Annotated in this window: 52 protein-coding genes (2 of these 52 cut by a window edge); 27 read left to right on the forward strand and 25 right to left on the reverse strand. The window is 63.5% G+C overall.

Going from position 1 to position 54,797, the window contains the following annotated elements:
* The 3 genes in view from PQ627_RS04715 to PQ627_RS04725 are tightly spaced (at most 8 nt apart) and all read left to right on the forward strand, a layout consistent with a single transcriptional unit that may run on beyond the window.
* A protein-coding gene (locus PQ627_RS04715) for an MFS transporter (RefSeq protein ID WP_274258846.1) crosses the window boundary here: on the forward strand, nt 1–334 show its 3' end. Its footprint begins 1,016 nt before the window's first position; 334 of the gene's 1,350 nt are visible here — the last part of the coding sequence; its start codon lies beyond the left edge, outside the window; it ends in the stop codon at nt 332–334.
* Nucleotides 335–340: 6 nt separating this feature from the next.
* Nucleotides 341–1,987 carry a 5-oxoprolinase/urea amidolyase family protein gene (locus tag PQ627_RS04720; protein WP_274258848.1) on the forward strand — a complete coding sequence of 549 codons (1,647 nt, stop codon included), beginning with the start codon at nt 341–343 and terminating at the stop codon, nt 1,985–1,987.
* Between the two features lie 8 nt (nt 1,988–1,995).
* Nucleotides 1,996–3,753 (forward strand): acetyl/propionyl/methylcrotonyl-CoA carboxylase subunit alpha, encoded by a 1,758-nt coding sequence (locus tag PQ627_RS04725; protein WP_274259002.1) that lies wholly within the window; start codon nt 1,996–1,998, stop codon nt 3,751–3,753.
* Nucleotides 3,754–3,813: 60 nt separating this feature from the next.
* Here the strand turns inward: PQ627_RS04725 and PQ627_RS04730 are convergent, their stop codons facing one another.
* Nucleotides 3,814–5,061 (reverse strand): D-arabinono-1,4-lactone oxidase, encoded by a 1,248-nt coding sequence (locus PQ627_RS04730; RefSeq protein WP_274258850.1) that lies wholly within the window; start codon nt 5,059–5,061, stop codon nt 3,814–3,816.
* Between the two features lie 126 nt (nt 5,062–5,187).
* Between PQ627_RS04730 and PQ627_RS04735 the strand changes: the two genes are divergently transcribed.
* Nucleotides 5,188–6,198, forward strand: coding sequence for a LacI family DNA-binding transcriptional regulator (locus PQ627_RS04735; protein WP_274258852.1), 1,011 nt, complete (start codon nt 5,188–5,190; stop codon nt 6,196–6,198).
* Nucleotides 6,199–6,811: 613 nt separating this feature from the next.
* Here PQ627_RS04735 and PQ627_RS04740 read toward each other — a convergent pair.
* The 3 genes from PQ627_RS04740 to PQ627_RS04750 all read right to left on the reverse strand — a co-directional run bounded on the left by PQ627_RS04740 (nt 6,812) and on the right by PQ627_RS04750 (nt 10,510).
* Nucleotides 6,812–7,798 (reverse strand): bile acid:sodium symporter family protein, encoded by a 987-nt coding sequence (locus PQ627_RS04740; protein ID WP_274258853.1) that lies wholly within the window; start codon nt 7,796–7,798, stop codon nt 6,812–6,814.
* An 84-nt stretch (nt 7,799–7,882) separates the two neighbouring features.
* Nucleotides 7,883–9,379: a SulP family inorganic anion transporter gene (locus tag PQ627_RS04745; protein WP_274259004.1), complete on the reverse strand. Its 1,497-nt coding sequence runs from the start codon at nt 9,377–9,379 to the stop codon at nt 7,883–7,885.
* A gap of 24 nt (nt 9,380–9,403) precedes the next feature.
* Entirely contained in the window at nt 9,404–10,510 is a 1,107-nt protein-coding gene (locus PQ627_RS04750) for a GTP pyrophosphokinase (RefSeq protein WP_144660097.1), read from the reverse strand.
* A gap of 110 nt (nt 10,511–10,620) precedes the next feature.
* On the opposite strand from PQ627_RS04750, the gene PQ627_RS04755 reads away from it, so the two are divergent.
* Together PQ627_RS04755 and PQ627_RS04760 are read left to right on the forward strand one after the other, a co-directional pair.
* Complete coding sequence (locus tag PQ627_RS04755) at nt 10,621–11,442, forward strand: alpha/beta hydrolase fold domain-containing protein (RefSeq protein ID WP_274258856.1); 822 nt, start codon at nt 10,621–10,623, stop codon at nt 11,440–11,442.
* A gap of 40 nt (nt 11,443–11,482) precedes the next feature.
* The gene (locus PQ627_RS04760) at nt 11,483–12,418 is read left to right on the forward strand and encodes a carbohydrate kinase family protein (protein ID WP_274258858.1); all 936 of its coding nucleotides are present in this window, start codon (nt 11,483–11,485) and stop codon (nt 12,416–12,418) included.
* Here PQ627_RS04760 and PQ627_RS04765 read toward each other — a convergent pair.
* Complete coding sequence (locus tag PQ627_RS04765) at nt 12,415–13,476, reverse strand: glutathione S-transferase family protein (protein ID WP_274258860.1); 1,062 nt, start codon at nt 13,474–13,476, stop codon at nt 12,415–12,417. The two genes, PQ627_RS04760 and PQ627_RS04765, sit on opposite strands and share 4 nt — an antisense overlap.
* A 164-nt stretch (nt 13,477–13,640) precedes the next feature.
* Nucleotides 13,641–14,234: a hypothetical protein gene (locus PQ627_RS04770; protein WP_274258862.1), complete on the reverse strand. Its 594-nt coding sequence runs from the start codon at nt 14,232–14,234 to the stop codon at nt 13,641–13,643.
* Nucleotides 14,235–14,320: 86 nt separating this feature from the next.
* Here PQ627_RS04770 and PQ627_RS04775 point away from each other — a divergent pair, with 86 nt between their 5' ends.
* Entirely contained in the window at nt 14,321–15,130 is an 810-nt protein-coding gene (locus PQ627_RS04775) for an HAD family hydrolase (RefSeq protein WP_274258863.1), read from the forward strand.
* On the opposite strand, the gene PQ627_RS04780 is transcribed toward PQ627_RS04775, so the two are convergent.
* Entirely contained in the window at nt 15,127–16,029 is a 903-nt protein-coding gene (locus PQ627_RS04780; protein ID WP_274258865.1) for a methyltransferase family protein, read from the reverse strand. The two genes, PQ627_RS04775 and PQ627_RS04780, sit on opposite strands and share 4 nt — an antisense overlap.
* Nucleotides 16,026–16,877 (reverse strand): SDR family oxidoreductase, encoded by an 852-nt coding sequence (locus PQ627_RS04785; RefSeq protein WP_274258867.1) that lies wholly within the window; start codon nt 16,875–16,877, stop codon nt 16,026–16,028. The genes PQ627_RS04780 and PQ627_RS04785 overlap by 4 nt, the downstream gene beginning before the upstream one ends.
* 134 nt (nt 16,878–17,011) lie before the next feature.
* Here PQ627_RS04785 and PQ627_RS04790 point away from each other — a divergent pair, with 134 nt between their 5' ends.
* Nucleotides 17,012–17,281, forward strand: a complete 270-nt coding sequence (locus tag PQ627_RS04790; protein ID WP_274259005.1) for a hypothetical protein — start codon at nt 17,012–17,014, stop codon at nt 17,279–17,281.
* A 13-nt stretch (nt 17,282–17,294) separates the two neighbouring features.
* Entirely contained in the window at nt 17,295–18,092 is a 798-nt protein-coding gene (locus tag PQ627_RS04795) for a glycerophosphodiester phosphodiesterase (RefSeq protein WP_274258869.1), read from the forward strand.
* Nucleotides 18,093–18,164: 72 nt separating this feature from the next.
* On the opposite strand, the gene PQ627_RS04800 is transcribed toward PQ627_RS04795, so the two are convergent.
* Nucleotides 18,165–19,988 carry a glycoside hydrolase family 2 protein gene (locus PQ627_RS04800; protein WP_274258871.1) on the reverse strand — a complete coding sequence of 608 codons (1,824 nt, stop codon included), beginning with the start codon at nt 19,986–19,988 and terminating at the stop codon, nt 18,165–18,167.
* A 152-nt stretch (nt 19,989–20,140) separates the two neighbouring features.
* Here PQ627_RS04800 and PQ627_RS04805 point away from each other — a divergent pair, with 152 nt between their 5' ends.
* Together PQ627_RS04805 and PQ627_RS04810 are read left to right on the forward strand one after the other, a co-directional pair.
* Nucleotides 20,141–21,103 carry a D-2-hydroxyacid dehydrogenase family protein gene (locus tag PQ627_RS04805; protein ID WP_274258873.1) on the forward strand — a complete coding sequence of 321 codons (963 nt, stop codon included), beginning with the start codon at nt 20,141–20,143 and terminating at the stop codon, nt 21,101–21,103.
* 60 nt (nt 21,104–21,163) lie between these two features.
* Complete coding sequence (locus PQ627_RS04810; RefSeq protein ID WP_274258876.1) at nt 21,164–22,306, forward strand: glycerate kinase; 1,143 nt, start codon at nt 21,164–21,166, stop codon at nt 22,304–22,306.
* Between the two features lie 15 nt (nt 22,307–22,321).
* On the opposite strand, the gene PQ627_RS04815 is transcribed toward PQ627_RS04810, so the two are convergent.
* Nucleotides 22,322–22,573, reverse strand: coding sequence for a DUF2630 family protein (locus PQ627_RS04815; protein WP_144660075.1), 252 nt, complete (start codon nt 22,571–22,573; stop codon nt 22,322–22,324).
* 94 nt (nt 22,574–22,667) lie between these two features.
* Between PQ627_RS04815 and PQ627_RS04820 the strand changes: the two genes are divergently transcribed.
* Nucleotides 22,668–23,111: a YdeI/OmpD-associated family protein gene (locus tag PQ627_RS04820; protein WP_144660074.1), complete on the forward strand. Its 444-nt coding sequence runs from the start codon at nt 22,668–22,670 to the stop codon at nt 23,109–23,111.
* Nucleotides 23,112–23,115: 4 nt separating this feature from the next.
* Here the strand turns inward: PQ627_RS04820 and PQ627_RS04825 are convergent, their stop codons facing one another.
* The 4 genes from PQ627_RS04825 to PQ627_RS04840 form a co-directional block, all read right to left on the reverse strand.
* Nucleotides 23,116–23,859: an MBL fold metallo-hydrolase gene (locus PQ627_RS04825; RefSeq protein ID WP_274258879.1), complete on the reverse strand. Its 744-nt coding sequence runs from the start codon at nt 23,857–23,859 to the stop codon at nt 23,116–23,118.
* Between the two features lie 416 nt (nt 23,860–24,275).
* Nucleotides 24,276–25,397: a VanZ family protein gene (locus tag PQ627_RS04830; RefSeq protein WP_274258882.1), complete on the reverse strand. Its 1,122-nt coding sequence runs from the start codon at nt 25,395–25,397 to the stop codon at nt 24,276–24,278.
* Nucleotides 25,398–25,510: 113 nt separating this feature from the next.
* Nucleotides 25,511–26,062, reverse strand: a complete 552-nt coding sequence (locus tag PQ627_RS04835; protein WP_274258884.1) for a dihydrofolate reductase family protein — start codon at nt 26,060–26,062, stop codon at nt 25,511–25,513.
* A 26-nt stretch (nt 26,063–26,088) separates the two neighbouring features.
* On the reverse strand, nt 26,089–26,412 hold the full coding sequence (locus tag PQ627_RS04840; RefSeq protein WP_144660070.1) for a hypothetical protein: 324 nt from the start codon (nt 26,410–26,412) through the stop codon (nt 26,089–26,091).
* Between the two features lie 41 nt (nt 26,413–26,453).
* Here PQ627_RS04840 and PQ627_RS04845 point away from each other — a divergent pair, with 41 nt between their 5' ends.
* A complete protein-coding gene (locus PQ627_RS04845; RefSeq protein ID WP_274258886.1) occupies nt 26,454–28,466 on the forward strand; it encodes an FG-GAP repeat domain-containing protein in 2,013 nt (670 codons plus the stop codon).
* 95 nt (nt 28,467–28,561) lie between these two features.
* On the opposite strand, the gene PQ627_RS04850 is transcribed toward PQ627_RS04845, so the two are convergent.
* Nucleotides 28,562–29,128: a type 1 glutamine amidotransferase domain-containing protein gene (locus PQ627_RS04850; protein ID WP_274258889.1), complete on the reverse strand. Its 567-nt coding sequence runs from the start codon at nt 29,126–29,128 to the stop codon at nt 28,562–28,564.
* A gap of 194 nt (nt 29,129–29,322) precedes the next feature.
* On the opposite strand from PQ627_RS04850, the gene PQ627_RS04855 reads away from it, so the two are divergent.
* Nucleotides 29,323–29,952, forward strand: coding sequence for a nucleotidyltransferase domain-containing protein (locus tag PQ627_RS04855; protein ID WP_274258892.1), 630 nt, complete (start codon nt 29,323–29,325; stop codon nt 29,950–29,952).
* Nucleotides 29,953–29,996: 44 nt separating this feature from the next.
* On the opposite strand, the gene PQ627_RS04860 is transcribed toward PQ627_RS04855, so the two are convergent.
* From PQ627_RS04860 to opgC, 3 genes are all read right to left on the reverse strand, one after another.
* Nucleotides 29,997–30,536 carry a hypothetical protein gene (locus PQ627_RS04860; RefSeq protein WP_274258894.1) on the reverse strand — a complete coding sequence of 180 codons (540 nt, stop codon included), beginning with the start codon at nt 30,534–30,536 and terminating at the stop codon, nt 29,997–29,999.
* A 2-nt stretch (nt 30,537–30,538) separates the two neighbouring features.
* Nucleotides 30,539–31,891: a uracil-xanthine permease family protein gene (locus tag PQ627_RS04865; RefSeq protein WP_274258895.1), complete on the reverse strand. Its 1,353-nt coding sequence runs from the start codon at nt 31,889–31,891 to the stop codon at nt 30,539–30,541.
* A gap of 82 nt (nt 31,892–31,973) precedes the next feature.
* Nucleotides 31,974–34,451 carry an OpgC domain-containing protein gene (gene opgC / locus PQ627_RS04870; RefSeq protein ID WP_274258897.1) on the reverse strand — a complete coding sequence of 826 codons (2,478 nt, stop codon included), beginning with the start codon at nt 34,449–34,451 and terminating at the stop codon, nt 31,974–31,976.
* Nucleotides 34,452–34,656: 205 nt separating this feature from the next.
* Here opgC and PQ627_RS04875 point away from each other — a divergent pair, with 205 nt between their 5' ends.
* A complete protein-coding gene (locus PQ627_RS04875; protein WP_274258900.1) occupies nt 34,657–35,262 on the forward strand; it encodes a malonic semialdehyde reductase in 606 nt (201 codons plus the stop codon).
* Nucleotides 35,263–35,408: 146 nt separating this feature from the next.
* On the opposite strand, the gene pgm is transcribed toward PQ627_RS04875, so the two are convergent.
* On the reverse strand, nt 35,409–37,070 hold the full coding sequence (gene pgm / locus PQ627_RS04880; RefSeq protein ID WP_260842377.1) for a phosphoglucomutase (alpha-D-glucose-1,6-bisphosphate-dependent): 1,662 nt from the start codon (nt 37,068–37,070) through the stop codon (nt 35,409–35,411).
* A 244-nt stretch (nt 37,071–37,314) separates the two neighbouring features.
* On the opposite strand from pgm, the gene PQ627_RS04885 reads away from it, so the two are divergent.
* Complete coding sequence (locus PQ627_RS04885; protein ID WP_274258903.1) at nt 37,315–37,968, forward strand: DUF4190 domain-containing protein; 654 nt, start codon at nt 37,315–37,317, stop codon at nt 37,966–37,968.
* A gap of 78 nt (nt 37,969–38,046) precedes the next feature.
* Here the strand turns inward: PQ627_RS04885 and PQ627_RS04890 are convergent, their stop codons facing one another.
* Genes PQ627_RS04890 through PQ627_RS04900 form a run of 3 tightly spaced genes read right to left on the reverse strand, consistent with a single transcriptional unit; the run spans nt 38,047 to nt 41,772 of the window.
* Nucleotides 38,047–39,546 carry a peptide MFS transporter gene (locus PQ627_RS04890; protein ID WP_274258905.1) on the reverse strand — a complete coding sequence of 500 codons (1,500 nt, stop codon included), beginning with the start codon at nt 39,544–39,546 and terminating at the stop codon, nt 38,047–38,049.
* A 41-nt stretch (nt 39,547–39,587) separates the two neighbouring features.
* Nucleotides 39,588–41,036, reverse strand: a complete 1,449-nt coding sequence (locus tag PQ627_RS04895; RefSeq protein ID WP_274258906.1) for an amidase — start codon at nt 41,034–41,036, stop codon at nt 39,588–39,590.
* Complete coding sequence (locus PQ627_RS04900) at nt 41,029–41,772, reverse strand: peptidase E (RefSeq protein WP_274258909.1); 744 nt, start codon at nt 41,770–41,772, stop codon at nt 41,029–41,031. The genes PQ627_RS04895 and PQ627_RS04900 overlap by 8 nt, the downstream gene beginning before the upstream one ends.
* A 152-nt stretch (nt 41,773–41,924) precedes the next feature.
* Between PQ627_RS04900 and PQ627_RS04905 the strand changes: the two genes are divergently transcribed.
* The 3 genes from PQ627_RS04905 (at nt 41,925) to PQ627_RS04915 (ending at nt 43,553) form a co-directional block, all read left to right on the forward strand.
* Nucleotides 41,925–42,251 (forward strand): rhodanese-like domain-containing protein, encoded by a 327-nt coding sequence (locus PQ627_RS04905; RefSeq protein WP_144660051.1) that lies wholly within the window; start codon nt 41,925–41,927, stop codon nt 42,249–42,251.
* A 32-nt stretch (nt 42,252–42,283) separates the two neighbouring features.
* Nucleotides 42,284–43,216: a prephenate dehydratase gene (pheA, locus tag PQ627_RS04910; RefSeq protein ID WP_274258912.1), complete on the forward strand. Its 933-nt coding sequence runs from the start codon at nt 42,284–42,286 to the stop codon at nt 43,214–43,216.
* Nucleotides 43,217–43,322: 106 nt separating this feature from the next.
* Nucleotides 43,323–43,553 carry a hypothetical protein gene (locus PQ627_RS04915; protein WP_144660049.1) on the forward strand — a complete coding sequence of 77 codons (231 nt, stop codon included), beginning with the start codon at nt 43,323–43,325 and terminating at the stop codon, nt 43,551–43,553.
* Here PQ627_RS04915 and PQ627_RS04920 read toward each other — a convergent pair.
* Nucleotides 43,550–44,611, reverse strand: coding sequence for a diacylglycerol/lipid kinase family protein (locus PQ627_RS04920; protein WP_274258915.1), 1,062 nt, complete (start codon nt 44,609–44,611; stop codon nt 43,550–43,552). The genes PQ627_RS04915 and PQ627_RS04920 overlap by 4 nt on opposite strands.
* Nucleotides 44,612–44,643: 32 nt before the next feature.
* Between PQ627_RS04920 and serS the strand changes: the two genes are divergently transcribed.
* The 4 genes from serS to PQ627_RS04940 all read left to right on the forward strand — a co-directional run bounded on the left by serS (nt 44,644) and on the right by PQ627_RS04940 (nt 49,574).
* Nucleotides 44,644–45,924 (forward strand): serine--tRNA ligase, encoded by a 1,281-nt coding sequence (serS, locus tag PQ627_RS04925; protein ID WP_274258917.1) that lies wholly within the window; start codon nt 44,644–44,646, stop codon nt 45,922–45,924.
* Nucleotides 45,925–46,174: 250 nt separating this feature from the next.
* A complete protein-coding gene (gene helR, locus PQ627_RS04930; RefSeq protein WP_274258919.1) occupies nt 46,175–48,358 on the forward strand; it encodes an RNA polymerase recycling motor ATPase HelR in 2,184 nt (727 codons plus the stop codon).
* Nucleotides 48,359–48,439: 81 nt separating this feature from the next.
* On the forward strand, nt 48,440–49,285 hold the full coding sequence (locus tag PQ627_RS04935) for an HAD family hydrolase (protein WP_274258921.1): 846 nt from the start codon (nt 48,440–48,442) through the stop codon (nt 49,283–49,285).
* A 52-nt stretch (nt 49,286–49,337) separates the two neighbouring features.
* Nucleotides 49,338–49,574, forward strand: a complete 237-nt coding sequence (locus tag PQ627_RS04940) for a hypothetical protein (protein ID WP_274258922.1) — start codon at nt 49,338–49,340, stop codon at nt 49,572–49,574.
* Between the two features lie 43 nt (nt 49,575–49,617).
* On the opposite strand, the gene PQ627_RS04945 is transcribed toward PQ627_RS04940, so the two are convergent.
* On the reverse strand, nt 49,618–50,358 hold the full coding sequence (locus PQ627_RS04945; protein ID WP_274258924.1) for a GAF and ANTAR domain-containing protein: 741 nt from the start codon (nt 50,356–50,358) through the stop codon (nt 49,618–49,620).
* A 138-nt stretch (nt 50,359–50,496) separates the two neighbouring features.
* On the opposite strand from PQ627_RS04945, the gene PQ627_RS04950 reads away from it, so the two are divergent.
* Nucleotides 50,497–51,270, forward strand: coding sequence for a sigma-70 family RNA polymerase sigma factor (locus PQ627_RS04950; RefSeq protein WP_274258926.1), 774 nt, complete (start codon nt 50,497–50,499; stop codon nt 51,268–51,270).
* A gap of 22 nt (nt 51,271–51,292) precedes the next feature.
* Here PQ627_RS04950 and PQ627_RS04955 read toward each other — a convergent pair whose 3' ends face one another.
* Nucleotides 51,293–52,255, reverse strand: coding sequence for a glycosyltransferase family 9 protein (locus PQ627_RS04955; RefSeq protein WP_274258928.1), 963 nt, complete (start codon nt 52,253–52,255; stop codon nt 51,293–51,295).
* A gap of 86 nt (nt 52,256–52,341) precedes the next feature.
* On the opposite strand from PQ627_RS04955, the gene PQ627_RS04960 reads away from it, so the two are divergent.
* The 3 genes in view from PQ627_RS04960 to PQ627_RS04970 are tightly spaced (each overlapping or abutting the next) and all read left to right on the forward strand, a layout consistent with a single transcriptional unit that may run on beyond the window.
* Nucleotides 52,342–52,914 carry a D-glycero-alpha-D-manno-heptose-1,7-bisphosphate 7-phosphatase gene (locus PQ627_RS04960; RefSeq protein ID WP_274258930.1) on the forward strand — a complete coding sequence of 191 codons (573 nt, stop codon included), beginning with the start codon at nt 52,342–52,344 and terminating at the stop codon, nt 52,912–52,914.
* Nucleotides 52,911–53,999, forward strand: a complete 1,089-nt coding sequence (locus tag PQ627_RS04965; RefSeq protein ID WP_274258933.1) for a glycosyltransferase family 9 protein — start codon at nt 52,911–52,913, stop codon at nt 53,997–53,999. Before PQ627_RS04960 ends, PQ627_RS04965 begins: the two co-directional genes overlap by 4 nt.
* A protein-coding gene (locus PQ627_RS04970) for a glycosyltransferase (RefSeq protein WP_274258934.1) crosses the window boundary here: on the forward strand, nt 53,996–54,797 show its 5' portion. 233 nt of this gene lie beyond the right edge of the window; only the first 802 of its 1,035 coding nucleotides appear in the window; its start codon is at nt 53,996–53,998; its stop codon lies off the right edge, out of view. The genes PQ627_RS04965 and PQ627_RS04970 overlap by 4 nt, the downstream gene beginning before the upstream one ends.

Raw genomic sequence — 54,797 nt, forward strand, 5'->3', positions numbered from 1 at the left:
TCTCATGCTCACCATCGGCACCGTGATTGGCCTGGCCCTGCATGCCTTCATGTACGGACCCCAGGCAGCTTTCATCACTGAGCAGTTCCCGGCCAGGCTCCGTTACGCCGGCAGTTCGCTGGCTTACACCTTGGCAGGCGTGATCGGTGGAGCAGTGGCACCCATCATCTTCACCGCGCTCTATGGTGCAGCCAACCACGGCTGGTACCTGATTGCCCTCTACCTCCTGGCTGCAGCCATCGTCACCATTGTCGGCATGCTCATGGGTCGCGATCCCCAGCCGGAAGAAGAAGAGCGTTTGCTGCAGACCGCCAACACCCAGCCAGCGGCTTAGTCAAAGATGGAAACCGCAATGCACACCACCACTGCAAAAAAGGTCCGCTCCGTCAGGCCAGTTGGTACACGGGCTGTCTTGGCCGAGCTGGATGGCCTGCAGGACGTGCTTGCTTTGCAGGACATGCTGTACAAATCCCCGTTGCCGGGGCAGGTGGACGTCCTGGCCGCGGCGGAAACGGTCATGGTGGTCGGCGAGTCGGCGTCCGCAACCCGCGCCATCGGTGCACGGCTCCTGCAGCTGGAGCTCAACGCTCCGGAAGTCACTGATTCCGGCTTGGTGGTCATTGACACCGTGTACGACGGCGAGGACCTCGCCGACGTCGCGGAACTGACCGGACTGAGCATCGATGGTGTGGTTGCGGCGCACACAGGACAGATCTGGACGGTGGCCTTCGCTGGCTTCGCGCCTGGCTTCGGGTACATGGTGGGCGAAAACGAGGTCCTTACGGTTCCGCGCCGCTCATCCCCACGGACGGCGGTTCCCGCGGGATCCGTGGCCCTCGGCGGTCAATACTCCGCCGTCTACCCCCGACGTTCGCCCGGTGGATGGCAGTTGATAGGCAGGACAGGGGCCCACATGTGGGACCTGGACCGTCCCCAGCCGGCGCTTGTTCGGCCCGGAGACCGCGTGCAGTACCGGGCCGTCCGCGAGATCGTGACGACCGCGACCCACGACTCCGCGGCCGACTCGGAACACCACACCGGTCCTGGTCTTCGGATTCTCAACCCCGGTGCTCAGAGCCTTATCCAGGACCTGGGCCGGCGCGGCTACGGCCCCCTCGGTGTTTCCGCTGCGGGCGCCTTGGACAGGGCTTCGCTGCGCAGGGCCAACCGCCTGGTGGGCAACGCCCCGTCAGCCGCGGCCATTGAGTCCGTCAACGGCGGGCTGACGGTGGAAGCTGTCGGAGACCAAGTTCTTGCCGTGACCGGTGCGCCGACAACGCTGACCGTTCAGTCGCCGTCGTGGGTTGAATCCGACGACGACGGCGACGTCCAGCCGGGTGCCCTACGGACCGTCCCGGTGGCCGCACCTTTCGCGCTGCTCGACGGCGAAGTCCTTACTGTGGGCGCTCCCGAAGCGGGGTTCCGGAACTATCTGGCAATACGCGGCGGAGTGGATGTGCCCGAGGTTCTTGGAAGCCGATCGGCGGATACGATGTCCGGCATCGGTCCGGCGCCGTTGGTTGTCGGCCAGGAACTCCCTGCCGGGCACTCAACCGAGTCAACCGCCGTCGGCAACCCTGAGCTGCAACCGGACTTTCCCGGTGACGGCGTTACCGTTCTCGACGTCGTTCCGGGCCCGCGCGCCGACTGGTTCGACCAAACTGCCCTCGAGTCCCTGACGGGCCAGGACTGGCTGGTCACCCCGCAGTCGAACCGGGTGGGGATGCGCTTGGACGGCACTCCGCTCAAGCGCACCCGCGAGGGCGAGTTGCCCAGCGAAGGAACCATGGCCGGCGCCCTCCAGATCCCGCCCGCGGGACTGCCCGTGCTTTTCCTGGCCGACCATCCCATCACAGGTGGTTATCCAGTGATCGGCGTGGTTCGCGACGAACACCTGGACCTGGCGGCGCAAGTGCCCATCGGCGGCCGGATCCGTTTCCGGCTCGTCTCCGACACCCCAGACTTCAGCAAGAACCCAGAGAAGTGAGTATTTTGATGCGCAAGGTCCTGATCGCGAACCGCGGCGAAATCGCTGTCCGCGTCGCCCGAGCCTGTGACGACGCCGGTATCGCCTCCGTCGCCGTCTACGCCGACATTGATGCCGATGCCATGCACGTCGGCGCCGCAGCTGAAGCGTACAGCCTGGGCGGAAACAGCCCCGCTGACACGTACCTGAATATCGAAAAGCTGCTCTCCGTGGCTGCCCGTTCCGGCGCGGACGCCGTCCACCCCGGTTACGGATTCCTCTCCGAGAATGCAGATTTCGCCCAGGCAGTGCTCGACGCCGGACTTGAGTGGATCGGTCCCTCGCCGGAGTCGATCCGCCAGTTGGGCAACAAGATCACCGCCCGGGAAATCGCGGTGCGTGCCGGGGCGCCCCTGGTTGCCGGCAGCGACGGGCCCGTGTCCTCTGCCGCAGAAGCACGCGCTTTCGCCGAGGAGCACGGACTCCCGATCGCCATCAAGGCAGCCTTCGGCGGAGGCGGCCGCGGACTGAAAGTGGTCCGTGAACTGGCAGAAGTCGAAGAAGCCTTTGACTCCGCAGTCCGTGAAGCCGTAGTTGCCTTCGGTCGAGGCGAGTGCTTCGTGGAGCAGTATCTCGACCGCCCGCGGCATGTTGAGGCCCAGATCGTCGCTGACAAGCACGGCAACGTCATTGTGGTGGGAACCCGCGACTGCTCGCTTCAGCGCCGGCACCAGAAGCTCGTTGAGGAAGCTCCGGCACCCTTCCTCAGCGACGAGCAGCGCCAGCGGATCTACGACGGAGCCAAGGCAATCATTCGTGAGGCCGGCTATTACGGCGCAGGGACTGTGGAGTTCCTTGTGTCCGCTGACGGAGCCGTGGCTTTCCTGGAGGTCAACACGCGCCTTCAGGTGGAGCACCCGATCACCGAGGAGACCGCGGGGATCGACCTTGTGCAGGAACAGTTCCGCGTTGCTGCCGGGTTGCCACTGAGCATCACCGAGGACCCCGTTGCGCAGGGGCACTCCTTTGAGTTCCGGATCAATGCTGAGGATGTCGGCCGTGGGTTCCTGCCCTCGCCGGGCACGGTTTCCGGCTTCGAGGTGCCCACGGGGCCCGGGATCCGCGTGGACACCGGAGTGCGCTCGGGTTCGACAGTTCCGCCGCAATTCGATTCCTTGTTGGCCAAACTGATCGTCTCAGGGGCTGACCGGCAGCAGGCCCTTCGTCGGGCACGCCGTGCCTTGAAGGAATTCAACATCTCTGGCCTGGCCACGGTTTTGCCGTTCCACCGCGCAGTTCTCGAGGCTGACGATTTCACCTCCGTGGTCGGGCTGCGCGTGCACACCCGGTGGATCGAGACCGACTTCGCGGACCAGATCCCCGTCGACCCCGACTACAGCGCGGTGGCCCCCGACGGCGAACGACGCACCATCACCGTGGATGTCGACGGCAAGCGGCTTGCTGTGGGTCTTCCTGCGGATCTGCTGGACGGCTGGGCCCGCTCGGGGCAAGGTCTTCCGACCGTCGCCGGGTTGACCGATACGCCGGGTTCTGTCACCGGTGATGCGCCTGCCGAATCAGCCCTTGTCTCCAGCATGTCCGGCACCGTGGTGAAGTGGCTCGTGGAACCTGGTGCCGCCGTGGCTGCCGGGGACCCCTTGGTTGTCCTGGAGGCCATGAAGATGGAAACCCAGGTCCCGGCACACCGCACCGGCACGCTCTCGGAAGTACTTTCCGCGCCCGGGGGAGTTGTCACGGCCGGCGCAGTGCTGGCCCACATCGAGTAGCCCGTTGCCGGCCCGCTGTTGCGTCGTTGGCCAACAACGCAACAGCGGCCACGCCACGAGCTACGACGCGACAGTCACACCCAACACGCTGTCCAGCAGCCCGTTGCGGAACTTGCCCGTGGGGTCGTTGGCCTGAGCCAGGGCCCGGAAGTCCTCAAACCGTGGGTATAGTGCGGAAAAGTCGTACTGCTCCGGCGTGAACAGCTTGCCCCAGTGCGGGCGTGAACCAAACGGCTGCAATGCTTCCTCCAGCTCGGGAAGGATGGCTTCTACCTCCGCCTGCATCGGCTTCCAGGTGAAGTGCAGGGCCACGCTTTGCTGCTTGTAGAACGGGCTCAACCAGAACTCATCGGCGGCAATCGTGCGGATCTCCGAGATAAACAGCAGCGGTGCCAGCTTGTGCGCGAGGTCACGAACGGCGGACAAAGCTGCCGGCGCCTGGTCCAGTGGCAGCAGGAATTCGCTTTGGAGTTCTTCCCCGTTACTGGGAGTGAATTCGTGACGGAAGTGCGGCAGGCGATCCAACCATTTGCCGGCGACGTCCAATTGCTCGGTGCAGTTCTCGGCTGACATATCCGGCAAAGGATGCATGGCCGCAGTGGCCGGGGTGGCACCGAAAAGGTCAGGCAAGGCGGCCTCGGTATCAAGTGCTTTGAGCCAGACCTGGGGGATGGTGTCGCCCGTATAGTTCGTGAAGAAACTGACGCTGTAGGCACTGGACGCGATGGCCTGGAAGTTCGCCAGAGCGCCGTTCCACGAGAGATTGGTGAGCACGCGCTGCCGGACCTCGTAGCTCGGACGGACCGCGAGCTCCAGCCCAGTGACGATGCCCAGGGCTCCCACGCCAACCACGCTGGCGAGGAATTCGTCGTCGTCGGCCGTGAGGGTGACCAGGTCACCTGAGGCGCGCACCAGGTCGATACCCACGACGGCGGCCGCCAGGGAGGGGTTGTTGACCCCACTGCCGTGGGTGCCTGTTTGGATGGCACCCACCACGGAGATGTGCGGAAGGGACGCGAGGTTGTGGATGGCGTAACCCTGCTCCTCCAATGCCCGGCCCAGGGCCCCGTAACTAATGCTGCCGTTGACCTTGACGGTGCCTTTATCCCTGTTAAGGACAACTTCCTGGGGGAGTGCATCCAAGAGAAGGTGGGTGCCCGGGGTGTCGGCAACAGTGTTGAAGGAGTGCCGGGAGCCGAGGGCTTTGATATGAGTCGCCTTGGCCACGAGCTCCCGCAGCTCTTCCACTGAGGTGGGCCGCTGCACTTCTGCGGACGAATACTCGAGGTTTCCTGCCCAGTTCTTCATTGAAAGATTCTTCCCTTTTGATCCATGCCGACATCTTTAATTGTTCACGTTCTTAACTAATTGCGTCAAGGGCAGTCCGGTCCGGGAATGTAGAGTTCAAGGACCGCCGTCTGTCAGGAGCCTCCCGTGAGCAAAGGACCCAAACCCACTATCCGGGATGTCGCAACCGCTGCGGGCGTTTCCTTGACCACTGTCTCGTACGTGCTGTCGGGTCGTCACGGTGGGACCACGCGGATCAGTCAGCCGACCCAGGACCGGGTGTTGTCTGCCGTGAAGGAGCTGGGCTACGTGCCCAACCAGGCCGCACGTGGGATGCGCCGGGGCAGAACCGACGTCGTCGCCGTCGCTATCGGAAATTTGGAATGGCCCTGGGACCGGGCGTTGGCTACTACGGCGGCGAACATCCTTCCCGAGCATGGCTATCAGCCGGTGATCCTCTTGGGCGAAGACTGGCGTAGGTTCATGATGTCAGGTGGGGCCGACGGCGTCATTATTGGCTACTTTCCCGAGGCGAAATCGGAGGACGAAACGGTCACCGAGCTGGCCCGCCGCGGTGTCGCCCAGGTGGTCATCTCGGGGACCATGAAACCCAATGGTTTCGACGTTCTGGCTCCCGAACCGGAGGTTGGACTGGCTGAGGGGATGGCCTTCCTGACCGCTTCGCACCGTCGGATTGCGTGCATTCGCAGGGCCGATCCGGAGGGACGGCCTGCGAGCCGGTTCGCTTGCTACGTGCAAGGGCTGGAGGCGGCGGGTATCCCCCTGGATGAGTCCCTTGTCCGGACATCGAAGCACCGCCCCGCCATGGCGTACCAGGCGGCCCTCGAGTTGCTGCAACTTTCGGACCGCCCCACCGCCATCCTCTGCACCGACGACATGGAGGCACTGCAGGCCATCCGGGCCGCCTTCCGCTTGGGGCTTCGCGTGCCCGAGGATGTCCAGATCGTCGGTGTGGGGAATTCCACCGAGGGGCAGGAATACGATCCCGCCCTGACAACAGTGGGACCGGAGCCGATCTTCGAGCAGGTGGTGAGGATGCTGCTGGACCGGCTCGAGGGAATCGCCCCTGCAGAGGGCGTCCGGGTCGCCTCGCCGTGGAAACTGCAGCTGCGCGGAACGACGACGGCGGTCAGCTGACGTGTCCGGACGAGGGAACCGCGACGCTGGTTGAAGCGCAGGTTCTCAGGGTGTCATCGAAACGACCAAAGGCCACGGGCTCAGGGGTGTACTTCTTTAGCGGACGTCTGCAGACCTAGCAGTGCCGCACACGGTAGGGGATCACCTTACAGGCGCCTGTCGACAGCCCTGAGTGTTATGTTCGACAAAGGCACCATCCACCAGCCACAGAACGGGGGAATGATGAATGCAGGACGCTGGGGACTGCTTGTCGTTGGGTCAGTAATCCTGATTATCTCCGTGATTCTCGCTATTCAGGGATCAATCGGTCTCTGGTTCACCGCAGCGGCTATGGCCATCCTGATCTTCGCTACGTTGCGTTCCGGACTCAAAGAAATTCGGCAGTCCCCAGACAGCGATAAGTAGATCCGTTCCACCTCGGCGGGATGTACGAATACCCCGCACGGAGAAATGCACGATGAGGGGAGGCTTACTGCAACCTAGTTCCTTACGTTGGGAACGGTGTCGGACGGCCGGGCAGGCTGGGCGCGCCACCCAAGCGCAGCGAAATCAGCCGCCACAGGTACCTCCGAGAATTTCCAGAGCAAACGACCTCCAGCGACCCGAACGGCACCTAGTCCTTCAGCGGCCTCCGTGCCAACCACGCTGCGACGATCGCACCGGAGATGTTGTGCCACAGTGAGAACACGGCGGACGGCAACGCAGCCAATGCACCGAAGTGCGCAGTGGCCAGGGTCGCAGCGAGTCCCGAGTTCTGCATACCGACCTCGAACGCCAGAGCACGGCGGGCCTTGTCATCCAAACGTCCCAGCTTGCCGGCCAGGTAGCCCAATCCAAGGCCGAAGCCGTTGTGAAGCACAACAGCCAGGAACACGATGCCGCCAGCGGCGACGATCTTGCTGGCGCTGCCAGCCACAACGATGGCCACGATCAAGGAGATGACGACGGCTGAAGCCCAAGGAAGTACCGGAAGCACTTTCGCCACGAGTTTCGAGAGGAACAACCTCGCAAGGAGGCCAGCGATGACGGGCAGCAGCACTGTCTTGACGATGTCCATGACCATGGCCCCGGCGTCGATATTCAGGAACGAGCCCGCCAGGAAGAGCGTCAGTGCGGGCGTCACCAGCGGCGCTATCAGCGTGGAGACGGAAGCGACGGCGACGGACAGGGCCACATCACCCTTGGCCAGGAACGCCATCACGTTGGAGGCCGTGCCGGAAGGGGCGCAACCAACCAGGATCAGGCCCACGGCAAGCTCCGGTGGCAATTGAAGCAACACGGCGATCAGCCATCCGGCGCCGGGCATGATGACATAGTGCGCCACGATTCCCAGAGCTACGGCCCAAGGGCGCCGGGCCACGGAGGCGAAATCCGGAGGGGTCAGGGTGAGACCCATGCAGAACATGATGATGCCCAGCAGGTAAGGAACCGCAACACCCATCGGCTTGAACAGATCCGGGATGAGGAACCCCAGGACGCCGGCCAGAACCACCAGGAGTGGGAAGATCGTGACGGCGATCCGGGCAATCCTGGCTTCGGCGGCGAGGGCAGGATTTGCAGGGGATGTGGTTTCGGACGGGGAATTGGTTGCCTCAAGCATTCATCAATGCTCACACCAGCACTGCGCCTGGAACGACTTCGTTACATCCCACGGAACGTATATGTCAGACATCCGGCGTCCCCGTCAGGAGTTGAGCTTTCCCGCGAGCCGCTCCCGCATGCGGACGCTGGCCTCATTCAAGCCGATGAACTCCACTTCGCGACCGTGGTTCCTGTACTTTTCGGTCACCGAATCCAGCACGGAAACCGAGGAAGCGTCCCAAATATGCGAGCCGTGAAGATCGATGATCACACGATCTATGCCTTCTGAGGAATCTTTCGCGTAGTCGAACTGGGTGTACAGGTCGTTGGAGGAGGCGAAGAAGAGCTCACCATCCACGGTGTATGTCGCCACCGTTTCGTCGTTGAGTTCCAGTTCAGTCCGCTCAACAGTGACAAAGTGCGCCACTCGACGGGCGAACAGCACGCTCGCGGCCAAAACCCCGACGCCGACCCCCACCGCAAGATTGTGCGTTGCGACCACAGCGGCAACAGTCAGGACCATGACGGCTGTCTCGGATTTGGGCAGGCGCTTCAGGGTTGAGGGACGGACGGAGTGCCAGTCAAAAGTAATCAGCGAAACGAAGATCATCACTGCCACCAGCGCGGCCATGGGGATCATTCCCACAACATCGCCCAGCACCACCACCAGGATCAGCAGGAACACGCCGGCCAGGAACGTTGAAAGCCGGCTTCGGGCGCCGGAGCCCTTCACATTGATCATGGTCTGCCCAATCACCGCGCAACCACCCAGGCCGCCAAGGAATCCAGTGACGATGTTGGCGGCGCCCTGGCCCCAAGAGACCCTGGTCTTGTTGGATCGAGTGTCGGTGATGTCATCCACCAGCTTGGCGGTCATGAGCGACTCCAGCAGTCCCACCAGTGCCATCGACAACGCAAAGGGAGCAATGATCTGGAACGTCTCCAAGTTCAAGGGCACGTTCGGCACGAACAAGCCGGGCAGGCTGTCCGGCAGCTCACCCTTGTCGCTGACGGTGGGTACGTCGATGCCACCCAGCCCGGTGACCAGCGTGAGGAGCACGATGGCCACCAACGGTGCTGGAACAGCCTTGGTCACCCGTGGCAGCAGAAAAACGATCGCCAGGCCCACGGCAACAATTGGATAGACCATCCAAGGAACGTTGAAGAGTTCGGGCATCTGGGACATGAACACCAAGATGGCCAGCGCGTTCACGAAACCGATCATCACCGACCGCGGGATGAAGCGCATCAACCGGGTAACCCCCAGGGCGGCGAGGATGATCTGGAAAACGCCCGCGAGGATGATCGTCGCAATCAGGTAGTCGAGCCCGTGCTCCTTCATCACCGGTGCGATCACCAGGGCCACGGCACCCGTTGCTGCCGAAATCATGGCGGGACGGCCGCCCACAAGAGCGGTCACCACCCCCATGGTGAAGGACGCGAACAGGCCGATCCGCGGATCCACCCCCGCGATCACAGAGAACGCTATGGCCTCTGGAATCAAGGCCAGCGCCACCACCAGCCCCGCGAGGGATTCAGTCAACAGGCGGCGGGGCGAACGGAAGGTCGCCCGCAGCGACATGAGTTGCTCAGGTGTCATGGTTGGCGCGGGTGTCATGGGTCCTTACAGTGCAGTCTGGCGGTAACGCTCAATCTGCTTAAGGCGCCGCTGGAGGCTGTCGCGCCGCGGGTGCGGAACGACGTCGGGCGCCTCAGCGGTGAGATCAATGTGTTCGGTTCCGTACTGCCACAGCAGGAGGTCGTCCAGGAGGCGGTCGGGACCGGGGGAGTAGCGGTGGTCGAGGGCCTTGCGGACCTCGGTGATCCGGTTGGCGCTGAGAAGCCCGGCCAGTTCCACGGTCTTGGTCAGTCCGTGGGCGGCAAGGAGTTCGGCGGCCCACCCCCAGTCGTCATCAACTTTACGGTCAACGTGCGGAAGGAGCGTACGCCAGACATCACGGACCCGGTTGGGGGTCAACGGTGAGGCGCCTTCACCTTCCAAATCCCAGTAGCCGCGAACCTCTTCGTACCGTTCGTGGAGATCAGCAAAAGCGCTCTCCACAGTCTCCAACATGGCTGCCGTGGCCGTGAATTGACGGTCGAAATGCGGCGTCCAGGCGCGGGGATCCTCGGCCTTGAAGCGGATGTCATGCTCGATCTCGCTCCAGGCGTGGGCGAATACGGTGCGGATCTGGCACTCGAAGAAGTAGCTGCCGTTGGCCGGCATGTCCGGGTTGAAGACGTGCTGGTACTCCTTGACGGTTTCATTCTGGATGGTGCGCAGGATGAGGTGCCGGCTGGAGTAGCCGTAGGTCCCGGACTCGATGGAACCGATGTCCTTCTCGCGGTCGCCACGGCAATCGAACAGTTGGCGCTGGCGTTTGATGATGTTGGCAACCGCTGCGTTTTCTGCCGGCAGCTTGGTGATGACGCGGATTCCCACCATGTCGTTCAGGGTGCGGAAGGGATCCGGGAACTTGAGCACGCGGGGGCCGCCCGGCTCAATGGGGTCATCCGTGCGGGAAATTTTTTCGCGGAACGACTCAACGGTCTTGGTCCGACCCGTGACAAACAAAGGCGTGACCTCGGCGTCGTTCAACATGTCCCGCAGCGTCAGCAGGACATCGCGCGTGACCCGCTTCAACGCAGGGCGGACACGCTCATAGAGGGCCACATTCGCGTCCACTGCATCCCGCTGAGCCTGGTCCAGACTGTCCCAATTGCTTGCCATGCCCCCAGCTTACGGTGCGGGTGCGACACTGAACCGGGCCAATCGCCGTCGGGGCGCCTCTAGCCAAATCCCGGAACCCTCGCGATAGGCTCAGTACAAAGGAGGGCGCAATGTTGCGGCACAAGTACAGCTACGGCGAACACCCCAGTCAGTGGGGCGAACTCTTCATACCTGAACCGAACAACGGAAACCATCGCGGCGCATCGGCTGTGGCCGGTGGAGTCGCCGTCGTGATCCATGGCGGCTACTGGCGCTCGCAGTACGGCGCTGAGCTCGGCGAGCCGCTGGCGCGGGACCTCGCAGCCCACGGAATCACCGCCTGGAACCTTGAATACCGGAGGGCCGGGAATGGCGGCGGATGGCCGCACACCTTCGAGGACATCCTGGCCGGCATCGACCACCTCTCTGAAATCGCAGGCAACCACGATCTCAAACTCGACAAAGTCGTAGCGCTGGGCCACTCAGCCGGCGGACACTTGGCCGTCTGGGCGGCCGGCCGGCAGCGGCTTTCGGCCATCGGAACGCCCGACGCCGACCGCCAACTCGTGCGGTCGCCCGAGGACAACGCAGTGCACCTGACCGGGGTGGTGAGCCAGTCCGGGCTCCTCAACCTTGCGGCCGCGGAGAAACTGAACCTGAGCAACGGTGCGGTGTGCAACCTCATGGGAGGGGATTCCGCTAGATTCCCCAAACGGCATAAATATGCGGACCCCATGAGCCTGCTGCCGATCGACGTCCCCGTATATGCCGTGCACGCCACAGAAGACGAGGACGTTCCCGCGAGCCAGTCCGAGGCCTTCGTTGCGGCGGCTACGGCGGCGGGAAGTTCGGCCCAGTTGCTGCGGGTCCCGGGCGATCACTTCGACCTCATCGACCCCAAGGCCGTCGCTTACAAGAAGTGCCGGGAATTGGTGCAGCGAATGCTCTCGTAATTGTTGTGCTGCGGCGGTTGTCCTCTGGCAGAGTTGTCCCATGCTGACAGTCATTGGCGAGGCCCTGGTAGACGTTGTTCAACGCTCCTCTGGAATTGAAGCGCACGTTGGCGGTAGCCCGCTCAATGTTGCCGTCGGTTTGGCCAGGCTGGACCACCCGGTTCAGTTCATCGGCCGATACGGCAAGGACGCTTACGGCGACTCCGTGGCGGCGCACCTGCGGTCCAGTTCCGTGATGGTTCCGCTGCCGCCTGACGACAAACCAACCAGCGTGGCCACCGCCCAGATAGACGACGACGGCGCTGCCACTTACGCTTTCGACCTCACCTGGGAACTGCCCGGACTCGCCGGCCGGCTGCCCCTCATGCTGCAGGCTGCCACCTTGCTGCACACCGGCTCCATTGCCACCTTCCTGGAGCCGGGCGCTGCGGAGGTTCTTGCCGCCGTCGAGCATGCCCACCCGAGCAGCACCATCAGCTTTGACCCCAACTGCCGCCCGAGCATCATCACGGACGTTGAGTACGCGCGGACGCAGGCCGAGCGCTTCGTGGCGCTGTCCGACGTCGTCAAGGCGTCCGACGAGGACCTTGAATGGCTGTACCCGGGTGTTGATCCGACGGAATCCGCCCGTCGCTGGTTGTCGCTCGGTGGCGAAGGGGGACCCGCCTTGGTGGTGGTCACGCGTGGTTCGCTCGGCCCGTGGGGCATCACCCGCGCAGGGGAGACCCAGGTCCCGGCTCCCTCAGTGGACGTTGTGGACACCGTGGGCGCGGGGGATTCGTTCATGGCCGGGCTGTTGTCCGCGATCGTGGATCATGGGCTGGATGGCGCACAGAACCGCGAGGAACTGCGCGCCATGCCCGCTGAAACGCTCGCGGCGATCATGGACCACGCCACCCGTGCTGCCGCCATCACCGTCTCACGCGCCGGAGCCAACCCGCCCACGCGGGCCGAGCTCAACCACGGGCCGGCCTAGCCTGCTCCGTGCCCCGGGGCTACTTCTTCGCCTGCCTTGACCGGTCCCGGCGGAGTGCCGTCGCCGAAGGGCCGCCCACCCAGGGATTCGCGTCCGTGAGGCGTCAGCCAGCCTGAAAGATCCGGGCCTGCGGGGACGATCTGCGTGGGATTGATGTCCTCGTGCACGATGTAGTAGTGCTGCTTGATCTGCACGAAGTCGATGGTGTCGCCGAAGCCGGGCGTCTGGAACAGGTCCCGGGCATAGCCCCACAATGCGGGCATTTCGCTGAGTTTGTTGCGGTTGCACTTGAAGTGCCCGTGATAAACGGCGTCGAAGCGGGCCAAGGTGGTGAAAAGGCGGACGTCGGCTTCGGTGATGGAGTCGCCCACTAGGTAGCGCTGCGTTGAAAGCCGTTCCTCGAGCCAATCCAGCGCGTTCCACAGCCGGGTGTAGGCCGCGTCGTAGGCTTCCTGTGATCCTGCGAATCCGCACCTGTACACGCCGTTATTGACTTCGGTAAAGACGCGCTTGTTGACTTGGTCGATCTCCTCGCGAAGGTGTTCCGGATACAGGTCCGGCGCTCCGGGGCGGTGGAACTCTGTCCATTCCGTGGAGAAGTCGAGCGTGATCTGCGGGAAGTTGTTGGTGACTACTTCTCCGCTGGGGATATCGACGATGGCCGGGACGGTAATGCCGCGCGGATAGTCGGGGAAGCGGCGGAAGAACGCTTCCTGGAGACGCTCAATTCCCAGGACAGGGTCCTTGCCGTTGGGATCGAGGTCAAAGGTCCAGGAGCGGGCGTCGTGGGTGGGTCCGGGCTGACCCAGGCTGATGACGTCTTCCAATCCCAGGAGCCGCCGGACGATCACTGTCCGGTTGGCCCATGGGCAGGCGCGGGCAGCGATCAATCTGTACCGTCCGGGCTCCACAGGCCAGCCGGGTTCTCCGTTTGGCCCGGCGGCACCGTCGCGGGTGATCCGGTCTTCGATGTAGTTGGTGTCCCGGTTGAACTCGCCACCTGTGACGTAGGCACCCCGGGTGCTGTGTTCTTCGACTGTGCTGGTCTTCTCACTCATCAACCCAGCCTATGCCCCATTGAGGCGCGTTTACTCAGGAACGATACGGAGGCATGACTTCAATGAGGGTTGCTGCGCGGCTAACTATGGCTGCGGCTGCGGGAATCGCTTGGTCAATGTCGTCCGTTGTGGCGGTAGGGCGGTCGACATCGGGATACTGGGTGTCATTCCGCAACCGTCGCATCCAGTCCCACTTGAATCAACGGGCGTTGTTTGACTGTCCGAATGAATGGATCATCACCTGCAGACCATGCGGCAGCATTCAGTATGCGGATGTTTACTTCACGGCCGATCGCGGATCCTGCTTTCGAAGCCGCGTCATAGATATCGGCGCGTGAAGGATTGCCTACGACAAGTACATCCACGTCGCCCGGAGCGCTTCCGGGCTCGCCTTCCCGGCGCGCTGCCCATGACCCATAGATGAAGGCTTGCTCAATTCCATCGATGCCTGCAAGGAAACGAGGGATGACCGCCGATGGCCCATAGGTAAAGCCCAGTATCTCCCGCAGCGGCTGATAAATGGGGAAGTCAGTGGCGGCGCGGATGTCGAGGGATTGTCCTCGTTTGTAAGCACGAACGAGACCCATCTGCACCATTCTGCTTACTTCACGATGAGCGCTCGCGTACGGGGTCCTGGCTGCCTTGGCCAGTTCGGTCACTGTGAAGCTCTGATCGGGATTTAGCAGGATCTTGGCCAGAATCTCTCCTTGTGCGTCGGAGCGAAACAGGGGTCCTAGAGCGGGTGGCCGTGTATTCACATACGCGATAATAATATCGTGTATGTGGATATACAACAGTCGGCATCCAAGCCCCCCGCACGTTCCCGCCAACGTAGACTGGCATGATGCGGCTCGTAGCAAGCGATATTGACGGCACCATCCTCGGTCATGACGGAAAAATCAGTGACCGGACCATCAAGGCGTTCCAGGCGTGCCGCGAAGCAGGGGTGGAACTCGTCTTCGTCACGGGCCGTCCCCCGCGCTGGCTCTACCCCCTCCAGGAGCAACTGGGACATAGCGGGATCGTCATCTGTTCCAACGGGGCCGTGGTGTGGGATCTCGAAACAGAGAAGGCCCTCTCCTCCTGCGTTCTGGATGCGGAGTCCGTCTTTGAAGCCCGTCGGATCATCAAGTCCATCAGGCCTGATGCGTTGTTCGCTGTCGAAACCCTGAGCGGTTTCCAGCTGGAGCCTGGTTTTATCGAGAACGAAACCAGCGAATTGCTCGCTGAATTCACCCCCAAGCCGTTGGCCGAGACGCTTACAGCGGATGACGCCGTCGTGAAGTTCCTGGCCATTACCCGCAAAGGTACGCCGGACGAGTTCCTTGCCGAGGTGCAGCCGGCTGTTGCGCACCTGGTGTCCACCACGCACTCAGCTCCGAAGACCGCGATGTTGGAGATGTCGGTGCCGGGGATCAACAAGGCTGTCACGCTCGCCAAGTACGCCGAGTCGCTGGGAATCGACGCTGCGGACGTGGTTGCGTTCGGGGACATGCCCAATGACATCGAGATGCTCCGCTGGGCCGGCCACGGTTACGCCATGGCGAGCGGACACCCGGAAGCGATCCTCGCCGCCGGGCAGCAGGCGCCGCACTTCGACGACGACGGCGTGGCCCAGGTTCTCGAAGCGAAACTCACCGAACAGCGGGTCTAGTCGGCGCGGAACCGGGGAATCCAGCAGCGGACCCTTTGGCAGTAGCGTTCGAACTCGGCGCCGAATCGAAGCCTGAGGTCAGCCTCTTCCAGCGGCCTGACCGCGTAATTCCACACGAGTGAGCCGGCCACCGCATAGGCCACCACCAGCCACGAACCCAGCACCAGGCCGACGGCGGCGCCCTGCAGGATGCCGGCCAAGGCCATGGGATTCCGGACCCAGCGGTAGGGGCCGGCAATCACCAGAGTGTTGGCCATCGCTGCCGGCAGGGGAGTCCCGTTCCCTTTGGTGGACATGGCAATGGCCGAGTAAATGCCCAGGGCGCTGGCGAGCAGCAACAGAACGAGCCCGGAAACAAGCGTAGGCAGCGGGAACGGAATGGCCAGGGCCCAGCGGCGTTCCAAGGCGAAAAGGACCAGCGGGATCACACCCAGGAACAGGCCCCAAAAAACGACCAGTTGCAGGAATGTTGTTACTACGTGCCCTGACGTAGGTCGCTGGGCTGCAGGCCGGAACGCGAACGGGCCGCGGAGTACCCACTCTGTAGGTATCCGGCCCAGGAGAACCAAGCAAAGAGCGGCCTCCGAGCACGCGGATGCCGCCACCATCGCAAGGACTCCCCAGCCTGCTTGCGTGGTGATAGTAGCGAAGACAGCCAAGGCCAGGGTGACCAGCCCGGTCCACGCAGTAGCCACCACGGCTGCAGACCGGAAGCCGAAGGCAGCCAGGGCCGACGCCAAAACAAACAAAGGCACATCGAAGATCGCAACAGCCACGGGATCCAGCTGCCCAAGAGTGGCCTCCCGGACAGGCGGCAGGAGGAAAACACCAAGCCACCAGGCAGCACCTGCCAAGGCCTGCGCGGCAAAATAGGCCCTCCCCCAAAGAGCGGCTTTCATGGATGGCGGACACCCTTCCCGGCCAGGATCGCCCGGTACCCTTCCCGGAACGACGGATAGGCAAAGGTGAAACCGGTGGACCTCAGCCGGCTGTTCGAACAGCGTTTGTCGCCTGCACCCCCGTCGGACGCCGGTCCGACGGGAGGCGCCGGCAGCTGTAGCTCGGCCGCGAGGAAGCGCAGGACGTCGCCGTACTCGGCGGGGTCGTCATCGACGCCCAGGTACACGGCCTCGGGCTCTTGCTCCATGGTGGCGAGGTGCACGATCATGGCTGCGGCGTCGTCCCGGTGGATGCGGTTGGTGTGTTTGGACTGTGCAGGAATCGTGGCCTTGCCGCTGCGCACTTGGTCGATCAGGCGGGTGCGGCCGGGGCCGTAGATGCCGCCCAGGCGCACCGAAATGGCGCGGGTGCCGGCAGTCCTGGCGAACAACAAATCCTCGGCTTCCAGAAGGATCCTTCCGCTGAAGCGCGTGGGTTCTGCAGGCGTCGACTCGTCCACGACAGCCCCGCCAGAGTCCCTATATACGGCGGTGGAGGAGACGAACAGGATGCGCCGCGGCCGGATCGACTGCCGCTCCAGGGCATCCAGCACGTTCTTCACCCCGTTCAGGTAGGCCGCACGGTACGCCTCTTCCGTCGAGGCATCAGCGGCGATTGCAATCACCAAGATGTCCACGGCGCCAGGCAATTCCGGGACATGCCCGGAGAGGTCCGCCCGGATGCCGTGGATCTCCGGCGGGAGCTTTTCGGGGGAGCGGCGCAAGCCCACCACATGGTGCCCGGCAGCCGCGAAACGCAGCCCAACTTCGGTTCCGAGGTCGCCGCAGCCGGCAATCAACACAGTCATGCCCCTAGTTTGTCAGCACCACGTGTCACCGAGTTCCCAGCCTCCATACAACCCGCGTTCAACTTGCGGCCGTAGGCTTCCAGCCAAGGCCCGTTCGCATGGCCGATCTGTTCGAGGAATTTGCAGGGGGAATCATGGCTAAGCGTCGGATCAACGACTTCACTACGGCGCCCTTGCAGCGCGTGGAACCCGATCACCACTGGCGATCGCTGCGCCAAGGAGACCGCGTCAACGTCACGCTGACGCCGGGCTTCGAATCGGCCGGCGTGGTGGACGCCGTCACCGGCGATGCCACTGCAGTCTGGGTGGAGCTCGACGGCGGCCGCGGCCGGACGCTGGTCCACGTCAGCGATGGTGTGGCGATCGTTCCGCAGACGACGGCGGCAACCAGGCAGGAGCTCTAGCCGCACCTTTGCGATGGGCTACGCTACGGGAGTGACGCTGCCCTATTTCCTCCGCAAAGACGGTTCGGTGGGACCTTTGGCCTTCGCTCATCGCGGTTTTTCGCGCGAGGGACTGGAGAACTCCATGGCTGCGTTCACTGCTGCCGTGGAATTGGGAACCGTGCACCTGGAAACTGATGTGCATACAACGTCCGATGGCGTCCTGCTGGTCTTCCATGACTCATCGTTGGACCGCGTGACGGACTCGGCGGGGCGGATTTCCGAGCTGAGCGCCGCAGAGGTGGCCCGGTCCAGGATCGGCGGGGCGGAACCCGTGCCCACGTTTGATGAGCTGGTGACGGCATTTCCGGAAGCCCGGCTGAATCTCGACGTCAAGGATTGGAACTCGGTGGGCCCGCTGGCCGCGGCCATCGAAAACCATGGAATCCATGACCGTGTCCTGGTCACCAGCTTCTCGGACAGGCGTCGTCGGGCGGTTTTGGCCAAATTGTCACGCAGGGTGGCATCTTCCGCGGGCAGCTCATTGACTGCCCTCTTCGTCCTCCTGGGCCCCGCGCTGCAGGTGCGGTTGGCACGCAAGCTGCTTGCCGGCGTCGACGTTTTCCAAGTCCCTGTCCGCTACGGCCGTTTGCCGGTGGTGACTGCCGGGTTCATCCGGCGTGCACATCGGCTTGGGAGGCAGGTGCACGTGTGGACCATCAACGATCCCGCCGAGATGGAACGGCTTCTTGACCTGGGCGTGGACGGTATTGTCTCGGACCGGCTGGATCTGCTCAAGGAAGTGCTGGTTCGTCGAGGCAAGTGGGTCTGACATCCCCGCGACTTGGCATTTAATGACAGTCCCGGGCTCAGGCATTGTCATTAAATGCCAACTCGGCGGGGCTTAGCCGCGTTCGATGGCGGCCTGGCGCTGTTGGACGGCCCGGATCCTTTCGAGGTCCAACTTGTCGCTGCGGTCGAAGTTGAAGATGCCGTTCTTCTCCTGGAAGACGTCCGTCAGCTGCGTATAGCAGTAGCCGAACATGTCCGGGTTATCCAGCAGGACGTTGCACAGGCCCTCGAACCGCTCATAGAACTCTTCCTCGGTGGCCACCCGCTGGCCGTAGCCCCAGGAGCTTTCGACGTCGGTGCCCGCGGCTTCCGCTGCCTGCCTGGCCTCGGCCTCGTTCCACCAGATCCCGCCGAACTCCGAGACGAAGAAGGGCTGGCCGTTGTAGGGGACGGAGTAGTCCACGCCATCGTGTGCGCGGTTGAGGAACGGTTTGCCTTCGGCGAGGCCTTCCTGTTCCAGCCGGAACTTGTCAGGGTCCTGCTCGTAGGAGTGAGAATCGTAAATGTCCGTTTCCCTGACCCTGTGCGAGTAGCCCGAAGCGTCGATCACGGGACGCGTGGGATCGGCGAGCTTGGTGGCAAGGAACATGGCCTGGGTGACGTCGTCCAGGACGGTGATCCTGTCGTGGAGGTGCTGGTGGGTCTCGTTGAGCGGGCACCAGCCGATGATGCTGGGGTGGTTGTAGTCGCGCTGGAGGACTTCCAGCCATTGAGCGACGAAGCTGGCGGTGGGCTTCTGGTTATGACCGATAGTGCCGCCGCCGGAGACACCCCAGTCCCCGAACTCGCCCCATACGAGGTAGCCGAGGCGGTCTGCATGGAACAGGAAGCGCTCCTCGAAGACTTTCTGGTGCAGCCGGGCGCCGTTGAAGCCGGCAGCCATGGACAGCTCGATGTCTTTGACCAGGGCGGAGTCGTCCGGGGAAGTCATGAGCGATTCCGGCCAGTAACCCTGGTCGAGGACCAGCCGCTGGAAGACGGCTTTGCCGTTGATGCGGACAACTTTGCCGTCCAGAGCCACTGAGCGGATCGCGGCGTAGCTGCTGACCTTGTCCACAGTGTCACCGGTGGCGTCTTTGATGGCCACGTCCAGGTCGTACAGGAACGGGTCCTCGGGAGACCAGGGCCGGAGTTGCTCCGCTGGTATTGCCAAACGGAGTGACGGGGCCAGATCGAGGTCAGCACGCCCTTGGGCCTCGGCCACTATGTCTGTTCCGGCGCGAAGGGTTGCGGCCACTGTGTGGCCTTGGTGGTTGCGGGACAGCGGAATCTCGATGGTCAGGCTGGAATCAGCCAAGTTGGGAGTCACACGGAGGCGCTTGATGTGGACTTCGGGGACTGCTTCCAGCCACACTGTCTGCCAGATCCCGGTGGTACGCGTGTACTGGCAATGGGTGTTGTTGTACCAGGTGGCCTGCTTGCCACGGGCCTGCATGTCGTGCCGGGAGTCGCGGGCCCGCACCACTATGACTGCATCCGTTCCGGGTTCGGCGACGTCGCTGAAATCTGCGGTGAACGGCGTGAAGCCGCCCCGGTGCCGAGCGACTTCGACGCCGTTGACCCAGACCGTGGCGTCGTGGTCCACGGCGCCGAAATGCAGGAGGACTTTGAGGCCTGCCCACTCTTGGGGAATGGTCACCGTTCGGCGGTACCAAACGGCTTCCATGAAGTCCACGTGCTCGACGCCCGAGAGGGTCGATTCGGGGGCGAACGGAACCAGGATTTCGCTGTTGAGTCCGCGATGGGTGAGTCCCCGCTCCAGACCTGAGTCTCCGGCGTCGATCTCGAAATCCCAGGTGCCGTTCAGGTTGAGCCAGGTGTCGCGGACAAGTTGCGGGCGGGGGTGTTCGGGCTTGGGGATCGGTGAAGCGGTCAAGGTGTCTCCTTCGGCACGGGAACGGTATGTTCTTTACAACGTTAGAATCTTTCGCTTCCCGATGCGATAGCTGAGCGGAATTCACTCCGTCAAAGATGCCTGACGTGAGAGGCTGGACCTACGCGTCCAGCATGCGAGCTGAGGAGATTCCCGTGACCGAGTACCGTTTGGCCATTCTTGACGATTACCAGCAGGTTTCCAGCGACTATGCGCCCTGGGAGTCACTGCTCGACGACGGCGTAAAGGTCACCGTCTTCAGCGCACCTTTCGTCTCGGAGGAGCAGGCTGTGGCCGCCTTGGCGCCGTTCGACATCATCGTCGCGATGCGCGAGCGAACCCGTTTTCCGCAAAGCGTCCTCGATGCGTTGCCGGACCTGAAGCTGCTGGTAACCACCGGCATGGCCAACGCGGCAATCGATCTTGAGGCGGCCTCCGAGCGGGGAATCGTGGTGTGCGGGACAGGTGGATCGCCCGCCGCGGCACCGGAACTGACCTGGGCCTTGCTGCTGGCTTTCGCGCGGAATCTGCCTGTGGAGGAGAACTCGCTGCGCGCGGGGGAGTGGCAGACCGGCGTCGGATTCGAACTTGAAGGCAAGACGCTCGGAATCGTTGGCCTCGGCAAGATCGGCAAACGCATCGCCGGCTACGCCGCAGCATTCGGCATGGACGTGCTGGCTTGGAGCCAAAACCTCACCGCCGACGTTGCCGAAGCCGCGGGTGCCCGGTTGGTCAGCAAAGAGGAGCTGTTCAGCGAGTCGGACATCGTGACGCTTCATCTCAGGCTGTCCGAACGCACCGAGGGAATCGTGGGCCCTGAGGAGCTGAGGCTGCTCGGTCCGGACGGGCTGCTGGTCAACACTGCCCGTGGACCCTTGGTCGATGAGGCCGCCCTCATCCGCGCACTGGAGGAAGGCTGGATCCGTGGTGCCGCCCTGGATGTCTTCGAGGAAGAGCCCCTCCCTGCCGGGCATGCGCTGCTGCATGCTCCGCGGACAGTGCTCACGCCGCACGTGGGATACGTGACGCACGAAAGCTACCGGAAGTTCTACGGAGAAGCCTTCGAGGACGTCAAGGCGTGGCTTGCTGGAGAGCCTGTCCGCGTTCTTGGCGGGTAATACTGCGGTGATTCTGACGGTTGGCAAGCGCTTTCCCGTCAAAACTGGCAAGATGGATCCATGCGTATCCTCATCGCCCCGGACAAGTTCAAGGGATCCCTGACCGCCAGCGAAGCCGCCTCAGCCATGGCCGAAGGCGCACTCCGCGTCTATCCGGATGCCGTGACCACGCAGTTCCCTGTTGCCGACGGCGGGGAAGGCACGTTGGATGCAGCAATTTCTGCGGGCTACGAGGAGCGGAACAATGCCGTCGTCGGGCCCATCCTGAAACCGGTGGGCGCGTCGTGGGCCATCCGTAAGGACTCTTTCGGCGGAGCGACGGCCGTCATCGAAACGGCCATGGCTTCCGGGCTGGCTCACATGGAACCAACTCCGGAGAACTCTCTCCGCGCCCACAGCTACGGATGTGGCCAGCTCATCGCCGCGGCCCTGGAGGCCGGTGCCACCGAGATCGTGTTGGGCGTGGGTGGTTCCGCAATGTCCGACGGCGGCAGCGGGGCCTTGCGCGCACTGGGACTCAAGCCCCTTGATTCGGCCGGGAACGTGGTGCCGCTCGGCGGAGGTTCCCTTGGCGACGTCGTGGCTTTGGACGTTTCCGAGCTGGATCCGCGGCTGTCGGCCGTGAAGTTCCGCATCGCCGTCGACGTCCAAAACCCGCTGTACGGCGCTGATGGCGCGGCGCACGTTTTCGGTCCGCAGAAGGGCGCGGACGCTGACGCCGTCGAAAAGCTCGACGCCGGTCTCCGCAACTGGGCATCGCTCCTTCGGGAAGCGAGCGGCCATGACGTCAACGTTCCGGGTGCTGGAGCAGCGGGCGGGTTCCCGGCGTCGTTCCTTGCCTTCACTGACGCAGAGCTGGAAGGCGGCTTCGCGCTTGTGGCGGGACTGACAGGGCTCGCTTCCCATTTGAGCGAGGCAGATTTGGTGATCACCGGCGAGGGGTCGATGGATGAGCAGTCGCTCACCGGGAAGGCCCCCATCGCATTGGCCGACGCCGCGAGCGTTCACGGCATTCCCGTGGTCGCGGTGGCCGGGCGCATCACCGTAACCCCGGAAGAGCTGGCGAAGCACGGGATCGTGGCCGCGGCGCAGTTGCTGGATGTCGCGCAGCGCAAGAATGGCGTCCCGGATGTGGCTGACGCCGTAGCCAACGCCGCCAAGTACCTGGCGTGGGCTACCAGCCAGGTACTTGAGGGCGCGTAGCCACTCGCTGTTGGGCTACTGCCTGTAGCCCTCGACTTCGCTGATGGGGCGGGCCTCGGCGTCATCGGGGTTTTCTCCGGCGTCTTTCTTGGCCCTCCGCTGGCGGAGAAGGTCCCAGCACTGGTCCAGCTGCGCTTCAAGGTGGGCCAGTCGCGCACGGTTGTCGCTGTTGTCCCCCATGCTTTCGTCATCGGAAGGCGCGTCACGGAGCCGGTGTTCCTCCTCCACGAGTGCCTGGATTCGTTCCAGAAGATCCTGTTCGTCCATGGTCTCTCTCCTTGGGTTGGGCGTCGGGGCGTTATATGAAACCTAGTCTTGCCGATGGGGTGCGTCTACTGGCGCCTGACGGCATACTTGGGGCATGGAGTTCACAACCACCATCGTGGGCGATGGCAACAAGGCCGGCATCGAAGTTCCGTCGCACGTTGTGGACGCCCTCGGGGCGGGGAAAAAGCCGCCGGTGGTGGTGACCATCAACGATCGCAGCTATCGGAGCAGCATCGCGGTGATGGGTGGGAAGTACATGGTGGGTGTCAGCGCGGCGAACCGCGAGCTCACCGGCGTTGCCGCGGGGGACACTGTGCAGGTGGGTCTCGAGGTTGATACCCAGCCGCGCGTCGTGGAGGTTCCGGCTGATCTTGCCGCGGCCCTGGATGCTGAACCGGACGCGAAAGCCTTCTACGGGACCCTCAATTACAGTGCCCAGCGGCGCTACGTGGAGCCGATTGGCGATGCTAAGACCGAGGAAACCCGCGCGAGACGTATCGCGAAGGTTGTTTCTGACCTGAAGGCAGGGAAAAAGTAGCATTTCAGGCGGGGCCGTTGGCACGGGCGATGGCCACCGCTTCCTCAATGCCCCGGGTCCAGGGTTCGCCGTGGCCGGGAAGAACCAAGGTCGCTCCGGTTTGCGCGAGCTGCTTCAGCGACGCCAGGTTCAGTGCGCTGTCCGCCGTTGCTGCCCCTGCGACAATTCGCGGCCCTGTTCGCTGCGTGTACGGGTCCAGGGTGACGAGGGCGTCACCGCTGAAAAGAATGCCGCGCTCCCGGAGGAAGAGTCCGCAATGTCCGCTGGTGTGGCCGGGGGAGAAGACGATCTCGGGGCTGCCCGGCACGGGAAGAGCGCCGGTTCCGGGAAAGTGGCGGACTTCCTCGACGCCTTTGACCTTGAGGGCTCCCGCGCGCGTCATGCTGGCCAGAACCGGGAGTCCGCTCGGATGGGTCAGCGCGAAGACGAATCGCGAGCGTTCATGCCGGTAGCGGTAGGGATGCCTGGCTATGTAGGAGTCTTCGGTGTGGATCCAGACAGGAATCCCGAGCTCCTGGTGCAGGCGCCTGGCGAGGCCCAAATGGTCAAAATGGCCGTGCGTCAGTACCAAGGCCCTGATGTCCTCCAGCGAATGACCGAGGGCCTTAAGCGAATCTTTCAGGGGTCCCCACATCGCGGGCAGCCCGGAGTCAATCAGCGTCAATCCATCGCGGCCCTCCACTATGTAGAAGTTCACGTAGGCGTCGGAGAACCTGTAAACGCCGTCAGCCACCTCGGTCATTGCCATGGTTGTTTCCCATCCTGTTTGGATCAGTTGAGGGACACTGCCACGACTACCATAAGCATGCTTAGTATTTGGCACAAGGAGTGTACGGTGGACGGCCGGAACGTGGGTGAGGGGAAACGTTCCGAAGAAAATGACGTGGACCACGACACGTTCTGGGTGCTCGCCCCACTACTAAGTAGTGACAGGTTGCCGAGCGCACTCCGGATGCAGAACAGCAGCCACGGCCTACGAGGTGTTGAGACCCCCTCCTCGGCCGGTCACGGCGCAACAAACCCGGGCGGGCTTTATTGACCGCCTGGAGGTGCGCTCGTCCGCTTGCCCGAGCGGACAGTGTGGCCGGCCCGAAAGCAGACCCCCCTCGAGCCGGCCACACGCACATCCGGTACACGTCGGGCCGCCGCTGGAGCAGTGCAAACTTAGGCGTGTCCGCCAGCTGGGCCGGCCACCCGGCGTCGTGCGTCTTCGCGGGAATCAACCATCTGAGCGCCGGTGAGCACGGCCGACAGTCCCCGCGTTTTGGTCAGCGGGACGGCCACAAATGCAGCCAGGAGCAGCAGTGCGGTAAACGGGCCGAAGGCCGTCGCCGGCAACAGTGCGCCGAGGAACGACAACACCACATAGAGTCCGCCCGTGGCACTTGCCCGGAGCAATGGCCGACGGCGGGAAGCCGGCCATTGCGGTTGCAGCCACACCGCGCGCTGGCCGAGTGAGGCCCCCGAGCCGGCGAGGGCAGGCAGGTAGAAGACCAGGAGGCCGGGAATGAGGTGCATGAGGACCAGGGAGATGGGGTCATTTGCTCCGGGGAGGTCGGCCCAAAGCGTGAGTAGTCCGATCCTGTAGGTGACGACCAATCCGAACCCGAGGAACGTCACTGCTGCGTAGTCGATGATCATTCCCAGCCAGCGCCGCCAGACGGTGACGGGGCGGCTCTGGCCCCGGGCTGCCAGGAGCTCGCGGCGCTGGGGCATGAACCAGAGCACCAAGGGCGCGATAACGGCGCCGATCAGGGCACCAAGGGTGTTGGTGATGAAGTCGTCGACGTCAGCCAGGCGGTAGGCGCAGTCGTAGATGCCCCACAGCCCGGTGAATTGTGTGGCTTCAATGAGTGCCGACACGAGTGCGCCGGTGATGGTGGAGACGGCGATGTTCCAGGAGAAGTACCGCCGCGCTATGACGCCCCACGGGATGAACAGCACCACATTGAAGACAACCTGGAGCGTCGCACGGCTGGTCAGGGTTCCGGTGATCCCCAAGCCGGATGTTTCGCGCTGGATGTCGTCCACGAATTGGAACGGGACGGCTTGGAAGGCGCTGCCGCCGGGACCGCACTTCAAGAGGGTGGGGTCGGGCAGGGGCAGCAAGGTGTACGCGACCAGGGCGACGCCGTAAATGCTCAGTCCTGCGGCCCCCAGGAAGCGCCGCCACGTGAACCGGCCATACATTCTGTATTGGACTGCGACGATCGGCACCATGAAGACGCCAAAGAGCAGCACCCCTCCCAGCACACCCATGTATGCCGGCCACACCCATTCCCCCATGACTTCCTTTCACCCGGTGCCTTAATGGTTTCAGGGCTACGGGTGAAAATCCTCCGTCCGCGTGGTGATGTTGCTCGCGGCTGGCTCATGCCTGGGGTGGAGGGTGTGGCTGCTTAGTCCTTGCGGGGGCTGTAGGTGCTGACGACGTTGCCCTTGCTGGTGGCGTACTGGTCCTCCAGGACCAGCCGGTTCAGGGGGTCCCCGTCCTCGAAGAGCCGCCGACCTGTCCCGGCGATCACGGGGTGGGTCATCAAGGTCAGCTCATCCAGAATGCCTGCGAACAGTAGTTGGCGTACCAGGGAGATGCTGCCGCATACGGCGATCTCGCCGCCGTCGCGGTTCTTGAGATCGGTGATGAAGTCCTCCAACGGACCGTTGATGAGGTGGGAGTTTTGCCACTCCAGCGGCTCGGACAACGTGCGGGAGGCGACGAACTTCTCCACAGGGTTGATGAAGGCGGCGAACTCATCGTCCTGGGTTGCGTTCGGCCAGTAGCTGGCCCACTCCTGGTAGCTGACCCGGCCCAGCACCACGGTATCCACGGTGTTGATCATCTTGTTCAGGCCCTTGCCCAGGTCCTCGTCGAAGCTGTCGAACTGGAACTTGAACGGGTCCTGGACCACGCCATCCACGGAGTGGAACAGGCCGGCGGTTACCTTGCGCATAGCTTCTCCTTCCAGGTCGCTCTCGTTTAGGCCGCAGCCGTTGCCAGGCGACGACGGGACGGCAGTTCAGTGACGTTGCTCAATTCAGTGTTCAAGCGGACAGGAACTTCGAAGAGCTCAGCGTAGACCTGAAGTTCGCCGAGGGCGTCGGTATCAACGATGGCTTCGGAGAGGTCCATTTCGACGTTCAGGCCGCCGCCAAGGCTCTTGGTTCGCTGCACCACCGGGTAGAGGCCCTGCACGCTCGCGGTAGTGACGTGACCGGTTGCGGCTATCTGGATCTGTTCGCCATCAACGTCGACTCGAACAACTACGGAGAGCTTCTCGCTGGTCAATGTGCTGCCTTTCATCAGGTTGCTGCCACGCTGCAGCGCACCCCAGCGTATGTGCCATGTGTGACCTGCGCAACATTGTGGCGGCGCGGCTGGTGTCGGCGGTGCAGTCACATAGCAGCCATTTCTGGGAGAAAGCTGTATCCTCAGCGAGAGGCCTCTATCAGGCCATCCAAAGCCTGAATATTGGGGGAGAAGTGCGCTCACGTGCTGCTGCCGGCGTGCCGGAAAAAATACGTTACCTTGGTTCTTCGTCGAGGCTGGTGGCCTCGACGCTGGCTTTGCTCCTTTTGATGGTTGCGCTGCCGGCTTCGCCCGCCAGTGCCGTGACGGTGGTGACGGAAGCCCCTAAGCTCACAGCCGTGGAGTTGGTCTCTGCGCCGACGCTTGCGCCTGGGCAAACCGCGAGGGTGCGGTTTACGCTGAGTCAGCCCGCGCAACGCGTTGAGTTCAACTACTACGATGAGTCGCTCTCGACCGCGCGCAAACTGACGTGGTCGGGGAACCCTGGAGTGGGCGCCTTTACGGCAGAAGCGACGGCAACTGTCGGCGCTGACGACTATTACGACGGCCCGCAGAGGTTGTCTTCAGTCGCTGTCACATACCAACAGTCGGGCTGGGACTACCCGCTAACTACTCAATTCCTCCGTGACAGTAACAGAGAAGTCGTGACGGTAGACGGGCGAGGGGATCCGCGTCTTCAGCTGCTGGACTTTTCTGTGGCGAACCCGTCTCGACTCTTGCTGGTGCCGCAGAACATCGTTCCGCCCAAGTTTGAGCCGTGGATGGATCGGGATTGGAATGGCACGGTGGATGGAACGGTTTCTCCGGGTTCGTGGACGCCGGGAATCAAGCGGATCTGGATGCAATGGATTGTGGACGGCAGGGTCGTTGATTACGGGAGCTTTGAGGCAAATGAATCCTTCCCTGTGTGGACATTTTCAGGAAATCAGGGCAACCTCAAGGTACGTATTATCACTACCACGCCCGGTTACAAGTCGGTATCCGCAGATTCAGAGTCGCAGTTGTTCGTGACTGCCAACCGTTTCGCGATAACAGGCAAGCCGTGGATTGGTTCCACGCTGAATACTGACTTCGACATTGCGTCGATAAAAGGTATTCCTGTCGGGGCGTCTCCGAAAGTGGAAGTAATTTGGAGAAGCGAATCCACCTCTTATCTTCCGACGACGCTGGCGCTCGGCGAAGGCTACCGTCTCAAGGGGGCCGATGGCGGGGGAACTGTGAGAGCATCCGTCGTAGTTACTTTTGACGGCAAAGTGGTCGGTCGATTTTCAACGGATTCGAGTGCCTACGTAACCAACCCGACCCCGTCCCGGAATTATGTCAATCGGGAAGTCAACGACTTTCTGATGGCCCGGACTACTGACGGCAGGCTCTGGATGTGGGGACGGCAATTCGGGGCGTTTCCCAGGGAGGTTGGCTCGGGTTGGAATGTCTTTGACAAGATCTTCTCGCCCGGGGATTTCAATGAGGATGGATACGCCGATGTGCTCGCCCGGAAGCCCTCGGGGGAGCTCTGGATGTACCCCGCTGATGGTCAACATTGGTGGAAACCCGCGTCCCGTGTGGGGGTCGGTTGGCAAGGAATGACCGAACTGATCGCCCCTGGTGATTTTGATGAAGACGGCCACGATGACGTGCTGGCAAGAGATCGCGAAGGAAGGTTGCTCCTCTATCCAGGTAACGGCAAGGGTGGCTGGCTGGCCCCACGACAAGTTGGTGCTGGCTGGAACATATTCAACAGGGTCTTTTCAACCGGCGACTTCGATGGTGACTCGCACGCAGACATACTTGCCACCAACGTGGGCGGGCAGTTGTTCCTCTATTCCTCCAACGGCAAGGGTGGTTGGCTCGGCTCGAAGGTGATCGGCTCCGGTTGGCAGTCCTTCAAGGGCGTGTTGAACGCAGGCGACCGGGACTACGACGGCTGGACCGACATTTACGGCATTGACGGCGCGGGGTACATGTACCTCTACCCGTTCAAGTCCGGAAGTTGGAAGCCCCGGACCTTGGTCGGCGCCGACTGGGACGTCTTCACCGCACTGTTCTAAGGGGCAGGCGACTTCGTAGCGAAACGCAAGTGCCGCCGTCGTACTTCTTGTGAAAGTACTACGGCGGCACTCGCCGTTTGTTCCGGGGCTGAACGCTAGGCGGTCTGGCCTGCGTGCTGGCCCTCGGAGATTTCCTCGACCACCTTGGCGTTGAAGGCGGGGAGGTCGTCCGGGTTGCGGCTGGTGACCAGGCCCTGGTCCACGACGACTTCCTCGTCCGTCCAGTTGGCGCCTGCGTTCTTCAGGTCCGTCTGGAGCGTGTGGTACGAGGTGACGTTGCGGCCCTTGATCACTCCGGCCTCGATGAGAATCCATGGCCCGTGGCAGATCGATGCCACTGGCTTGTGCTGCTCGAAGAAGGCGCGTGTGAAGCTCTGGGCGTCCTTGTCCACGCGGAGGTGGTCCGCGTTGACGACGCCGCCGGGCAGGACCAGTGCGTCAAAGTCCGAGGCGTTGGCGTCTGCGACAGCGAGGTCGACGTCGAAGGTGTCACCCTTCTCCACGCCGTTGAAGCCCTGGAGCTTCCCCTTTTCGGGAGCGATCAGAGTGGGTTCGCCACCTGCGTCCTTCACTGCCTGCCATGGGCTGGTTAGTTCCACCTGCTCGACGCCGTCCGTCAACAGGAAGGCGACCTTCTTGCCGGCGATGTTGTGTTCTGACATTGTTCCTCCTCTTGTACGGCTGCTTTTTGGGCGTGTGCCGCTGCTGCGAGAGTTGTTTGTCTGACCCGTCCAAGCCTAGGGAAGGTTGAGTTAGTAAGCAAGCTGATTATTGAGGCGGACTGTCTTCGGGGTATGAAACGGGCGGGTTGGCTCGCCTAATCGCGTACAATTAGAAGCGATTGGGAGGTCGGTCCATGCAACTTCAGAACCCCCTCAAGGCGATTTGCCCCTCCCTTGAGGCTGATGTCCTTATGGCGCTGGCGGATGGTCGCGCGAGCACGCCTGGCGGTCTGGTGCGTGAGCGCGGAATTGAAGCCTCGATCTCCGGCGCCCGTCGTTGTTTGGAACGACTGGAGGAAAGCGGAGTGGTCGAGGCAACCCAAGTCGGCAACCGGACCGAGTATGCCCTGAACCCGCGTCACATGCTTGCCGAGGTGATCATTGAAGCGTCGAGAGGCACCGACCGTTTTATCGAATTCTTGTCCCGGGAGATATCCCAATGGCCAGATGGACCCCTGCAGGTAACCCTTTTTGGTTCTGCTGCCCGACGCGAAATGCACAACGACTCGGACATCGACCTGCTGTTCGTTATTCCGGACGGCGCCGGAGACGGACTCTATGAACGAATCGGCAATCTCGCCGTCGATGGCTATAGTCTCACCGGCAACGATGTCAGGCCGATGATTTATGAAGCCTCCGAGGTTCGCGGAGCGCCGATTTTCGATTCCATCATGCGGGAGGGAATCCACGTTGCCGGAGACCAAAACTGGCTTTCCCGCCGGCTTCAGTCACCCAAGAGACCTGACGCGATGACCATGCGATAAGTCGTTCGTCTTTGATGGTCCTGTTGGCTTCCTAGGCGACAGCATCACCTCTCCATTACCCGCGAGACCAACTTCCCGCTGGCGTCATACGTCTCATTCCAACCTTTGCGCGTCGTCGCCTGGAAACCCAGGCCTTCCTCCCCAAAGGAGACCCAGTTGTCTTCCTGGTCACGAGGACGCACAAGTGCCCCGCTCGGTAGAAGCACTGCAGTCATCCTCCGCTCAATGTCGCGGAGGACGACTGCACAGCGGTCGATTGCCGGCCACTCCGTGACAACACCGTCGTAGTACACACATTCCAGGCCAGCCAGATAGCCGTCTCTGTCGAGTAGACACAGCACTGACGACGGGACTCCGGCTGGTCGGCTGAGTTCCTCGAGCTCTGTTGGCAGCAGGCGATATGCCGGCGTGGCGGGCGCTTTCGAGCGGTCGATATGAAACTTGATTGAGGGGCACCCACAAATGCAGTCAGGCTCGACTGCGAGTATGTGCCTGGCTTGCTTCCGGAAGGCATCGACGCCCTCGAACTCGATGGAGAGAAGCAGGTCGAGTACTTGCCGCTCAGCGTCAGAGATGGTTCGCACCCCTACTTCTTCTTCCCGCCCCGCTTCGCCGCAGCATTCATCGCCGACTTCACCGCAGGCGGCAGCCCCGCCGTCTCGTTTTCCGGCTCGGCAACTGTTCCCCGCCAGCGGGCCAGGCCCTTCATGCCGTGGTAGATCACCAGGGCGGCAGCTGACCCCAGGGCGATACCCGTGAACTTCAGCTCGCCAATGGTCCATGTATAGTCCGCGATGCCGATGATCAGGGCAACAGCAGCCGTGGTCAGGTTGATGGGGTTGGAGAAGTTGACCTTGTTCTGGACCCAGATCTTCACGCCGAGGACACCGATCATGCCGTACAGCATCGTGGCCGCGCCTCCCAGCACACCGGGCGGGACGGTCGCGATCAGTTCGCCGAACTTCGGCGAGAAGCTCAGCAGGATGGCGAAGATACCGGCCACCCAGTAGGCCGCCGTCGAATAGACCTTGGTGGCAGCCATGACACCGATGTTTTCCGCGTAGGTGGTGGTACCGGAACCGCCGCCGAGCCCGGCAAGTACCGTCGCGGCGCCATCGGCCATCAGCGCGCGGCCGGAGACGCCGTCGAGGTTTTGGCCGGTCATCGCGGCTACCGACTTCACGTGCCCGACGTTCTCAGCCACCAGCACCAGCACCACCGGAACGAACAGGCCTACGACGCCGAGGTGGAACTCAGGCGTCTGGAAAGTGGGCAGGCCAACCCAGGCGGCGGCGTCCATCTTTTCGTAGGAAACCTCGCCCCGCATCATCGCTACGAGGTACCCCACCACGACGCCCACCAGAATGCTGAGGCGTCCCAGGATTCCGCGGAACAGGACGGACACCAGGATGATCGTGACCAAAGTGATGAGTGCGGTGACCGGGGCGGCGTCGAAGTTGTTCTTCGCGGCCGGCGCCAGGTTCAAGCCGATCAGCGCGACGATCGCGCCGGTAACGATCGGCGGCATCAGCCGGTTGATCCATTCGGCGCCGAACTTCTGGACGATCGCACCTATAAGCGCCAGTACGACGCCGGCAAGCACCACGCCGCCCAAGGCGCCGGCAACGCCGTACTGCTGCTGGGACGCCATGATCGGGGCGATGAAGGCGAAGCTCGATCCCAGGTAGCTGGGTACGCGGCCCTTGGTGATGACCAGGAAGAGCAGCGTGCCGATGCCGGAGAAGAACAGGGTGGTGGCCGGCGGCATGCCCGTGATGATGGGGACAAGGAACGTCGCGCCGAACATCGCCACAACGTGCTGCATGCCGATGCCGATGGTCAGTGGCCAGGCAAGCCGCTCATCAGGGGCCACCACGTGGCCTGGGCGGATGGACTTGCCGTTGCCGTGGAGCTTCCATTTGGTGCCGAGCATGCTCATGGCGGGGCCTTCCTCAGAAGAGTATTGGGATTCGGTGCAACATTACCGCCAAACGGAACGTAATCGCCGCGCGCCGACTGCGCTACCTAGGAACCAGCCTGAAGAGGAACTTCGTTTTCACCATCACCCAGAGAACCGCGAGCAATGCGACGTAGACGGCGGTGTTCAGCCAAAGGTTGCCATCGCGAAGGACGGGGATGTTGGCAATAGCCACAATGAAGAACACGTGCATGATGAACACATACAGCGTGGCTTGCCCGAGTGGCACGAAGAACCAGCCTACAGCGCGTGAGAGCGGCTTCCAGAACGCGCTGAGCAGTGCGTACAAAGCGATGGTGATGACGATGACGTTCAACACGCGTCCTATGCCGAGATAAGTGCGGCTGAAGAAGGTGTCGTAGAGGTACCTGAAGGTGGCGTCGGGGATGAGCGCGAGCCGCACGTCCAGCTGGTTGGTCAGGTAGGGGCCACTCCAGGAGAAGATCGCGCAGGCCGCGGCCAGGAAGATGCACACCCCAAGAAGAATCCGCTGACGCGGGTGCGCGAACCAGTCGATGATCCGTTGGCGGTGGAAGCCTGCCGTCATGCCGAGGACAAACAGGACCTGCCACACAAGCAGGGGAAAGGAATCCTCGAACTGCGAGGGGAGCAGCCGGAACCGGAAGACCGACCCGGCGATGTACAGGGCCGCGCTGATGGTGAGCACCAGCCACGTCAGTCCCCGGGAGAGAGCCACCAGGATCAAAGGACTGATCAACAACAAAACCACGTACAGGCCCATGATGTTGAACTGCCACGGGCCAACCTGCAACAACAGCAAGGCAGGAATCAAGCCCTGTGGAACCGGGAACTGCAGCAAGCCTTCCATCCCGGCATACAGGTCGTAGGTCGTACCGGCCGCTGAATGCCCCGCAGCACCCGTTCCTTGATCCGTGAAAGTGGTCACTGCCGCCGCGTTGATGAAGGGAAGCAGACTCAAGACGTACACGATCAGGACGACCGCCAACGCGGTGAAGTACAGTTTCGAAGCGCGCTTGGTGGTCCCGTCCACCACATCTCCCAGTTCCGTGGCGATGCGTGGCCCGTAGACCATGCCCAGCACCGCTCCTGAAAGCATGACGAAGAGCTCGGCCCCGGACACGACGCCAATGGTCTCCTGGCTCAGCAACTGGAAGACAGAATTGATGCCCACGTGATTCACCACCACAAAGACGATGGCCAAACCACGAAGCATGTCGATCCGGGCGTCACGCTTTCCGGATCCGGTGTAGGACCACCTGTTCGGCGCAGCCCTCGAGGAGAGAAGCCATAATGCGGCGACAGCCACCAGGACAGACCCTGCAGTCGCCCATGCAGCCCACCCCCGGAGAGTTGTTCCGGACTTCGCTTGTGGTGCCTCAAGGCCCGGAACGTCCTTCAAGCCCTTTTCGGTGACAGGACCCACTGCCAGGCCTGAGGTGTCCAGGGAAGACCTGAAGGGAGAAGCCAGGGATGGTTGCGTGGTGGCACGCCAGTCGATGGAAACCTTGCTCTGATCGCGGGCATCGGTAGTTTCGTTCCAGACCACTGCGCGGACGGCACCGTTTTCGGGCTGAGCTACGGAAGCGAAGACCTGGTGCCACCACGTTTGCTTGACGTCAATCTCGGCCGCGCCCCCGGCCCCGGGGGAGTAGAACGCGCCGGTCTCAATCAGGAGCGGCTTGTTCCTGGCCTGGACATAGCTTCCATAAAAGTTGTCCGTTCCTGTGCCGCCACTGGAGGCATGCAGGGCGTCATTGAACTCGCCGGCGTCGGGGAGGGTGTTGTTGGCGGCTCCGGCTCCTGTGGTGTCGTGGTAAATCGACAGGCCGATCCAGTCCACAACGTCATCGCCGGGGTAGTACGGGTCAAAGGCCGAGTCGTCCATGTCCCAGATCCCGTTGCCGTTGGTGTCCAACGAACCCAGGGGAACTCCCTTGGGCGGGGTGGAAGTAGCCGACCGGAAAGGGTAGTCCTTCTCAGCTGTCGGAGACCACACCATCACGGGGTCGGCCAGGCTGCCCCGGAGGGCAACAGCAACCCGGCCGAACGCGGCCCGGTAGGCGTCCGGTTCCTGGCCCCAGCCGACCCAGGGCGTGTTCATGTCCGGACCGAAGCGGACGAACACCTTCCCCCTGAAGCCGGCTGCCGCCGTCGTAATTTGACGCGCAAAAGTGGTGGCGACGTCGTCGGTAATGTCCTGCAAGGGGATGCCCGGGCGGACGGTCAGGAGTGCATGTGAGCCTTGATCGGCCACCTGCGCGAAGTAGCCCTTGAGGTATTCGCGGCCGCCGTCGTCCTCGGGGAGGGACACGTTCTGCCCGTAGAGGGCCGCGGGGGCTCCCAACCGCTGTGCATAGTCCGCGGCCGAGTCCTTGTTCCAGTCCAGCAACGCGCCGAAGTACCGCTTGCCGGGGTCGTCGCTGGCACCGTCCTGTCCCACTGAGCTCCAAGCCTGGGCGGATGGAAGGAGCAACGCGAGGAGCAGCAGCAGGAGAACTGCCAGCGCCCGTCGAGGGGCCGCTAGGGGAAAGGTAGGCATCAGGCCCCTTCTGGTGTCGTCATTCCCGCGGCTGCGGCTTCCGCACATTTGCGCGGCAGCCCACAGGCACGATGGTACCGACTTTCCCGCTGTGCCCAATGTCACGCACCGTCATGGGAAGAGGACAGGGGAAGTTGAAGTTGCAACCATGGAAAGCAGAAGTGCCCGGCCGGCTCAGTGTCAGGGCCCAGCGAAAGGTTCACGAATGACGATCGCCCACGAAGAAGCAGTCATTGACGCCGCAGCAGTCGACGCCATTTTTGCCGAAGCCCGTACCGCCAACAGCTTTTCCGGTGAGGTCACCGAAGAGCAGGCGCGGGCCATCTACGAACTCACGAAGTTCGGCCCTACCGCCTTCAACTCCCAGCCCCTCCGCGTGACCTACGTCCGCTCGGACGAGGCCCGCGCCAAGCTGGTTGACCACCTGTCCCGCGGCAACCAGGCCAAGACCGCCTCCGCGCCGCTGGTCGCCATCCTCTCTTACGACACCGACTGGCAGGGTCAGTGGGACAAGTTCCTCCCCGCCTACGGCTCCCCCAAGGCCATGTATGACGAGAACGCCGAACTCGCCGCTGCCACGGGCAACAACAACGCCCACCTGCAGGCCGGTTACTTCATCCTGGCCGTGCGCTCCCTCGGATTCGCCGCCGGCCCGATGACCGGCGCCGACTTCGCAGCCATCGACGCCGAGTTCTTCCCGAACGGCGACCAGAAGAGCTTCCTCATCGTCAACATCGGCCAGCCCGGCCCGGACGCCTGGGGCGAAGCCAAGCCGAAGTTCGCTTACGAGGACGTTGTCCGCACGGTCTGACCCTCGCGGTTCCAGCAACGCTCCTGCACTTGAGTGCAGGAGCGTTGTGGTTTAAGCGGTTGGGATGTGAGAGAGCGTTGGGGGTGTTGCACGCTCTCTCACATCCCGGGGGTTTGAAAGGGAACGCTCGATCACATCCCGCGCGGTTAGGCGATGACGCCGTCCACCAGGGCCTTGGCCTCCTGCTGGACCTGTGCCAGGTGGTCCGCGCCCTTGAAGGACTCAGCGTAGATCTTGTAGACGTCCTCGGTGCCCGAGGGGCGTGCCGCGAACCAGGCGTTCTCGGTGACAACCTTCAACCCGCCAATGGACGCACCGTTGCCCGGAGCCTCCGTGAGTTTGGCGGTGATTTCCTCGCCGGCCAGGGAAGTAGCGGTAACGTCCGCCGCAGAAAGCTTGCCCAGCTTGGACTTCTGCTCGCGCGTGGCGGCGGCATCGATGCGGGCGTACACCGGTGCACCGAACTGGTCCGTCAGGCCCTTGTACAGCTGCGACGGAGAAGATCCCGTGACAGCCGTGATTTCCGAAGCAAGGAGTGCCAGCAGGATGCCGTCCTTGTCGGTTGTCCAGACGCTGCCGTCGAGCTTGTTGAACGAGGCACCGGCTGACTCCTCGCCACCGAAAGCGCCTTCGCCGGAGAGCAGGCCGGGCACGAACCACTTGAAGCCCACGGGCACCTCAACGAGCTTCCGGCCGAGGCCCGCGGCTACGCGGTCGATGATCGAGGACGAAACCAGCGTCTTGCCCACCACGGAATCGGGGTTCCAGCCACTGCGGTTTCGGTACAGGTAGTCGATGGCGACGGCGAGGTAGTGGTTCGGGTTCATGAGCCCGCCGTCGGGCGTCACGATGCCGTGGCGGTCGGCGTCGGCGTCGTTACCGGTGGCGACGTCGTACGCGGCCCCGCCGGAACCACCTGCGGACATGCGCTTGATCAGCGATGCCATGGCCGACGGCGAGGAGCAGTCCATGCGGATCTTCTCGTCCCAGTCGAGGGTCATGAAGGCCCACTGCGGGTCGACGGTGGGGTTTACCACGGTGAGGTTGAGCTGGTGGCGCTCGCCGATCTCGCCCCAGTAGTCCACGGATGCGCCGCCCATGGGGTCGGCGCCAATGCGGACGCCGGCGTCGCGGATGGCGTTGAGGTTCAGCACGGACGGGAGGTCGTCCACGTAGCTGCTGAGGAAGTCGAACTTGCCGGTGGTGTCAGCGGCCAGGGCATCGTTGAGCGGGATGCGCTTGACGCCGCGCAGCCCGTTCTCCAGCAACTGGTTGGCGCGGTCCGCAATCCACCCGGTGGCGTCCGTGTCTGCCGGGCCGCCGTGCGGGGGGTTGTACTTGAAGCCGCCGTCAGCGGGAGGGTTGTGGCTCGGAGTGACCACGATGCCGTCGGCTTGCGGAGTGCCGGGGGCTGCTTCGCGGTTGTACTTGAGGATTGCGTGGCTCAGCGCAGGCGTGGGCGTGTAGCCGTGGCGGGCATCAACCAACACGGTGACGCCGTTGGCGGCCAGCACCTCGAGTGCGGAATTCTGTGCCGGCTCGCTGAGGGCGTGCGTGTCGCGGCCGATGAACAGGGGACCGGTGATCCCCTGGCGTCCACGGTATTCAACGATTGCCTGCGTGATCGCGAGGATATGGGCCTCGTTGAAGGAGGCCTTCAAACTGGATCCGCGGTGTCCCGACGTTCCAAACGCCACGCGCTGCGCGGGATCGCCCAAATCCGGAGCTACGTCGAAATACGCGTCCAGCAGGGCTGTGATGTCAACAAGGTCCTGGGGAAGGGCAACTGTGCCCGCTCGGCTAGCCATGGGGTCCAGCATGCCAGACCAAAGGCCCGGCTGACACGAAATGTCCGTGATCCGGCCCCTGTGACGCCGAATGGCGGACATCCGCGAGGATTTCGCCCAAAGGTTCACTTCGCGTTTACCATCAGTGACCTTAGTGATGGATTGCGTTTGCAAAGGCTTGCCGCCGCCAGTGCGCGCTGCCTTATATGCAGGCGCCCACGGCGGTAGTGTTGGGATCAAAGACCACTTTTTCAGGGGGATTCCTATGACAGATCAGCCAGCCAAGGGCAACGAGGACAAGCCGGCCGGGTACGAGCCGCCGCAGTACGTTCCGCCGGCCCAGTTCAGCGCTCCCGAGCAGAGCCAGCCGAGCGCTCCCGTTCCGCCGTCGTTCGAGCCGCCTGCGGCGCCGCCCCCGCCGGCGTTCGATCAGGCAAATGCCACGCAGCCGCTTCCGCCCTACGAGCAGAACGCCTACGGCCAGCAGAGCTCCTATGGACAGCCGCCCGCCCAGGACGCATACACTCCGGGTGACTACAGCCAGCAGCCCGCCTCACCCTACGGCCAGCCGCCGAGCCCCTACCAGCAGCAGGCTTTCGGTCAGCAGCCCTACGGCCAGCCGCAGTCTCCGTACGGCCAGCCCGCCTACTACGCCATGCCCGCCCAGCCCAAGGGCCTGAGCATTGCGAGCATGGTCTGCGGAATCGCCATCTACGTAGGTTTCGGCTTTTTCATCCTTCCGCAGATTGCGGCCGTCGTATTGGGCCACCTCGCTCTGAAGCGCGAACCCGCGGGCAAGGGTATGGCGATCGCCGGTCTGGTGATGGGCTACCTCGGCATCCTGTTGACAGTGATCTTCGGCATTTTCATCATCATCGGCATCGGCGCAGCAAGTACCAGCAGCCGGTACGGCTACTAGAAACGCACGACGGCGCCCCTTGCCTCAGGCGGGATTCCCACCTGACGCAAGGGGCGCCGTCGTCGATTAACGCGCTTCCTAGCGGACGCCGCCCATCAACTTCTTGATGGCGGGGGTGGCTGCAGCCAAGGCAGCGGCCAGGACCACTGCAACGCCGCCGATGCCGAGGAAGTACGGGAGCTCGTCGGCCGGGTTGTAGAGCCCGGCCAGGATGCCTGCGAGGGTGGTGCCGAGCGAGACCGACAGGAAGAACAGCGCAACCATCTGCGTGTGGAAGGCTTGCGGGGCGAGCTTGGTGCTCACCGACAGGCCGATGGGGGAGAGGCACAGTTCCGCGAGGGTGAACAGGAACAGGATTCCCACGAGTGCGAGCAGCGGCGTCTTGCCTTCACCAGCGAGCGGGATGAACGCCAGGAACGCCAGGCCCATGATGAACAGGCCCATGGCGAACTTGAGGGGCGAACTCGGCTGCTTGGAGCCCAGTTTGGTCCACAGCGCGGCCATGACACCGGCGAAGATGATGATGAAGACCGGGTTGATGGACTGTACCCACGCGGCAGGCATTTCCCAACCAAACAGGTTGCGGTCCAGCTTTTCCTGCGAGTAGACGGCAATGAACGTGAACTGCTGCTGGAACAGTGCCCAGAATGCAGCTGATGCAATGTACAGCGGGATGAACGCGACAACGCGCTTGCGCTCCACGCCGGTGACCAAAGGGCTGCGGAAGATCAGGAACAGGTAGATCACGGAGGCGCCGATGGCCGCGTATGCCATGCTGCGGGCGAGGTTGTTGGCGTTGACGATACCCGTGCCCAGCAGTACGCCGATGACGATCAGGATGGCCAGGAAAATGAGCCCGTAACGCATCCGGTCCTTGCTCGGGAGCGGGTTGGGAACGCGGTGTGCTTCCTCGGGCAGCCGTTTGCGGCCCAGGGAGTAGATGATGAGGCCGATGGCCATGCCCACGGCTGCGGCGCCGAAGCCAACGTGGAAGCCGAAGCTTGTCTGCAGGAAACCGGTGACCAGCGGGCCGATGAGGCCGCCGATGTTGATGCCCATGTAGAAGATGGAGAAACCGGCGTCGCGGCGCTCATCCTTCTCGCCGTACAGGCTGCCGACCAGCGCCGTGGCGTTGGCTTTCAGGCCGCCGGAACCGATGCCCACCAGTACCAAACCTGCAATCAGGCCCGGAATGCCCGGCAGGAGTGCCAAGGCAATGTGGCCGGCCATGATCATGATGGCCGAGCCGAAAAGCACCTTCTCGGAACCGAAGACGCGGTCGGCGAGCCAGGCGCCGAGGATCGTGGACAGGTAAACGCCGCCACCGTAGGCGCCCACCAGGCCGGCGGCGAGGCCCTGGTCGATGGAGAGGCCGCCCTGCTCGGCGGTGAAGTACATGTAGTAGAGCAGGATTCCCTGCATGCCGTAGAAGGAGAATCGCTCCCACATCTCCACGGAAAAGAGGCTGGCCAACATCTTTGGGTGGCCGAAGAATGACGTATCGCCCGCTGCTTTTACGGACTCAGCCGTGGTTGGGGGTGTGCTCATTTTCTTAATGCTGGCACTGACTGCGGGCATTGTCACATCGATGAATGCCCCAGGCAACCACCATCCATATGCTAGACAGCCTCTGTCGCAGCCTCCAGGGAGCGGGCAATTTGGAGAAGCCGCAGCTCAGAACCGGTGTGCCCGATGAGTTGGATCCCCATGGGCAAGCCCGCGGCAGTGGTGTGGACCGGAATGCTGATGGCGGGCAATCCGCACACGTTCACCATGGAACTCCACGGCGCGTACTGGCATTGCCGTTTGTAGTCCTCATCCGCGTCGCCTGCCCACGCACTCGGCCAAGGATCGCCGCTGTGCCCTCCGCCCGTGAACCACCCGATGGGCCGGGGCGTCTGCGCCAGGGTAGGCATCAGGATCAGGTCCCACTGCGCGTACTGGGCAATGGTGTCGTGCTCGAATTGCCGCAGGAACCCCAAAGCTTCGTTCACCTTCAAGGCGCTGCGCTGCTGCGCCCGGCGCCTGAACGTCCTGGTGAGGGGAGTCAGCAACGGCTCACGCTGGGGTGCTATCCGGGCGCTTCCGACGCCGGCAGTCCAGGCTGCGGTGAACGCTTCGGGATAGCGGTTGTCATAGCGGATTTCGGCTTCGCCAACACTGTGACCGGCTTCCGACAACACCTTTATGCCCAGGTCCAGGGCGTCCCGGGCCTCCTGCTCGATCTCGAAGGGGTACACCCCGGCCCATGGACTGTCCAGGCTTACCCCGATTCTCAGGGGATCCGGCGCCCGCGCGACGTTGGCGAGGTAGCCGCCGTCGGGCGCTTGATCCCGGGGGACCAGCGCGTCCATGAGCAGCGCGGCGTCCGACGCGTTCCGCGCGAGCGGACCGGCCACCACCAGGCCGGCGGCGTCGCCCGCGCTCACCCCGGCAGGGACCAGCCCGCGCCCCGGCTTCAACCCCAGCAAGCCGCAGGCGCCGGCAGGAATCCGGATGGACCCGCCGCCGTCGGTTCCGGGTGCGAACGGCACGAGCCCTGCGGCCACCGCGGCAGCGCTGCCACCGGACGACCCGCCGGAGCTCCGGGCCAAGGAATGCGGATTGCGCGACGGCGGTGCGATGCGGTTTTCGCTGTAGGCCGTCAGCCCGAACTCCGGAACCTGCGTCTTGCCCAGCGAGATCACGCCCTGCGCCCTCAGGGTTGATGCCAAAGCCCCGTCTTCGGGCGCTGGCTTGTGCTCCAACGCCGCGCTGCCGTGGGAGGTGGGGACGCCGGCAACATCGGTGAGGTCCTTGAATCCGGTGGGCAGCCCGTGCAGCAGCGGCAGCTCCTCCAGGCGTCCTTCCTTGGACAGCCGGGCATGGTGGGTATCGGCTGTGGCGGCATCCTTGAGGGCTTGGTCCGCTGTGACGGTGATGAAGGCGCCGAGCTGCTGGTTTCGTTGCTCTATTGCGGCCAAGAAATGCGCTGCTGCCTCGCGGGCGGAGAGCTCGCCGGTGGCCAAGGCGTCGCGTAACTGGACGGCGGTTTGCTTGGAAAGGTCCTGCGTCAATGGATCAGCCAAGGAAACGCGACTCCAACCGTTCCTCCACAGCAACGGCGTCCACGCTCTCTCCGGCTCCTGCAGTCACACGGAAAGCGGCCTTGTTCTTGACCTCGGAGACCACCTCCACGAGTTCCGTGCCCCGGTAAACCAGCCCTACGCCGTCGTCCGTGCAGTGGGTCTCGCCGAGAGTGCCGTTGGCCACCAGCTTGTGGATGGCGGGAGCCCGGCGGAGCTCGGAGTCGTAGTGGACCCCGTTGCCGTAGGGGAGGAAGCCCAGTGAATCCGTGACAGGCTGCAGCTCGGGACCGTAGGAATCAGTCACGCCGCCTTGGTACCAACAGATGGATCCGGCCGAAACCCCGGCCAGCACCACGCCACCCTCCCAGGCTTTGCGCAGAATCCGGTCCAGCCCATGGGCGCGCCAGACGGCCAACAGGTTCACCACCGATCCGCCATTGACCCACACCACGTCCTGCTCCATGAGGTGGGCTTCGGGGTCCTCGATGTTTGGCATGGTGAAGAGGTTGAGGTGGCTGAAGTCGAACCCGGCGATGCGTGCGGCCTGGTCCATTTCCGCAGCCCACCAGCGCTGATCGCCGGAGGCTGTTCCGATGTGCGTCACCTTGGGCGCACGGCCGCTGACTCCGGAGAGTTCCACCGCGTAGTGCATCAGGTGGTTGAACTCGATCCTGGTCCTGGCGCCCGGCTTGTAACCGCCGGAGGTGGCGAGGATCGTGGGTTGCCCAGCAGCCATGGGTTCCTCCTAGTAGCCGGAATCGGGGTGTGCTTGGAACCTAAGTCTTAACGCCGGAGCCACTGTGTGCAAGCGAAGACAGCAGTCCCGTGCCGCGGCAGGTCCATGCGACTAGGCTGGATGCTGACCTTGAACGATGGGAAGGATCCACCATGAGCGACTTCGATACCGTGCCTGTGGGCGACATTCCGGCCGATGCCAGCATCCTGGACGTCCGCGAGGACTACGAGTGGGTGGCCGGCCACGCGGAAGGTGCACGCCACATTCCCATGGACCAGTTGCCGGCACGTCTGGACGAACTTGATCCGGACGAGGACTTCTTCGTGATCTGCCGGACGGGTGGCCGGTCATTCCGTGCAGTGCAGTGGCTGGTGGGCCAGGGTTACTCGGCCGTGAACGTGGCCGGGGGCATGGACATGTGGTTTGAAGCGGGCAAGCCGATGGTTTCGGACAACGGCCTCAAGCCGGTAGTCCTTTAGTCCCCACGTATATAACCAGCAAGGAATACTCGATGTCAGCAGCCACGTACACCTTCCTCGGACCTGAGGGCACGTTCACTGAAGCGGCCCTCCTGCAGGTTCCGGGCGCTGCTGAGGCAACCCGCATTCCGTGCACCAACGTCAATACGGCGCTGGAACGCGTTCGCGTCGGCGAAGCAGACGCAGCCATGGTTCCCATCGAAAACTCGGTGGAGGGTGGCGTCACGGCTACCCTGGATGCGATCGCCACGGGACAGGAACTCCGGATCATCCGGGAGGCCCTGGTTCCCATTACCTTCGTGCTGGTGGCGAGGCCCGGCGTCGAACTTTCCGACATCAAGCGCGTCTCGACGCACGGCCACGCCTGGGCTCAGTGCCGCTTGTGGGTGGACGCGAACCTGCCCGGGGTGGACTACGTGCCGGGTTCGTCGACGGCGGCGGCAGCCATGGGACTCCTGGAGGATGACGCCCACTACGAGGCTGCCATCTGCGGCCCGCTGATCGCCGCCGACCAGCCCGGACTCAACATCCTGGCGACGGACATCGGGGATAACCCGGACGCCGTGACGCGGTTCATCCTGGTCAGCCGGCCCGGTGCGCTGCCGGAAAGGACCGGAGCGGACAAGACCACCGTTGTTGTTCCTCTCCCGGAAGACCACCCAGGTGCGCTCATGGAGATCCTGGACCAGTTCGCCTCCCGCGGCGTGAACCTCAGCCGCATCGAATCAAGGCCTACCGGGCAGTACTTGGGCCACTACTTCTTCAGCATCGACGCCGACGGCCACGCCTTGGATTCGCGGGTGGCCGATGCCTTGGCAGGGCTGCACCGGATCAGCCCAGCGACGCGCTTCCTGGGCTCCTATGCCCGCGCGGACAAGCAGGAGGCTGTGGTGGCTCCGCACACGTCGGACGCTGCGTTCGCCTCGGCACATGCCTGGGTGGACGCGATCCTTAAGGGCGCCTAGCCCTTCTCCACAGGCTGCGGCAGGCCTACTTTCCCCGTGATGGTTCTGTGCGTATGCTTGCCTGATCCATAAACGATGGATGAATGCGTCAACGAAAGGAGCGGTCATGTCTGTCCACCGGGATGACAAAGACGGCCAGGGCATGATCGTCAATCCGAAGCCCTCAGGCGAGAACCAGGACGACTGGAATGGCGATGAGGCCGATCGTGCGGACCGGCTCCGCTTTGAAGAAGAACAAGCAATGATCAAGGAGCAGGCAGAGGCCCGTGCGGCTGCCAAAGCCGCTACTGAAGAAGCCGAAGAAAACGCTGCCGAGCCGGACGTGGGCTCGATCTAGGCGATCTGCACCTTGGGAACCCGCACCAGCAGGGACCCTGGCTCCACTTGCACGGTGACCGTCGTCGCTTCACCCGACGGATCGCCGTCGAGCTGCGTGGCCATGGGTTCCTGGCTGCGGATGACAACCTTCCCTGAGCGGTAGAAGCTCATCATGGGCAGGTTCCTGTTGTGCTTGAACAGGATCTTTGCGTACATCGCGATCCAGCCGAATGCACTGCGGGGGCTCATCACCACGATGTCCAGCATCCCGTCGTCGATCATGGCCTGCGGGATGAAGTCGATGCCCCCGGGGATCAGGCCACAGTTGGCGAACAGGACGCTGCGGATCTTACGGGCCTGCTCCGGCTCGTCATCCAAGGTGATGGTGACGCGTTTCCGTCTCCCGGGAAGGTGCCGGACACCGGCCTCCGTATAGGCCAGCCAGCCGACGCTTTTCTTCAGGTCTTCTTTGGTGTCGCCAACAACCTCGGCGTCCAGGCCCATGCCGGCGATGACCAGGAACGTGTGTTCTCCGGAGACTCCCGTGATGTCGTTTTCGATCCCCATGGTGGCGGTGTCGATGTAGCGCTGATGGCCGAACAATGCCGTCTGGATGCATTCGGCGAGGTTGGTGACGTCCAGATCCACGTTGCGGGCCAGGAGGTTTCCCGTGCCCAGCGGAACCAAGCCCATGGCTACGTTCTTGTGCGCCAGCGACTCAGCCACCACGCGAACGGTACCGTCACCACCGCACGCAAGAACGACGTCGGCCCCGTACGCCAGTGCCTGGCGCGACTGTCCGTAACCGGGATCTTCCACGGTGGTTTCGAAGAATTTCGGGGCGTCCCAGCCCGCCAGGTCGCAGGCGTCGATGATCGCCTGGCGTGCCACCTCAGCGTTGTTTTTCACGGGATTGAGGATCACGGCGACCTTCTGGTCCCCCGGACCCGGCTTGTGGGCGTCCTCGCGAACCGCGCTCCTGATATGCCTGGCTTTCAACCGGCGCACACCCCACCAGCTCGAGACGGCAAAAGCCACGCCCCCAGCGAGAATCACATACAGGATCCAGTCGTTCATTGTGCTTCAACACTATTCGATACTCTTGTGTGGTGATCGACGTAAAAGACCTCACCGAAAATCCGGACAAGTTCCGTGCCAGCCAGCGCGCCCGTGGCGCCGACGAGTCTGTTGTGGACGCGATCATCTCCGCTGACTCCGATCGCCGTGCTGCACTGGTTCGCCACGAGACCCTCCGTGCCGAGCAGAACGCTTTCGGCAAGAAGGTGGCGCAGGCGAAGGGTGAGGAGAAGCAGGCCCTGCTGGCTGAGGTCAAGGAGCTCGCCAACTCGGTGAAGGCTGCGTCCGCGGAAGCCTCCGCTGCCCAGGCCAAGCAGGATGAACTCCTGCGTGTCATTCCGAACCTTGTGGTGGACGGCGTGCCCGAGGGCGGCGAGGACGACTATGTAGTGGTCAAGACAGTTGGCACTCCGCGAGAATTCACGGACTTTGAACCCAAGGACCACCTGGAGATCGGCGAACTGATCGGCGCGATCGACATGGAGCGCGGTGCCAAGGTGTCCGGCTCACGCTTCTACTTCCTCCGCGGCGTCGGGGCCCGGCTGGAAATGGCGCTGCTGCAGATGGCCATGGACCAGGCGATCGAGGCGGGCTTCGTGCCCATGATCACCCCCACTTTGGTGCGTCCCGAGACCATGCAGGGCACCGGTTTCGATGTAAAGCACGACGCCGAGATCTACCGTCTCGCTGAAGACGACCTTTACCTTGTGGGAACCTCGGAGGTGGCCCTCGCCGGTTACCACGCCGACGAAATCCTGGACCTCTCCGCCGGCCCCATCCGCTACGCCGGCCAGAGCTCCTGCTACCGCCGCGAGGCCGGTTCGCACGGCAAGGACACCCGCGGCATCATCCGCGTGCACCAGTTCAACAAGGTGGAGATGTTCATCTACACCACGGTTGAGGAGGCTGCTGCCGAGCACGAACGCCTGCTTGCCTGGGAAGAGGAGATGCTGGCCAAGTGCGAGCTTCCCTACCGCGTTATTGACACTGCTGCCGGCGATCTCGGCATGTCCGCAGCCCGCAAGTTCGACTGCGAAGCCTGGGTCCCCACGCAGAACGCCTACCGCGAGCTCACGTCCACATCCAACTGCACCACCTTCCAGGCCCGCCGCCTGAACATCCGCGAACGCGTGATCAACGACGAAGGTGTAGCCAAGGGGACCCGTGCAGTGGCAACGCTGAACGGCACCCTGGCCACCACCCGTTGGATCGTCGCCATCCTTGAGCACCACCAGAACCCGGATGGTTCCGTCAACGTTCCCAAGGCGATGCAGAAGTACCTTGGCGGCCTTGAGGTCCTCCCGGTTCTCTAGGTTCCCTCTGCGGGCGGATCCCGTTCTTGTTCGTGATTCACGGGCAAGGGCGGGATTTTTCGTTTCCCGGAAATGTTGTGGGGACTGCGCTCCGGTGAATAGCCGGACGGTAAACCGGGCACAAAAAAAGAAGGGAAATTATCCCTTCCATATTCAATGTATAACCCACCCGGGGGCTTGCGGCAAGGCCCCCCTGCTGCCGAACAATTGATCCTCGAACCCCATCACCAATGTCAAAGGGAGTCGTGGGATGCCGGAAAACAACCGCTTGGGAACCAGTGCTTTTGACATGCCGGAGCACTTGGAACGCAAAGCCGATTCGCAGCTGATCGGCGCCGATGAGCGACAGTTCGATGCCATCGCAGCCAGCTTGGAGGAAGCGATCGCTGAGCTGTCCACCCGGCTGGAGGCAACCCGTAAATTGCCCGGCGGCAGGGGACAAGCAGCGTTGGACCGCGATCAGGAGATCCACAGGCTTACGTCGCGGCTGAGGGCACTCCGCCGTTTCGGGGTGGATTTGTGCCTGGGCCGCATGGTGGCTGAGGAGAACCCTGAGCCCGTGTACGTGGGCAGGTTGGGCCTCACGGACAGCCAGGGGAAGAGGCTCCTGATCGATTGGCGATCGCCGGCTGCCGAGCCCTTTTTCGGGGCAACGCACGCCAATCCCATGGGGCTGGTGAGCCGGCGCCGGTATCGCTGGACCAGCGGCCGCGTGACGGACTACTGGGACGAAGTGTTCACAGCCGAAGGTATGGAGGGAAATGCCGCGCTGGATGACCAGTCCGCCTTCATCGCGAGCCTGGGCAGCAGCCGCTCTCCACGTATGCGGGATGTTCTGGGCACCATCCAGGCCGATCAGGACAGGATCATCCGTGCCGGGTCGCGTGGGGCATTGGTGGTCGACGGCGGCCCGGGGACGGGTAAGACGGTGGTCGCCTTGCACCGATCGGCTTATCTGCTGTATTCGGATCCCCGGCTCAGCCACCGCAACAACCACAGGCGAAGCGACGTCCTGTTCGTCGGCCCGCACCAGCCTTATCTGGCGTATGTGGCCGATGTCCTTCCGAGTCTTGGGGAGGAAGGAGTTCAGACGTGCACTCTGCGTGACCTCGTCCCCGAAGGTGCCGCGGCCGCCGTCGAACGTGACCCTGAGGTGACCCGGCTCAAATCCACGGTCGAGATGGTCAAAGCCATTGAACGCGGCGTGAGGTTTCACGAGGAGCCGCCCAACGAGGGCATGGAGGTGGAGACGCCCTATGCCGACGTCTGGTTGGGCAGCGATGACTGGGCCGAAGCCTTCGATGCCGCAGAGCCGGGAACGCCGCACAATGAAGCCCGGGACGAGGTGTGGGATGCGTTGCTCGAGATCCTGGCGGACAAGTTGGGCGAACACGATGTTCCGGAGGCCATGCGTCGCAGGGCTTTGAGTCAGAGTTCGGAGCTGCAGTCGGCCTTTAACCGGGCCTGGCCACTGCTTGATTATGCGGCGCTGGTGGCGGATTTGTGGCGGGTTCCCGCTTACCTGCGGCTGTGCGCTCCACACCTGCAACCCTCCGAAAGGGATCTGCTTCATCGCGAAAACCCGGAAGCGTGGACCACTGACGACCTCCCTCTGCTCGATGCGGCGCGGCTGCGGCTCGGCGATCCCGAGGCATCCACACGACGGCGGCGGCAGGCTGCAGTCCTGGCGGCGGAGCGTGAACTTATGGACCGGGTGGTGGATGACCTCATTGCAGCTGATGACTCCGAGAACCTGGAAATGTACATGCTGCGCGGCGACGACATGAGGGAGAAACTGACCGGGCAGGACGTTGTGGAAATGCCCGATCCGGATGTTCTGGCCGGACCTTTCGCGCACATCGTGGTGGACGAAGCCCAGGAACTGACGGACGCGGAGTGGCGAATGCTCCTGCTGCGCTGCCCGTCTCGTAGCTTCACGGTGGTGGGGGACCGGGCGCAGGCCCGGCACGGCTTCACGGAATCGTGGGAAGAACGCCTTCACCGCGTGGGCATGGAAAACGTGTCGGTGGCGGGCCTCAGCATCAACTACCGCACACCGGAAGAGGTCATGCTGGAGGCCGAGCCGGTGATCAGGGCCGCCCTCCCGGACGCCAATGTGCCAACCTCGGTCCGGAGCAGCGGGCTCCCGGTGGTCCATGGTGCGGAGCGGGAGCTGGAAGCGATCCTGGAGAAGTGGCTTGATGCGCACGGTGAGGGGACGGCGTGCGTCATCAGCCAGCCGGCCCTGGAAGTGGGTTCGGAGTGGGACCGGGTCAGTTGGCTCACCCCGGAACTGGCAAAGGGCCTTGAGTTCGATCTTGTTGTTCTTATTGACCCTGACGATTTCGGCGCAGGGATCGAGGGCGCCGTGGACCGGTATGTCGCGATGACCAGGGCAACGCAGCAGCTGGCTATCCTCACGAGCGGTGCCTGAGGGCACTATTCATGCGCCGTTAATCCTCCGCTGTGGCGCCGGTCCTAGTTCAGCGTCGGGGGTGTCTGGTCTACTGGAAACATGACTATTTTGACTGATACTCCAGTTGCTGGCATCGAGGACCAGCCCAATAAGAACAACAAGCTCATGATCGCCCTGGACGTCGATGGCACCTTGGTTGACCACGATGGCCACATGACCCCCGAGGTCCGTTCAGCCGCCCAAGCAGTGGTGGCCAAGGGACACGACGTCATGATCGCCACCGGACGTTCCCTTAACGCAACCTTGCCCATCATCGAAAAAATCGGCATGGAACGCGGATACGCGGTGTGCTGCAACGGCGGCGTCACCCTCCGGCTGGATCCCACCCTGGAGGCCGGCTACGAGATCATCCACAAGGCCACCTTCGATCCCGCTCCTGCGTTGAAAGCGCTGCGGGAGCGGCTGCCCAACGCCAAGTACGCTCTTGAGGACGAGGACGGCAACTTCCTTTCCACGGAGCGCTTCCAGGACGCCAGCTTCGGTGTGGAGTCCATCGGCGTCGATTTCCAGACCATGCTGGATTCCGTGGCCGTCCGCGTCGTGGTCTTCAGCAGCGAGAACACGTCGGATGAGTTCAACGAGGCCATTAGCCACATCGGTCTTTCCGGGGTGACCTACTCCGTCGGCTGGACAGCGTGGCTGGACATCGCCGCGGAAGGCGTCACCAAGGCCAGCGCCTTGGAGGCCCTCCGCCGTAGGCTCGGCACGGACCAGGCCAACACGGTGGCCGTGGGCGACGGCCGCAACGACATCGAGATGCTCACCTGGGCTGGCCGCGGCGTCGCCATGGGCCAGGCTCCCGATGAGGTGCTCGCCGTTGCGGACGAAGTCACAGCGTCAGTGCTCGACGACGGCGCCGCCTTGGTTCTGCGCGGCCTGCTGTAGGTGGGGCCGGGCTCGGCTGGTGCGTGCTCCTGCTGACTAGTTATCGTGAGCCATGGCCGCTTCCGATACATACAAAGACCTTTCGCCAAAGATGAAGCGTTTTGCTCTAGCCAATCTTTGGGCTTTTACGGGGGCGCTTGTTGCATCAGGGTTCATTCGACCCTGGTTGGGATTCTGGCCGACAACAGTGCTGCTGGCATTGGTGCTGCTTGCCGTGGTCCTACCCTTCGGCCTTGCTGCAAGGCGCGAACGCAAAGAATTAGAGGCTCAACGTCGTCGCGACAACTGAGGCGCACCAGCCTCCGGTCGAGGCCCAGTCTTCGGGACCAGCCCTACTTAAAGTACGTCTGAATCTGCCCGCCACCGGCTGACTCAACGATTGCCTGCGCCACCGCCCGGAGCTTGACGTTCCGGTTGCTGGAGGCCTTCTTGATGAGCTCGATGGCTTCTTCCTGCGTGCACCGGTTCTGCGCAATGATGATTCCGGTCGCCACGTCTATGACTGTGCGTGACTCCATGGCGGCCCGGAGGTTGGCGGCTGTCTGCATATGTTCCGCGATGCGCACGGCAAGGCGAAGTCCCTTGGACGACTGCTCCACGTAATCGTTGGCGCGCTGAACGGCTGCCTGGTCGAACGCATTGGGGTGCTCGGAGTAGAGGTTGAGCCCGGCGGTCGCTGCGGTATCGCTGAGCGGGAACGGGACGGCCAAGACCGACCGAATACCATTCTTGGTGACCAGGTCGTTGTACTCGGGCCAGGTGTTGTCCGTGGCGAAATCCGGAATGTGCACCTGCGTTATTTCGCGACAAGCGCGAAGGCACGGGCCGTCGTCGAAGTTGTACTGGAGTTCGTCGAGCATTCGGGCGCGCTCGCCGCTGCTGGCCACGGTGCCGGCGGTTCGGTGGCGCATCAGGGTGATGCCGCAAAACACTTCGTTGCCGGGTGTGCTGAACATGGCGGCAGAGCGCCTGGCAAGTTCCTCCAGGAACACTTCAACATCCGGGGTATCGAGCAACAGATCCTGGATATCGGCCACCACTGTTGTCGGCCCGGCAGTATGCGGGTCTTCCATGAGGAACTCCGATCCATGGTTATGGCTTCTCTTCGAGACTAACTCCGAAGACCGTTGAAAGCTAATAGTAAGTGTGCTTCTCTTTTTAAGGAGTCTTGCCGTGGGCTCACCCTCACCAGCCGGTTAAGGATTGAGCCCATGCGTCAAAACCGACCCCTCACCATCCACGCCGCGCCGCCCCGCGCGCCGGAGGGCAGCATCAGACAGAGCTTCCAGGACGGCCTCGTCCTGGACCATCTCAACCTCGCCAAGTCGATTGCGGCGAGATATTCCGCCCACACCCACGACCTCGACGACGTCAGGCAGGTCGCGTACATGGGCCTCATCAAGGCCTCCCGCGGCTACGACGAGGCACGGGGAGTCAGTTTCCCCGCCTACGCCGCGCCCACCATCGCCGGGGAAGTCAAGCGCTACCTTCGTGACCATTGCTGGGTGGTACGGCCGCCCCGGACCATCCAGGACGTTCGACGCCAGGTACTGGCCCGGACGGAGGAGTTGACCCAGGCCCTGCAACGGACGCCGTCGCCGGAAGAGGTGGCAGAGGATCTGAGCCTGGAACCAGGGCAAGTCCGCGAATCACTCATGGCCGGCACCAGCAAACGCCCCGATTCCCTGGACGCCCCGGCAGGGGAGGGCCGTGACGGACTGCAAGGCTCGTTGTCCGCCTTCGGCTGCCCCACGGACCGTCTTGAGGATGTGCTTGCCCTGAGGAACGCCATCCGCGGATTGAGCTCCGAGGACCGTCACCTGCTGTACCGGCGGTATTACCGGGAAGAGACGCAGTCCACCATCGCCGAGGCCCTGGGTGTCTCCCAGATGCAGGTTTCGCGGAAGCTCTCCAAGATCCTGGTCTCGCTCCAAACCCAGTTGCTGGACGATGAAGCACGCCAGAAAGACGGGACAGCCCCGTAAAAAGCCGCCCGCAAAAAACCAGCTAGCAGCCGAGCTGCTCCACGGCCTCCAGGACATCGTGGACGGTAACGGCCATCAGTGCCGGGTCAGGTTCGGCTGAGAACACATCACCGCGGCGGAGTTCGACGGCGGTCAGCACCACGTGCGGTCCGGGCGGCGGTCCCCACTCTTCCGCGGGTGCGGGACCGAACAAGACCACGGACGGGCGCTCATACGCGGAGGCCAGATGCGCCGCGCCCGTATCGGCAGAAATGACCAGCCGGGCTTCCGCGATGGTTGCCGCGAATTCGGCGAGGCTTTGCCGCCCGGCCAGCACGCCGTCCTCGACGTTTGCTCCCTTGAGTTTCGCCAATGCGGCTGTCTCCTCGGCCCGGGCGCGTTCCGAGGTGCCCCCGGTGAGGACGATGTCGTGGCCGGCGGCCGCGAGCTGGACGGCAACGTCCGCGAACCGTTCCACGGGCCACAACCTGCTGCCGTAGGCGGCACCCACATGGATCACGGTGGCCCCGGGACGCGGCGAGGAAACCGAAGGGCGGTTGAGGCGGTAGTCCAGGGGATCGGCGTCGATTCCGTGCCAATTGAGCAGCCGGGTCCACCGTTCACGTTCGGGAACGCCCGTGATCCACGAAGGCCCGTCCAGGCCGTCGGAAGCGTGCGCGATCACCCGGTTGGCGCCCAGTTCCTTGATCCGGAGCCGGCTCTCAGGCCCGTTTCCGTGCAGGTTGACCGCCACGTCCACGGCACCGTGAGGCACCGTCAGGGGGTCGTCCAACCCGGGCGTGGGCAGGTGGCCGATTCCGCCAACCAACTCAAGTGCCTCGGCGATCCACGCCGGCCCCGCGTAAACAATCCGATGCTCCGGAAACGCTCTCCGCAAGCCCCGCAGCGCCGGAACCGCGACCAAGAGATCGCCGAGTTTCAGGGCGCGAAGGGCGAGCAACAGGGGTTGGTCCTGGTCGCCCTGGCTGTTCAATGCTGTGTCCATAGTGGCCTCCCGCTGAGAGTCTAGCGGCATGAAACTTCTCACGGCCGCGTTGTTTAGCGCCCGGAGAACTGGGGAACGTTGCGGGTATGGGAGGAACCGGAACGTTGAAGGCGGTCCTGTTTGACCGCGATGGAACACTCGTTGTTGACGTGCCATACAACGGCGATCCGCAGCTGGTGCGGCCCATGGACGGCGCTGTTGCGGTGCTGCAGAAAGTCCGGGAGGCCGGGTTGGCTACGGGAGTGGTGAGCAACCAGTCGGGCGTGGCGCGTGGGCTGTTGACCCTGGACCAAGTGGCATCCGTGAACCGGCGGGTAGATCAGTTGTTGGGGCCGTTCGATGTGTGGGAAGTCTGCCCGCATGGACCGGCAGACGGCTGCGCATGCCGCAAGCCCGCTCCCGGAATGATCCTGTCCGCCTGCGAAACGTTGGGCATCGCGCCGGAGGAAACTGCTTTCGTGGGCGATATCGGCGCCGACGTTGAGGCTGCGACGGCGGCCGGCTCCCGTGCCGTGCTGGTGCCCACACCTGTGACCAGGCAAGAGGAAATCGACGCCGCCGAAGTAGTGGCTCGGGACCTCAGCCATGCTGTGGAGCTCATCCTCGGCGGCAGCATCGCGCTCGAAAAGGACACCGTCGGACAGGAAGCCCCTGCATGAGCCGCGTCCTGGTAGCGCGCTTGGACAGCATGGGAGATGTCCTGCTCTCAGGTCCCGCTGTGCGCGCAGTGGCGAACGGAAACCGGCCCGACGGAAGCCGCCCCAACGACGTCGTTCTCCTGTGCGGCCCCGAAGGTGCAGCCGCGGCGGAGATGCTGCCCGGGGTAACCCAGGTGCACACCTGGGCCTCCCCGTGGATAGTGAATCCTGCCCCGCAGGTCACGGAGGAAATGACCAACGGGCTGGTCAACTTCGTCCGGAGTTCCCGTATCGAGGAGGCCGTGATCCTCACGTCCTTCCACCAATCCCCGCTCCCGCTGGCGCTGCTCCTGCGGCTGGCCGGCGTCCGGAAGATCACCGGGGCATCGACGGATTACGCGGGCTCGCTCCTGGACGTCCGCCTCAAACCGGGCGAGGACTTTCCCGAAGACCAACCGGAAGCGGTGCGTGCCCTCACCATTGCTGAGGCCGGCGGCTACGTCCTGCCAAACGGCGACGACGTAAAACTGCGCGTCAGCCCTGGCCAGGACCCTGATGGCCTGGCCGATGAACTCGCCGAAGAGGGACCGTACATCGTGGTCCACCCGGGCGCCGCCGTGCCGGCCAGGGCATGGCCCGCCCTCCACCACGCAGCGGCTGTGGAGCTGCTGGAAGCCTACGGGCATCGGGTTGTGGTCACAGGTGGGCCCAGCGAAGCGTCCCTCACGGCCACGGTCGCAGGCCCCTCCGCCCGGAACCTCGGCGGTGGCACGGACCTCCGGACGCTGGCAGCGGTACTGGCCGGGGCCGCCGTCGTAGTTACCGGCAATACCGGACCCGCCCACCTCGCGGCAGCGGTAGGCACGCCCGTGGTGTGTCTGTTCGCCCCCGTCGTCCCGGCCATCCGCTGGGCTCCGTACGGGGTCCCACTGGAACTGCTCGGCGACCAGGAAGCGCCCTGCAGAAACTCCCGGGCACGCGTGTGTCCCGTTCCCGGCCATCCCTGCCTGAGTTCGGTAACCCCGGAACAGGTGGTGGAAGCGGTCGAAAGGCTCCTCGGAGGCGTTTCCTCCCTGGCAACCCGACGAAAGGTGTGGAAACCATGAGGATTCTGGTGTGGCACGTGCACGGCGGGTGGATGGAGGCTTTCGTCCGCGGCCGGCATGAATACTTGCTCCCGAAAACGCCCGACGGCGGCGCCTGGGGTTTGGGGCGCGGTGGCCGTGACTGGCCTGCCGCGGCGCAGGAAGTGGACCTGGACACCCTGGACCCCGAGAGCGTCGACGCAGTGGTGCTTCAAAGGCCCGAGGAAATTGCGGCAGTTGCACGGACTCTGGGACGGCGGCCCGGTGTCGACCTGCCGGCCGTCTACCTCGAACACAACACGCCCAAAGGCGACGTTCCCTTTACGCTGCACCCCATGGCGGACCAAAGCTCCATTCCCGTGGTCCACGTGACCCATTTCAACCAGCTTTTCTGGGACACCGGCTCGGCGGGCACCACGGTCATTGAACACGGCATCCCTGACCCTGGACGGCTCTACACCGGTGAACACGAAGAGATGGGCGTGGTGGTCAACGAACCCGTTCGGCGTGGCCGGGTCACGGGGACGGACCTGCTGCCCGGATTCGCCGGGGTGGGGCCGTTGCGGGTGTTCGGCATGGGAACGGAAGCGCTGCCGCAAGCCCTGAACCTGAGGGACTTGGGCCTCAGCGATGAAAGGCTCCGCATCGCCGGTGATGTGCCCGCCCCGCAACTGCACCAGCAATTGGCCCGTTGCCGACTCTACCTGCACCCCCTGCGGTGGACCTCGCTGGGGTTGGCTTTGCTGGAAGCCATGCACCTTGGCATGCCCGTTCTGGCCCTGGCCACCACCGAGGCGACCCGCGCCATTCCGCACGGCG

Origin of the sequence: Paenarthrobacter sp. AB444, assembly GCF_028736865.1 — a bacterium.
Lineage (GTDB): Bacteria > Actinomycetota > Actinomycetes > Actinomycetales > Micrococcaceae > Arthrobacter > Arthrobacter nicotinovorans_B.

What these genes read in the sequence shown, in the direction of transcription:
- PQ627_RS04865 (WP_274258895.1), bottom strand. Translation starts at nt 31,891, where the DNA reads ATGAGCATGCTCGGCACCAAATGGAAGCTCCACGGCAACGGCAAGTCC.
- PQ627_RS04920 (WP_274258915.1), bottom strand. Translation starts at nt 44,611, where the DNA reads ATGAACGACTGGATCCTGTATGTGATTCTCGCTGGGGGCGTGGCTTTT.
- PQ627_RS04820 (WP_144660074.1), top strand. Translation starts at nt 22,668, where the DNA reads ATGGAGTTCACAACCACCATCGTGGGCGATGGCAACAAGGCCGGCATC.
- PQ627_RS04915 (WP_144660049.1), top strand. Translation starts at nt 43,323, where the DNA reads ATGTCTGTCCACCGGGATGACAAAGACGGCCAGGGCATGATCGTCAAT.
- PQ627_RS04965 (WP_274258933.1), top strand. Translation starts at nt 52,911, where the DNA reads ATGAGCCGCGTCCTGGTAGCGCGCTTGGACAGCATGGGAGATGTCCTG.
- PQ627_RS04825 (WP_274258879.1), bottom strand. Translation starts at nt 23,859, where the DNA reads ATGGCAATGACCGAGGTGGCTGACGGCGTTTACAGGTTCTCCGACGCC.
- PQ627_RS04845 (WP_274258886.1), top strand. Translation starts at nt 26,454, where the DNA reads ATGTGTGACCTGCGCAACATTGTGGCGGCGCGGCTGGTGTCGGCGGTG.
- pgm (WP_260842377.1), bottom strand. Translation starts at nt 37,070, where the DNA reads ATGGCTAGCCGAGCGGGCACAGTTGCCCTTCCCCAGGACCTTGTTGAC.
- pheA (WP_274258912.1), top strand. Translation starts at nt 42,284, where the DNA reads ATGTCAGCAGCCACGTACACCTTCCTCGGACCTGAGGGCACGTTCACT.
- PQ627_RS04855 (WP_274258892.1), top strand. Translation starts at nt 29,323, where the DNA reads ATGCAACTTCAGAACCCCCTCAAGGCGATTTGCCCCTCCCTTGAGGCT.
- PQ627_RS04890 (WP_274258905.1), bottom strand. Translation starts at nt 39,546, where the DNA reads ATGCCCGCAGTCAGTGCCAGCATTAAGAAAATGAGCACACCCCCAACC.
- PQ627_RS04755 (WP_274258856.1), top strand. Translation starts at nt 10,621, where the DNA reads ATGTTGCGGCACAAGTACAGCTACGGCGAACACCCCAGTCAGTGGGGC.
- PQ627_RS04960 (WP_274258930.1), top strand. Translation starts at nt 52,342, where the DNA reads ATGGGAGGAACCGGAACGTTGAAGGCGGTCCTGTTTGACCGCGATGGA.
- PQ627_RS04740 (WP_274258853.1), bottom strand. Translation starts at nt 7,798, where the DNA reads ATGCTTGAGGCAACCAATTCCCCGTCCGAAACCACATCCCCTGCAAAT.
- PQ627_RS04850 (WP_274258889.1), bottom strand. Translation starts at nt 29,128, where the DNA reads ATGTCAGAACACAACATCGCCGGCAAGAAGGTCGCCTTCCTGTTGACG.
- helR (WP_274258919.1), top strand. Translation starts at nt 46,175, where the DNA reads ATGCCGGAAAACAACCGCTTGGGAACCAGTGCTTTTGACATGCCGGAG.
- PQ627_RS04940 (WP_274258922.1), top strand. Translation starts at nt 49,338, where the DNA reads ATGGCCGCTTCCGATACATACAAAGACCTTTCGCCAAAGATGAAGCGT.
- opgC (WP_274258897.1), bottom strand. Translation starts at nt 34,451, where the DNA reads ATGCCTACCTTTCCCCTAGCGGCCCCTCGACGGGCGCTGGCAGTTCTC.
- PQ627_RS04835 (WP_274258884.1), bottom strand. Translation starts at nt 26,062, where the DNA reads ATGCGCAAGGTAACCGCCGGCCTGTTCCACTCCGTGGATGGCGTGGTC.
- PQ627_RS04795 (WP_274258869.1), top strand. Translation starts at nt 17,295, where the DNA reads ATGGGCTACGCTACGGGAGTGACGCTGCCCTATTTCCTCCGCAAAGAC.
- PQ627_RS04815 (WP_144660075.1), bottom strand. Translation starts at nt 22,573, where the DNA reads ATGGACGAACAGGATCTTCTGGAACGAATCCAGGCACTCGTGGAGGAG.
- PQ627_RS04760 (WP_274258858.1), top strand. Translation starts at nt 11,483, where the DNA reads ATGCTGACAGTCATTGGCGAGGCCCTGGTAGACGTTGTTCAACGCTCC.
- PQ627_RS04765 (WP_274258860.1), bottom strand. Translation starts at nt 13,476, where the DNA reads ATGAGTGAGAAGACCAGCACAGTCGAAGAACACAGCACCCGGGGTGCC.
- PQ627_RS04840 (WP_144660070.1), bottom strand. Translation starts at nt 26,412, where the DNA reads ATGAAAGGCAGCACATTGACCAGCGAGAAGCTCTCCGTAGTTGTTCGA.
- PQ627_RS04810 (WP_274258876.1), top strand. Translation starts at nt 21,164, where the DNA reads ATGCGTATCCTCATCGCCCCGGACAAGTTCAAGGGATCCCTGACCGCC.
- PQ627_RS04830 (WP_274258882.1), bottom strand. Translation starts at nt 25,397, where the DNA reads ATGGGGGAATGGGTGTGGCCGGCATACATGGGTGTGCTGGGAGGGGTG.
- PQ627_RS04775 (WP_274258863.1), top strand. Translation starts at nt 14,321, where the DNA reads ATGCGGCTCGTAGCAAGCGATATTGACGGCACCATCCTCGGTCATGAC.
- PQ627_RS04725 (WP_274259002.1), top strand. Translation starts at nt 1,996, where the DNA reads ATGCGCAAGGTCCTGATCGCGAACCGCGGCGAAATCGCTGTCCGCGTC.
- PQ627_RS04785 (WP_274258867.1), bottom strand. Translation starts at nt 16,877, where the DNA reads ATGACTGTGTTGATTGCCGGCTGCGGCGACCTCGGAACCGAAGTTGGG.
- PQ627_RS04950 (WP_274258926.1), top strand. Translation starts at nt 50,497, where the DNA reads ATGCGTCAAAACCGACCCCTCACCATCCACGCCGCGCCGCCCCGCGCG.
- PQ627_RS04945 (WP_274258924.1), bottom strand. Translation starts at nt 50,358, where the DNA reads ATGGAAGACCCGCATACTGCCGGGCCGACAACAGTGGTGGCCGATATC.
- PQ627_RS04730 (WP_274258850.1), bottom strand. Translation starts at nt 5,061, where the DNA reads ATGAAGAACTGGGCAGGAAACCTCGAGTATTCGTCCGCAGAAGTGCAG.
- PQ627_RS04905 (WP_144660051.1), top strand. Translation starts at nt 41,925, where the DNA reads ATGAGCGACTTCGATACCGTGCCTGTGGGCGACATTCCGGCCGATGCC.
- PQ627_RS04955 (WP_274258928.1), bottom strand. Translation starts at nt 52,255, where the DNA reads ATGGACACAGCATTGAACAGCCAGGGCGACCAGGACCAACCCCTGTTG.
- PQ627_RS04790 (WP_274259005.1), top strand. Translation starts at nt 17,012, where the DNA reads ATGGCTAAGCGTCGGATCAACGACTTCACTACGGCGCCCTTGCAGCGC.
- PQ627_RS04885 (WP_274258903.1), top strand. Translation starts at nt 37,315, where the DNA reads ATGACAGATCAGCCAGCCAAGGGCAACGAGGACAAGCCGGCCGGGTAC.
- PQ627_RS04720 (WP_274258848.1), top strand. Translation starts at nt 341, where the DNA reads ATGGAAACCGCAATGCACACCACCACTGCAAAAAAGGTCCGCTCCGTC.
- PQ627_RS04935 (WP_274258921.1), top strand. Translation starts at nt 48,440, where the DNA reads ATGACTATTTTGACTGATACTCCAGTTGCTGGCATCGAGGACCAGCCC.
- PQ627_RS04900 (WP_274258909.1), bottom strand. Translation starts at nt 41,772, where the DNA reads ATGGCTGCTGGGCAACCCACGATCCTCGCCACCTCCGGCGGTTACAAG.
- PQ627_RS04745 (WP_274259004.1), bottom strand. Translation starts at nt 9,379, where the DNA reads ATGACACCTGAGCAACTCATGTCGCTGCGGGCGACCTTCCGTTCGCCC.
- PQ627_RS04780 (WP_274258865.1), bottom strand. Translation starts at nt 16,029, where the DNA reads ATGAAAGCCGCTCTTTGGGGGAGGGCCTATTTTGCCGCGCAGGCCTTG.
- PQ627_RS04750 (WP_144660097.1), bottom strand. Translation starts at nt 10,510, where the DNA reads ATGGCAAGCAATTGGGACAGTCTGGACCAGGCTCAGCGGGATGCAGTG.
- PQ627_RS04875 (WP_274258900.1), top strand. Translation starts at nt 34,657, where the DNA reads ATGACGATCGCCCACGAAGAAGCAGTCATTGACGCCGCAGCAGTCGAC.